General features: G+C 72.6%; 51 protein-coding genes, 4 tRNA genes and 1 pseudogene (2 of these 56 running past the window's edge). 16 read left to right on the top strand and 40 right to left on the bottom strand.

What is annotated here, in order from left to right:
* The 3 genes from nusG to ACFWP2_RS03705 form a co-directional block, all read right to left on the bottom strand.
* Nucleotides 1-305, bottom strand: the beginning of a protein-coding gene (gene nusG / locus ACFWP2_RS03715) for a transcription termination/antitermination protein NusG (protein WP_380447917.1). The gene continues 559 nt to the left of window position 1, outside the view; 305 of the gene's 864 nt are visible here — the first part of the coding sequence; it begins with the start codon at nucleotides 303-305; its stop codon lies beyond the left edge, outside the window.
* A 209-nt stretch (nucleotides 306-514) separates the two neighbouring features.
* The gene (gene secE, locus ACFWP2_RS03710) at nucleotides 515-841 is read right to left on the bottom strand and encodes a preprotein translocase subunit SecE (RefSeq protein WP_380447915.1); all 327 of its coding nucleotides are present in this window, start codon (nucleotides 839-841) and stop codon (nucleotides 515-517) included.
* Nucleotides 842-989: 148 nt separating this feature from the next.
* Nucleotides 990-1,062: transfer RNA gene (locus ACFWP2_RS03705), tRNA-Trp, on the bottom strand.
* 283 nt (nucleotides 1,063-1,345) lie between these two features.
* Between ACFWP2_RS03705 and ACFWP2_RS03700 the strand changes: the two genes are divergently transcribed.
* A complete protein-coding gene (locus tag ACFWP2_RS03700) occupies nucleotides 1,346-2,593 on the top strand; it encodes a pyridoxal phosphate-dependent aminotransferase (RefSeq protein WP_380447913.1) in 1,248 nt (415 codons plus the stop codon).
* A 126-nt stretch (nucleotides 2,594-2,719) separates the two neighbouring features.
* Entirely contained in the window at nucleotides 2,720-3,784 is a 1,065-nt protein-coding gene (locus ACFWP2_RS03695) for an adenosine deaminase (protein ID WP_380447911.1), read from the top strand.
* 19 nt (nucleotides 3,785-3,803) lie between these two features.
* Here ACFWP2_RS03695 and ACFWP2_RS03690 read toward each other — a convergent pair whose 3' ends face one another.
* From ACFWP2_RS03690 to ACFWP2_RS03655, 8 genes are all read right to left on the bottom strand, one after another.
* Nucleotides 3,804-4,847 (bottom strand): UDP-N-acetylmuramate dehydrogenase, encoded by a 1,044-nt coding sequence (locus ACFWP2_RS03690; protein WP_380447908.1) that lies wholly within the window; start codon nucleotides 4,845-4,847, stop codon nucleotides 3,804-3,806.
* A gap of 63 nt (nucleotides 4,848-4,910) precedes the next feature.
* Nucleotides 4,911-6,383, bottom strand: a complete 1,473-nt coding sequence (locus ACFWP2_RS03685; protein WP_380447906.1) for an MFS transporter — start codon at nucleotides 6,381-6,383, stop codon at nucleotides 4,911-4,913.
* A gap of 89 nt (nucleotides 6,384-6,472) precedes the next feature.
* The gene (locus tag ACFWP2_RS03680; RefSeq protein ID WP_380447903.1) at nucleotides 6,473-7,036 is read right to left on the bottom strand and encodes a TetR/AcrR family transcriptional regulator; all 564 of its coding nucleotides are present in this window, start codon (nucleotides 7,034-7,036) and stop codon (nucleotides 6,473-6,475) included.
* A 107-nt stretch (nucleotides 7,037-7,143) separates the two neighbouring features.
* Nucleotides 7,144-7,566, bottom strand: coding sequence for a MaoC family dehydratase (locus ACFWP2_RS03675; RefSeq protein ID WP_380447900.1), 423 nt, complete (start codon nucleotides 7,564-7,566; stop codon nucleotides 7,144-7,146).
* Nucleotides 7,567-7,571: 5 nt separating this feature from the next.
* On the bottom strand, nucleotides 7,572-8,030 hold the full coding sequence (locus tag ACFWP2_RS03670) for a MaoC family dehydratase N-terminal domain-containing protein (RefSeq protein WP_380447898.1): 459 nt from the start codon (nucleotides 8,028-8,030) through the stop codon (nucleotides 7,572-7,574).
* A gap of 128 nt (nucleotides 8,031-8,158) precedes the next feature.
* Entirely contained in the window at nucleotides 8,159-8,323 is a 165-nt protein-coding gene (gene rpmG, locus ACFWP2_RS03665) for a 50S ribosomal protein L33 (RefSeq protein ID WP_006604855.1), read from the bottom strand.
* Between the two features lie 83 nt (nucleotides 8,324-8,406).
* Nucleotides 8,407-8,479: transfer RNA gene (locus ACFWP2_RS03660), tRNA-Met, on the bottom strand.
* Nucleotides 8,480-8,522: 43 nt separating this feature from the next.
* Nucleotides 8,523-8,595: transfer RNA gene (locus tag ACFWP2_RS03655), tRNA-Thr, on the bottom strand.
* A 293-nt stretch (nucleotides 8,596-8,888) separates the two neighbouring features.
* Between ACFWP2_RS03655 and ACFWP2_RS03650 the strand changes: the two genes are divergently transcribed.
* Nucleotides 8,889-10,157: a hydrolase gene (locus ACFWP2_RS03650; RefSeq protein WP_380447896.1), complete on the top strand. Its 1,269-nt coding sequence runs from the start codon at nucleotides 8,889-8,891 to the stop codon at nucleotides 10,155-10,157.
* A 294-nt stretch (nucleotides 10,158-10,451) separates the two neighbouring features.
* Here the strand turns inward: ACFWP2_RS03650 and ACFWP2_RS03645 are convergent, their stop codons facing one another.
* The 7 genes from ACFWP2_RS03645 to ACFWP2_RS03615 form a co-directional block, all read right to left on the bottom strand.
* Nucleotides 10,452-11,126 carry a response regulator gene (locus ACFWP2_RS03645; protein WP_380447894.1) on the bottom strand — a complete coding sequence of 225 codons (675 nt, stop codon included), beginning with the start codon at nucleotides 11,124-11,126 and terminating at the stop codon, nucleotides 10,452-10,454.
* On the bottom strand, nucleotides 11,119-13,680 hold the full coding sequence (locus ACFWP2_RS03640) for an ATP-binding protein (protein WP_380447892.1): 2,562 nt from the start codon (nucleotides 13,678-13,680) through the stop codon (nucleotides 11,119-11,121). The genes ACFWP2_RS03645 and ACFWP2_RS03640 overlap by 8 nt, the downstream gene beginning before the upstream one ends.
* A 114-nt stretch (nucleotides 13,681-13,794) precedes the next feature.
* Nucleotides 13,795-14,430, bottom strand: a complete 636-nt coding sequence (gene kdpC / locus ACFWP2_RS03635; protein WP_380447890.1) for a potassium-transporting ATPase subunit KdpC — start codon at nucleotides 14,428-14,430, stop codon at nucleotides 13,795-13,797.
* A 23-nt stretch (nucleotides 14,431-14,453) separates the two neighbouring features.
* Complete coding sequence (gene kdpB, locus ACFWP2_RS03630) at nucleotides 14,454-16,568, bottom strand: potassium-transporting ATPase subunit KdpB (protein WP_380447888.1); 2,115 nt, start codon at nucleotides 16,566-16,568, stop codon at nucleotides 14,454-14,456.
* Entirely contained in the window at nucleotides 16,568-18,232 is a 1,665-nt protein-coding gene (kdpA, locus tag ACFWP2_RS03625) for a potassium-transporting ATPase subunit KdpA (RefSeq protein ID WP_380447886.1), read from the bottom strand. The genes kdpB and kdpA overlap by 1 nt, the downstream gene beginning before the upstream one ends.
* Nucleotide 18,233: 1 nt before the next feature.
* Nucleotides 18,234-18,323, bottom strand: coding sequence for a K(+)-transporting ATPase subunit F (kdpF, locus tag ACFWP2_RS03620; RefSeq protein ID WP_045693083.1), 90 nt, complete (start codon nucleotides 18,321-18,323; stop codon nucleotides 18,234-18,236).
* A gap of 506 nt (nucleotides 18,324-18,829) precedes the next feature.
* The gene (locus tag ACFWP2_RS03615; protein ID WP_380447883.1) at nucleotides 18,830-20,662 is read right to left on the bottom strand and encodes an APC family permease; all 1,833 of its coding nucleotides are present in this window, start codon (nucleotides 20,660-20,662) and stop codon (nucleotides 18,830-18,832) included.
* 1,191 nt (nucleotides 20,663-21,853) lie between these two features.
* On the opposite strand from ACFWP2_RS03615, the gene ACFWP2_RS03610 reads away from it, so the two are divergent.
* The 3 genes from ACFWP2_RS03610 to ACFWP2_RS03600 are packed head-to-tail and all read left to right on the top strand — an operon-like array spanning nucleotide 21,854 to nucleotide 23,274.
* Entirely contained in the window at nucleotides 21,854-22,303 is a 450-nt protein-coding gene (locus tag ACFWP2_RS03610; protein WP_380447881.1) for a hypothetical protein, read from the top strand.
* Nucleotides 22,300-22,953 (top strand): hypothetical protein, encoded by a 654-nt coding sequence (locus ACFWP2_RS03605; RefSeq protein WP_380447880.1) that lies wholly within the window; start codon nucleotides 22,300-22,302, stop codon nucleotides 22,951-22,953. The genes ACFWP2_RS03610 and ACFWP2_RS03605 overlap by 4 nt, the downstream gene beginning before the upstream one ends.
* On the top strand, nucleotides 22,954-23,274 hold the full coding sequence (locus ACFWP2_RS03600; RefSeq protein WP_380447878.1) for a nucleotidyltransferase domain-containing protein: 321 nt from the start codon (nucleotides 22,954-22,956) through the stop codon (nucleotides 23,272-23,274).
* A gap of 321 nt (nucleotides 23,275-23,595) precedes the next feature.
* Here ACFWP2_RS03600 and ACFWP2_RS03595 read toward each other — a convergent pair whose 3' ends face one another.
* The 3 genes from ACFWP2_RS03595 to ACFWP2_RS03585 all read right to left on the bottom strand — a co-directional run bounded on the left by ACFWP2_RS03595 (nucleotide 23,596) and on the right by ACFWP2_RS03585 (nucleotide 25,560).
* A complete protein-coding gene (locus ACFWP2_RS03595) occupies nucleotides 23,596-24,282 on the bottom strand; it encodes an HAD family hydrolase (protein ID WP_380447876.1) in 687 nt (228 codons plus the stop codon).
* 123 nt (nucleotides 24,283-24,405) lie between these two features.
* Nucleotides 24,406-24,780: a hypothetical protein gene (locus ACFWP2_RS03590; RefSeq protein WP_380447874.1), complete on the bottom strand. Its 375-nt coding sequence runs from the start codon at nucleotides 24,778-24,780 to the stop codon at nucleotides 24,406-24,408.
* Nucleotides 24,781-25,479: 699 nt separating this feature from the next.
* Nucleotides 25,480-25,560 (bottom strand) — tRNA-Tyr (locus tag ACFWP2_RS03585).
* A gap of 216 nt (nucleotides 25,561-25,776) precedes the next feature.
* On the opposite strand from ACFWP2_RS03585, the gene ACFWP2_RS03580 reads away from it, so the two are divergent.
* Nucleotides 25,777-26,265: a YajQ family cyclic di-GMP-binding protein gene (locus ACFWP2_RS03580; RefSeq protein ID WP_380447872.1), complete on the top strand. Its 489-nt coding sequence runs from the start codon at nucleotides 25,777-25,779 to the stop codon at nucleotides 26,263-26,265.
* A gap of 205 nt (nucleotides 26,266-26,470) precedes the next feature.
* On the opposite strand, the gene ACFWP2_RS03575 is transcribed toward ACFWP2_RS03580, so the two are convergent.
* Entirely contained in the window at nucleotides 26,471-26,965 is a 495-nt protein-coding gene (locus ACFWP2_RS03575; protein WP_380447870.1) for a hypothetical protein, read from the bottom strand.
* Nucleotides 26,966-27,007: 42 nt separating this feature from the next.
* Nucleotides 27,008-27,664 (bottom strand): ArsR/SmtB family transcription factor, encoded by a 657-nt coding sequence (locus tag ACFWP2_RS03570; protein ID WP_380447868.1) that lies wholly within the window; start codon nucleotides 27,662-27,664, stop codon nucleotides 27,008-27,010.
* Between the two features lie 240 nt (nucleotides 27,665-27,904).
* Here ACFWP2_RS03570 and ACFWP2_RS03565 point away from each other — a divergent pair, with 240 nt between their 5' ends.
* The 4 genes from ACFWP2_RS03565 to mug all read left to right on the top strand — a co-directional run bounded on the left by ACFWP2_RS03565 (nucleotide 27,905) and on the right by mug (nucleotide 32,916).
* Nucleotides 27,905-29,200 carry an MFS transporter gene (locus ACFWP2_RS03565; protein WP_380447866.1) on the top strand — a complete coding sequence of 432 codons (1,296 nt, stop codon included), beginning with the start codon at nucleotides 27,905-27,907 and terminating at the stop codon, nucleotides 29,198-29,200.
* 578 nt (nucleotides 29,201-29,778) lie between these two features.
* Nucleotides 29,779-30,942, top strand: a complete 1,164-nt coding sequence (locus ACFWP2_RS03560; protein ID WP_380447864.1) for a M24 family metallopeptidase — start codon at nucleotides 29,779-29,781, stop codon at nucleotides 30,940-30,942.
* 157 nt (nucleotides 30,943-31,099) lie between these two features.
* Nucleotides 31,100-32,284, top strand: a complete 1,185-nt coding sequence (locus tag ACFWP2_RS03555; protein WP_380447862.1) for a phosphatase PAP2 family protein — start codon at nucleotides 31,100-31,102, stop codon at nucleotides 32,282-32,284.
* 14 nt (nucleotides 32,285-32,298) lie between these two features.
* A complete protein-coding gene (gene mug, locus ACFWP2_RS03550) occupies nucleotides 32,299-32,916 on the top strand; it encodes a G/U mismatch-specific DNA glycosylase (protein WP_380448212.1) in 618 nt (205 codons plus the stop codon).
* Nucleotides 32,917-32,993: 77 nt separating this feature from the next.
* Here mug and ACFWP2_RS03545 read toward each other — a convergent pair.
* Nucleotides 32,994-33,854, bottom strand: a pseudogene (locus ACFWP2_RS03545) (LysR family transcriptional regulator); the annotation flags it as partial.
* Between the two features lie 188 nt (nucleotides 33,855-34,042).
* Between ACFWP2_RS03545 and ACFWP2_RS03540 the strand changes: the two are divergent.
* Entirely contained in the window at nucleotides 34,043-35,047 is a 1,005-nt protein-coding gene (locus ACFWP2_RS03540; RefSeq protein WP_380447860.1) for an NADP-dependent oxidoreductase, read from the top strand.
* A gap of 105 nt (nucleotides 35,048-35,152) precedes the next feature.
* Here the strand turns inward: ACFWP2_RS03540 and ACFWP2_RS03535 are convergent, their stop codons facing one another.
* A complete protein-coding gene (locus ACFWP2_RS03535; protein WP_380448210.1) occupies nucleotides 35,153-36,058 on the bottom strand; it encodes a sigma-70 family RNA polymerase sigma factor in 906 nt (301 codons plus the stop codon).
* Nucleotides 36,059-36,147: 89 nt separating this feature from the next.
* Between ACFWP2_RS03535 and ACFWP2_RS03530 the strand changes: the two genes are divergently transcribed.
* Complete coding sequence (locus tag ACFWP2_RS03530; protein ID WP_380447858.1) at nucleotides 36,148-36,861, top strand: FMN-dependent NADH-azoreductase; 714 nt, start codon at nucleotides 36,148-36,150, stop codon at nucleotides 36,859-36,861.
* Here the strand turns inward: ACFWP2_RS03530 and ACFWP2_RS03525 are convergent.
* The 3 genes from ACFWP2_RS03525 to ACFWP2_RS03515 form a co-directional block, all read right to left on the bottom strand.
* Nucleotides 36,848-37,804, bottom strand: coding sequence for a M48 family metalloprotease (locus tag ACFWP2_RS03525; RefSeq protein ID WP_380447856.1), 957 nt, complete (start codon nucleotides 37,802-37,804; stop codon nucleotides 36,848-36,850). The genes ACFWP2_RS03530 and ACFWP2_RS03525 overlap by 14 nt on opposite strands.
* A gap of 3 nt (nucleotides 37,805-37,807) precedes the next feature.
* Entirely contained in the window at nucleotides 37,808-38,233 is a 426-nt protein-coding gene (locus ACFWP2_RS03520) for a BlaI/MecI/CopY family transcriptional regulator (RefSeq protein ID WP_380447854.1), read from the bottom strand.
* A 131-nt stretch (nucleotides 38,234-38,364) separates the two neighbouring features.
* On the bottom strand, nucleotides 38,365-39,273 hold the full coding sequence (locus ACFWP2_RS03515) for a DMT family transporter (RefSeq protein WP_380447852.1): 909 nt from the start codon (nucleotides 39,271-39,273) through the stop codon (nucleotides 38,365-38,367).
* Between ACFWP2_RS03515 and ACFWP2_RS03510 the strand changes: the two genes are divergently transcribed.
* Nucleotides 39,272-40,726, top strand: a complete 1,455-nt coding sequence (locus ACFWP2_RS03510) for a PLP-dependent aminotransferase family protein (RefSeq protein ID WP_380447850.1) — start codon at nucleotides 39,272-39,274, stop codon at nucleotides 40,724-40,726. The two genes, ACFWP2_RS03515 and ACFWP2_RS03510, sit on opposite strands and share 2 nt — an antisense overlap.
* A gap of 20 nt (nucleotides 40,727-40,746) precedes the next feature.
* Here ACFWP2_RS03510 and htpX read toward each other — a convergent pair whose 3' ends face one another.
* From htpX to ACFWP2_RS03455, 11 genes are all read right to left on the bottom strand, one after another.
* The gene (htpX, locus tag ACFWP2_RS03505; RefSeq protein ID WP_380447848.1) at nucleotides 40,747-41,610 is read right to left on the bottom strand and encodes a zinc metalloprotease HtpX; all 864 of its coding nucleotides are present in this window, start codon (nucleotides 41,608-41,610) and stop codon (nucleotides 40,747-40,749) included.
* 210 nt (nucleotides 41,611-41,820) lie between these two features.
* Nucleotides 41,821-43,368, bottom strand: coding sequence for an NADH-quinone oxidoreductase subunit N (locus tag ACFWP2_RS03500; protein WP_380447846.1), 1,548 nt, complete (start codon nucleotides 43,366-43,368; stop codon nucleotides 41,821-41,823).
* Nucleotides 43,369-43,424: 56 nt separating this feature from the next.
* Entirely contained in the window at nucleotides 43,425-45,029 is a 1,605-nt protein-coding gene (locus tag ACFWP2_RS03495) for a NuoM family protein (RefSeq protein ID WP_380447844.1), read from the bottom strand.
* Between the two features lie 53 nt (nucleotides 45,030-45,082).
* The gene (locus ACFWP2_RS03490) at nucleotides 45,083-47,137 is read right to left on the bottom strand and encodes an NADH-quinone oxidoreductase subunit L (protein WP_380447842.1); all 2,055 of its coding nucleotides are present in this window, start codon (nucleotides 47,135-47,137) and stop codon (nucleotides 45,083-45,085) included.
* On the bottom strand, nucleotides 47,134-47,526 hold the full coding sequence (gene nuoK / locus ACFWP2_RS03485) for an NADH-quinone oxidoreductase subunit NuoK (protein ID WP_380447840.1): 393 nt from the start codon (nucleotides 47,524-47,526) through the stop codon (nucleotides 47,134-47,136). The genes ACFWP2_RS03490 and nuoK overlap by 4 nt, the downstream gene beginning before the upstream one ends.
* Nucleotides 47,526-48,242 carry an NADH-quinone oxidoreductase subunit J gene (locus ACFWP2_RS03480; protein WP_380447838.1) on the bottom strand — a complete coding sequence of 239 codons (717 nt, stop codon included), beginning with the start codon at nucleotides 48,240-48,242 and terminating at the stop codon, nucleotides 47,526-47,528. Before ACFWP2_RS03480 ends, nuoK begins: the two co-directional genes overlap by 1 nt.
* On the bottom strand, nucleotides 48,239-48,808 hold the full coding sequence (locus tag ACFWP2_RS03475) for an NADH-quinone oxidoreductase subunit I (RefSeq protein WP_360342538.1): 570 nt from the start codon (nucleotides 48,806-48,808) through the stop codon (nucleotides 48,239-48,241). Before ACFWP2_RS03475 ends, ACFWP2_RS03480 begins: the two co-directional genes overlap by 4 nt.
* Nucleotides 48,805-49,764 carry an NADH-quinone oxidoreductase subunit NuoH gene (gene nuoH, locus ACFWP2_RS03470; RefSeq protein WP_380447835.1) on the bottom strand — a complete coding sequence of 320 codons (960 nt, stop codon included), beginning with the start codon at nucleotides 49,762-49,764 and terminating at the stop codon, nucleotides 48,805-48,807. Before nuoH ends, ACFWP2_RS03475 begins: the two co-directional genes overlap by 4 nt.
* Nucleotides 49,761-50,906, bottom strand: a complete 1,146-nt coding sequence (locus ACFWP2_RS03465) for an NADH-quinone oxidoreductase subunit C (protein WP_380447833.1) — start codon at nucleotides 50,904-50,906, stop codon at nucleotides 49,761-49,763. Before ACFWP2_RS03465 ends, nuoH begins: the two co-directional genes overlap by 4 nt.
* Entirely contained in the window at nucleotides 50,903-51,565 is a 663-nt protein-coding gene (locus ACFWP2_RS03460) for an NADH-quinone oxidoreductase subunit B (protein WP_380447831.1), read from the bottom strand. The genes ACFWP2_RS03465 and ACFWP2_RS03460 overlap by 4 nt, the downstream gene beginning before the upstream one ends.
* The gene (locus ACFWP2_RS03455) at nucleotides 51,556-51,972 is read right to left on the bottom strand and encodes an NADH-quinone oxidoreductase subunit A (RefSeq protein ID WP_380447829.1); all 417 of its coding nucleotides are present in this window, start codon (nucleotides 51,970-51,972) and stop codon (nucleotides 51,556-51,558) included. The genes ACFWP2_RS03460 and ACFWP2_RS03455 overlap by 10 nt, the downstream gene beginning before the upstream one ends.
* 416 nt (nucleotides 51,973-52,388) lie before the next feature.
* Here ACFWP2_RS03455 and ACFWP2_RS03450 point away from each other — a divergent pair, with 416 nt between their 5' ends.
* Nucleotides 52,389-53,558, top strand: a complete 1,170-nt coding sequence (locus ACFWP2_RS03450; protein ID WP_380448208.1) for a sensor histidine kinase — start codon at nucleotides 52,389-52,391, stop codon at nucleotides 53,556-53,558.
* A gap of 135 nt (nucleotides 53,559-53,693) precedes the next feature.
* On the opposite strand, the gene ACFWP2_RS03445 is transcribed toward ACFWP2_RS03450, so the two are convergent.
* On the bottom strand, nucleotides 53,694-54,809 hold the full coding sequence (locus ACFWP2_RS03445; RefSeq protein WP_380448206.1) for a S1C family serine protease: 1,116 nt from the start codon (nucleotides 54,807-54,809) through the stop codon (nucleotides 53,694-53,696).
* Between the two features lie 263 nt (nucleotides 54,810-55,072).
* Here ACFWP2_RS03445 and galE point away from each other — a divergent pair, with 263 nt between their 5' ends.
* On the top strand, nucleotides 55,073-55,082 hold the start of the coding sequence (gene galE, locus ACFWP2_RS03440) for a UDP-glucose 4-epimerase GalE (protein ID WP_380447827.1). Its footprint extends 977 nt past the window's final position; only the first 10 of its 987 coding nucleotides appear in the window; its start codon is at nucleotides 55,073-55,075; its stop codon lies off the right edge, out of view.

Genomic DNA, 55,082 nt, shown 5'->3' with positions numbered 1-55,082 from the left:
CCCGGCATGAAGCGCAGGTCCTCGCGGAACTTGGCGACCGGGTCGACCTCGACGGCCGGCTCCTCCTCGACGGCCTCCTCGGCCTCGAGCTCGGTGTCGCCCTCCACGTGCAGCGCGGCCTCCTCGGCCGGCTCGCCCGCCTCGGCCTCGTCGTACGCCTCGACCTCGTCCTCGTCGCTGTCCGCGGCGTCCACGATCTGCTCGGCGGACTCGACGTCGTCAGCCGGCTCGGTCGCGTCCGGCTCGGCGGCGACATCCGCCTCGCGGACGGTCTCGTCGGCGTCGTACAGGGGGGACTCAGACACGGTGGCGGCTTCTTTCCTGGAGATGGTGAAGGTGGCGCGCTCCTCGACCGGCCCGGCGTGCGACCGCTCGCACGGGCGCCAGGTGAGGTCTCGGAGACTTCAACAGTACCGAGTCCACGGTAGCCGCGCGTACGTCCGGCACCGACAGCTCGACCCGGGCCGAGGATTCGGCCCGGGTCGGGAAGCTGTTCGAAAGGTGGGGCGGCCGGTCAGCCGAAGACCAGGAGGCTCAGCTTGGAGAAGCCGTAGTCCAGGCCGGCCACGAAGGCCATCACGACCACCACGAAGGTGACGACGACGGCGGTGTAGTTGGTGAGCTCGCCGCGGGTGGGCCAGACGACCTTGCGCAGCTCGGCGATGATCTGGCGGTAGAACAGACCCATCCTGGCGAAGAGGCCCTTCTTGGCCCGCTTGCCGGACTTCTTCTGCTTGCCGGACTTGTTCTCGCCCTCGGCCGACGTGTTCTCGGCAACGCCATCGGCACCCTCGGGGTTGCCGCTCTCAGGCGTTGCGGTGGAGCCCGTGGTCTCCGTCACTCGTCCTCACCTGAATCCGGGTCCTGCCGAACTTCGCCGCACACCCGGTGGGGCCACGGCCAGTCGGCTAGCGGTGCTGATCGGTGCCATCTCCGCATCAAGCCCGCTCACTCCTGTGGAGCGAACGGGCTGAAAACGGATCTAGCAGCAGGGCAAGAGGGACTCGAACCCCCAACCGCCGGTTTTGGAGACCGGTGCTCTACCAATTGAGCTATTGCCCTACGGTGCCTCGCGGCTCCGGTGGCGACCAACCTACCGCATCTCCCCCCGCTGTCTGTACAGGCGGTGAAAGCTCCGGTTTTCTCGGCGGGCCGTCGAGCAGCGAGTGTACGTGGTCGAGGGGTGTTTGGTCGAACCTCTTTCTCCGGACCGGCCGGTCGCCCGGCGAACGTCCGGTCCGGCGGGGCGCCCGCCGACGGATCGCCGGGGCCGCGATCCGGACGGGAGCGTACGGATGCCGACACCCCGCTGCCCGGTTGGTCCGGGTTCTGCGACGATGCAGGCATGAGCGCTTCCACCCCTCAGCCCGACCAGTCCATCCGCCCCGCCGACCGCCGGGTCTCCGCCCGGATCGGTGCGATCGCCGAGTCCGCGACCCTCGCCGTGGACGCCAAGGCCAAGGCCCTCAAGGCCGCCGGCCGTCCGGTCATCGGCTTCGGCGCCGGCGAGCCCGACTTCCCGACCCCGGACTACATCGTCGAGGCGGCCGTCGAGGCCTGCCGCGACCCGAAGAACCACCGCTACACCCCGGCGGGTGGCCTGCCCGAGCTGAAGGCCGCGATCGCCGCCAAGACGCTGCGCGACTCCGGCTACGAGGTGGACGCCTCCCAGGTGCTGGTCACCAACGGCGGCAAGCAGGCGATCTACGAGGCCTTCGCGGCGATCCTGGACCCGGGCGACGAGGTCATCGTCCCGGCGCCGTACTGGACCACCTACCCGGAGTCCATCCAGCTGGCCGGCGGCGTCCCGGTGGAGGTCGTGGCCGACGAGACCACCGGCTACAAGGTCTCGGTCGAGCAGCTGGAGGCCGCCCGCACCGAGAACACCAAGGTGGTGCTGTTCGTCTCGCCGTCCAACCCGACCGGCGCGGTGTACACCGAGGCCGAGGCCGAGGCGATCGGCCGCTGGGCGCTGGAGCACGGCCTGTGGGTGCTCACCGACGAGATCTACGAGCACCTGGTCTACGGCGACGCCACGTTCACCTCGCTGCCGGCCCTGCTGCCCGAGCTGGCCGACAAGTGCATCGTGGTCAACGGTGTCGCCAAGACCTACGCGATGACCGGCTGGCGGGTGGGCTGGGTGATCGGCCCCAAGGACGTCATCAAGGCCGCGACCAACCTCCAGTCGCACGCCACCTCGAACGTCTCCAACGTCGCCCAGCGCGCCGCGATCGCCGCCGTCGCCGGCGACCTGTCCGCGGTGCACGAGATGCGCACCGCGTTCGACCGCCGCCGCCGGACCATCGTGCGGATGCTCAACGAGATCGACGGCGTGCTCTGCCCCGAGCCCGAGGGCGCCTTCTACGCCTACCCGTCGGTGAAGGGCCTGCTGGGCAAGGAGATCCGCGGGCAGCGCCCGCAGACCTCCGCCGAGCTGGCGAGCCTGATCCTGGACGAGGTCGAGGTCGCCGCCGTCCCGGGCGAGGCCTTCGGCACCCCCGGCTACCTGCGGTTCTCCTACGCGCTCGGAGACGAGGACCTGGTCGAGGGCATCAGCCGGATCCAGAAGCTGCTCGGCGAGGCCCGCGACTGACGCCGTTCCGGCACTGACGTCAATCCGACATACGGGATTCACCCGGCACGCCGCCTCCTTTCACCCCTTCGGGGGATGGAAAGGAGGCGGTTCCCGTTCGGGGGCCTCATACGGCAGTATCGGTGAATGGAACGCCTGTTGAACCCGCGAGACGTCAGGGGCCTCCCGAAGGCCCACCTGCACCTGCACTTCACCGGCTCGATGCGGCCCGCCACCCTCCTGGAGCTGGCCGACAAGCACGGCGTCCGGCTGCCGGAGGCGCTCAGCTCCGGCGAGACGCCCCGACTGCGGGCCACCGACGAGCGGGGCTGGTTCCGCTTCCAGCGGCTGTACGACACCGCCCGCTCGGTGCTGCGGGACGAGGAGGACATCCGCCGGCTGGTCCTGGAGACCGCCGAGGACGAGCGGCGGGACGGCTCCCGCTGGCTGGAGATCCAGGTCGACCCGACCTCGTACGCGCCCCGGCTGGGCGGGCTGATCCCCGCGCTGGAACTGATCCTGGACGCGGTGGAGCACGCCGCCGCGGCGACCGGCGTGGGCATCCGGGTCCTGGTCGCGGCCAACCGGATGAAGTCCCCGATGGACGCCCGGACGCTGGCCCGGCTGGCCGTCCGCTACGCCGACCACGGGGTGGTCGGCTTCGGCCTCTCCAACGACGAGCGCCGCGGCCTCGCCCGGGACTTCGACCGGGCCTTCGCGATCGCCCGCAAGGGCGGGCTGCTGGCGGCCCCGCACGGCGGCGAGCTGTCCGGCCCGGAGTCCGTCCGGGACTGCCTGGACGACCTGGGCGCCGTCCGGATCGGCCACGGCGTGCGGGCCGCCGAGGACCCCCGGCTGATGGAGCGGCTGGCGGACCGGCAGGTCACCTGCGAGGTCTGCCCGTCCTCCAACGTCTCGCTCGGCGTCTACGAGCACCCCGAGGAGGTCCCGCTGCGCAGACTCTTCGACGCCGGGGTGCCGCTCGCGCTGGGCGCCGACGACCCGCTGCTGTTCGGCAGCCGGCTGGCCGCCCAGTACGAGCTGGTCCGGGACGTGCTGGGCTTCTCCGACGCCGAACTCGCCGAGCTGGCGCGGCAGTCGGTGCGCGGCTCGGTGGCGCCGGAGGCCGTCCGCAAGGAGCTGCTGGCGGACATCGACGCCTGGCTGGTGGACGGCCGCGCCCCCGCGGAGCCGGCCGCCGTACCCGCCTAGCGCGCGCCGCGGGGCCCGCTCAGAGCTCGACGCCCACCATCACCGGCTCGTTCACCAGCTCCACCCCGAAGGCCTCGCGGACCCCGTCCCGGATCTCCCGGGCCAGCGCCAGCAGGTCCTCGGCGGTGGCCGAGCCGCGGTTGGTGAGCGCCAGGGTGTGCTTGGTGGAGAGCGTCGCCGGGCCGCTGCCGTAGCCCTTGCCGAAGCCGGACCGGTCGATCAGCCAGGCCGCCGAGGTCTTGGTGCAGCCCTCCGGGGCCGGGTAGGCGGGGGCGTCCTCGGCGCCCGGGCGGGTGCGGAAGGACTCGTACTGCGCGGCCGTGAGCACCGGGTTGGTGAAGAAGGAGCCGGCCGACCAGGTGTCGTGGTCCGCCGGGTCCAGCACCATGCCCTTGCCGGCGCGCAGCAGCAGCACCGCCTTCCAGGCAGTGCCGACCGGCACCCGCTCGCCCGGCTCGACGCCCAGGTGCCGGGCGGTCTCGGCGTAGCGGACGGGGGTGGAGAGCCCGCCGCCGTCCTCCAGCCGGAACCGCACCCGCAGCACCACGTAGCGCTCCGGCTCGGCCTTGAAGCGGCTGTGCCGGTAGGAGAACGCGCACTCGGCGTTCGAGAGCACGACCACCTCGTCGGTGGTGCGGTCGTACGCGACCACCTCGGTGATCGACTGCGCGACCTCCTGGCCGTACGCGCCCACGTTCTGCACCGGGGTGGCACCCGCCGAGCCGGGGATGCCGGCCAGGAACTCGATGCCCGCCAGCTCGTGGTCCAGGACGGTCCGGCGGACCACCTCGGACCAGGTCTCGCCGGCCGCGACCTCCAGCACCGTGCCGTCCAGCGCGAAGCCCTCGGTGGCGATCCGCAGCACGGTGCCGGCGAAGCCGCCGTCGCCGATCACCAGGTTGGAGCCGCCGCCGATGACCAGCAGCGGCTCGCCGGCCGCGTCGGCCTCGCGGACGGCGGCGATCACCTCGTCGTCGGTGTGGGCGGTCACCAGGCGGCGGGCCGGGCCGCCGAGCCGGAGCGTGGTCAGCGGGGCGAGGGGGGCGTCGTTTTCTACCAGCACGCCCACCAGCGTACGGGTGGCGGGGGCGCCCTCCGGCACCCCTGCCACCCGCCGCCCGGCGTCTCAGAGCCGCGCGGGCGCGGCCGGCGCCCCGACCCGTTCGTCCGGTGCCCCCGCCGCGGCCACCTCGGCCGCCGAGGCCGCCGCGGCCTTGCGCCGCCGGGGGACGAGCACCGCGGCGAGCGCGCCGAGCCCGACGGCCGCCCCGCCGACGTACAGCGCGGGCACCAGCCCGTCGGTGAAGGCCCGGGCCGACTGGTAGCCGCCCTGCGCCGAGAACACCGCGGCGAGCACGGCCACCCCGAGCGCCCCACCGACCTCGCGCAGCGCGTTGTTGGCGCCGGAGGCGATGCCCTGCTCCTGCGGCCGGACGCTGGCCATCACCAGCTGGGCGGTCGGGCCGAAGTACAGCGACATGCCGATCCCGCAGATCACGATGGCCGGGATCTGGGCGGGGTAGTCGAGGCCGGTGCTCCCGTCCGCGACCAGGCCGAACAGCACCAGGCCGACGGCCTGCAGGGCCAGCCCGGCGACCACGATCGGGCGGCCGCCGATCCGGTCGGAGACGACGCCCGCGACCGGGGCGACCAGCAGCGGCATCGCCGTCCACGGCAGCATCCGCAGGCCCGCCTCCTGCGGGCTGAAGCCGCCGACGCCCTGGAGGTACTGGCTGATCAGGAAGATCGAGCCGAACATCCCCAGGTACATCAGCAGGCTGGCCGCGTTGACGGCGGAGAAGGCCCGGCTGCGGAACAGCCGCATCGGCAGCATCGGGTGGGCGGCCACCCGCTGTTCGTACCAGACGAAGGCGGCCAGCAGCAGGGTGCCGGCGATCAGGGTGCCGAGGACCAGCGGGCTGGTCCAGCCGTCCGGGTTGCCGCGGATCAGGCCGAGGACGACTCCGAACATCCCCAGGCTGACCAGCACGGTCCCGGGCACGTCCAGGGCCCGGCCCGCGCCGCGGCTCTCGCCGAGCCGCAGGTAGGCCAGCGGCAGCAGGACGAGGCCGACCGGGACGTTCACCCAGAAGATCCACTGCCAGGAGAAGTGCTCGGTCAGCGAGCCGCCGATCAGCGGTCCGGCGGCGACGGCGAGGCCGCCGACGCCCGACCAGACGCCGAAGGCCAGTCCCCGCTTGGCCGCGGGCACGGCGGTGGTGAGCAGGGTCAGGGTGAGCGGCATCATCACCGCGGCCCCGGTGCCCTGGAGCGCCCGGGCGGCGATCAGGGCGCCGATGCCCGGGGACAGCGCGGCCGCGGCGGAGCCGACGGTGAAGACCGCCAGGCCGACCAGGAAGATCCGGCGGCGCCCGAAGCGGTCGCCGAGGGCTGCGCCGAACATCAGCAGCACGGCGAAGCTCAGGGTGTAGGCGCTGACCGTCCATTCGAGGTCGGACAGGCCGCCGCCGAGCTCCTCGCGGATCGACGGCAGTGCGGTGGTGACCACCAGGTTGTCCAGGGCGGCCATGAAGCCGGCCGTGCTGACGATCACCAGCGTCCAGATCGCGGTTCTGCCCATGACCGGTTTCTCCGTCATGACGTCCCCCAGTCTTCCTCTAGGTAGTAATTGCTCAATAACTTTCGTGGGCCGAAAAGAGGCCGCGCGGACACCGCCGCACGGCCCGGCTACTCCGGCTCCTCGCACTCGTCGAAGCCGCTCCACATCCGGTGCTCCGGCGGGTAGCCCAGCGCCACCATGGTGTTGATCAGCATCCCGTACGCGAAGAACCGCGTGGCGTCCCTCATGTCCCCGCCGATCCGGATCCTGACCCGGTCGAACAGGCTCTCCCAGAGCCGCCGGGCGGTCTCGCCGACCCCCTCCTCGCCGGCCTCCCGGGCCGCCGAGACCGAGACGTAGAGCTGCATCTGCATCATGAGCTGGTCACGGTCCTCGACCAGGCTCATGTACGCGGCGGACATCGCGTCCGCGGCCTCCTCGCCGGACAGCCCGGCCGAGGCCTCGTCGAAGACCCGCCAGGTGTCCTCGACGCAGCGCTCCGCCGCCGCGGCGAAGATCGCCTGCTTGCCCGGGAACAGCCGGAACAGGTACGGCTGCGAGACGCCCACCCGGCGGGCGATCGCCTCGGTGGAGGTGCCGTGGTACCCACCCCGGGCGAACTCGATCAGGGCGGCCCGGACGACGCTCTCGCGCCGCTCCTCCGCGCTCATCCGGATGCTCGACTTCGCCATGCCCTCAAAGTTAGTGGCCAATCACTACCGAAGCAAGGGCGACGGCCGCCACCGGAGATCCCGCGCGGTGCGGGACCCCGGCCGCGGCCGCCGTCGCGAGGGAGCGCTCAGCCGAGCCGGACGACGGCCCGGGACATCCCGAGCACCTTCTGGCCGCCCGAGGTGGCCACCAGGTCGACCTGCACCCGGCGGTCGTCCAGCTTCTTGGCGACCTTGGCCGAGACCTCGACCACCGCGCCGACCCCGTCGTTCGGCACCGGCACCGGACGGGTGAAGCGCACGCCGTACTCGACCACCGCGGCCGGGTCGCCGACCCAGTCGGTGACCACCCGGATCGCCTCGGCCATGGTGAACATGCCGTGCGCGATGACGTCCGGCAGGCCGACCTGAAGGGCGAACTTCTCGTTCCAGTGGATCGGGTTGAAGTCGCCCGAGGCGCCCGCGTACCGCACCAGTGTGTCGCGGGTCACCGGGAAGGACTGCGCCGGCAGCTCGGTGCCGACCTCGACCTCGTCGTAGCTGATCGCCATCGCGCTCACTCCCCCGCCTCGTCGGCGGCCCGGGCCACCAGGGTCATGACCGACGTCACAACGTGCTCGCCGGTCGCGTCCGTCACCTCGCCACGCACGGTGAGCACGTCGTTGCCCGCCAGCGACTTGATGTTGTCGATGGTCACCTCGACCGACAGCCGGTCACCGGCCCGCACCGGTCGGGTGTAGGCGAACTTCTGGTCGCCGTGCACCACCCGGCTGAAGTCCAGGCCCAGCTCCGGGTCCTCGACCACCTGGCCGGCCGCGCTGTAGGTGATCACGAACGGGAAGGTCGGCGGGGCGATCACGTCGAGGTGGCCCAGCGCCTTCGCCGCCTCCGGGTCGGTGTACGCCGGGTTGGCGTCGCCGATCGCGGTCGCGAACTCACGGATCTTCTCCCGGCCGACCTCGTACGGCTCGGTGGGCGGGTAACTACGCCCGATGAAGGAGGGGTCGAGCGCCATGGCAGCTCCTCGGAACGCGGGTGGATACGCGGGTGGATACGAAAAAACTCCGGGCCGCACCCCCTGTGAGGGATGCGGCCCGGAGTAGAAGACCTGAGTTCACACAGGCCCGGCGCCCTACTGGAGGGTCAGCGGGTCTCGCGGTGCGCGGTGTGCGAGTTGCAGCGGGGGCAGTGCTTCTTCATCTCAAGACGGTCCGGGTCGTTACGCCGGTTCTTCTTGGTGATGTAGTTCCGCTCCTTGCACTCCACGCAGGCCAGCGTGATCTTCGGGCGGACGTCGGTGGCAGCCACGGGAGTGCCTTCCTTGGACAACGAATAAGAACACAACAAGAGTAGCCGACCGGGAGTGCGATCTCCCGACCGACTACGCGGGGTAGCGGTGACCGGACTTGAACCGGTGACACAGCGATTATGAGCCGCTTGCTCTACCAACTGAGCTACACCGCCACAGTGATCCGCAGCACAGCCGAGGCTGACTGCTTCTCACCCGAGCCCCCATGCGGAATCGAACCGCAGACCTTCTCCTTACCATGGAGACGCTCTACCGACTGAGCTATAGGGGCGAACGAGGAAGAGATTACACGTTTCGCGGCCGGAGGTGAAATCCGTATCCCGCGGCGAAGACCGCAGGTGGGCGAGGGGCACGGGCGGACGATCCAAGGCCCGGCGTTCGATCGGCCCGCGAGCCCTGCGGCCCGACCCGATACGACTATTGCCCGCCTCCCGGCGCCCCGCCCCCCGGGCCCATAGGCTCGACGCTCATTGATCGGGAGGACCGGGACCGGGAGGACCGGCCGGCGGCACGGGCCGGCGGCACGGGGCCGACCGCACGGGCCGACGCGAGAAGGAGCCGGCGATGGACAGCGCAGCCGCCGACGGGCCGCACTCCGGACCCGGCCCGGCGGCCAACCCGCTCGGGCACGGCCCGGTCCTGCTCCTCACCGGCGCCCGACTGGCCGACGGCCGGGTGGTGGACGTCCGGATCAGCGGCGACCGGATCCAGGCCGTCGGAACCGTCGGCAGCCTCGGCCCGCTGCCCGCCCTGCCCGGCGCCCCCACCGTCACCACCGGCGCCCGGATCGACCTGCGCGGCTACCTGCTGCTCCCGGCCCCCGCCGAGGCGCACGCCCACTACGACGCCGCCTTCTCCGCCGCCCTGCCCACCCCGCCGCCGGACACCCCGGCCGACCTCACCCGCAGGATCACCGAGGCCGCGCTGACCTCGCTCGGCTACGGCGCCACCGCCCAGCGCACCCACGTCCGGATCGGCGACGTGCACGGGCTGCGCCGGTTGGAGGCGGTGCTCACCGCCCGGCAGGCGCTGCGCGGGCTGGCCGAGCTCCAGGCGGTGGCGATGCCCCGGCTGCTCACCGGGCGGGCCGGCGCGGACGGCCGGGCGCAGCTGCGCGAGGCGCTCAAGCTGGGCGCCACGGCGGCCGGCGGCTGCCCGGAGCTGGATCCGGACCCGGCGGGGTACGTGCAGCTGCTGCTGGAGGCCGCCCGGGAGGCGGACTGCTCGGTGGACCTGCACACCAGCGCCGCCGACGCCGCCCAACTCGCCCGGATGGCAGGCGCGTTGGCGCCGCTTCGGCCACGGGTGACGCTCGGCCCGTGCGGGGCGCTGGCCCGGGGTGCGGCGACGGTGCTGGCGACCAGCGGGATCCGGGTCGTCTGCCTGCCGCAGAACGGCTGCTGCACCGGTCTCGAGGGCCGGGCGACGGGCCTGCGGCCCGGCCTGGTACGGGAGTTGGCGGCGGCCCGGGTGCCGCTGGCGGCGGGCAGCGGGGCGCTGCGCGACCCGTCCAACCCGGTCGGCCGGGCGGATCCGCTGGAATCGGCCTATCTGCTGTCGGCCGGTGGGGAGTTGGACCCGGCGGCGGCGTACGACGCGGTGGCCAACCAGGCCCGGGCGGCGCTCGGGCTGGCGCCGGTCCGGGTGGACGCCGGATTCCCGGCGGAGCTGCTGGCGGTGCGCGGGGACAGCCTGGCCGGGGCGCTCGCGGGCGGGCACAGCCGGCTGGTGGTGCACAGCGGGCGGGTGGTCAGCCGGACCAGCGCGGTCCGGGAGTTCGCGGACACGGTGGCGCTGGCGCTGCCCCGGCAGTCCGGAGGCGGGGACGGCTGAGCCGGGGACGGAGCGCGCGGACGGATGAGCCCGGCCCGGCGGCAATCGGTCCCGAAAGCAGATGGGGGCGCGCGACGGATGTCGCACGCCCCTCCCCCACCTGCTGGCCGTCCTTGGACGGCGGCTGGAGCGGACCCGGGCCTCCCCCACACGGAGCCGGGCCGCTCGCTCGACACCGACACTACGGCCACGGAGCACCACCGCCGAGCGGCCTTGACGCCCTCCTGTCGCCCGGCGGGCCGCTCTTGACGGCTCGTTGACGGGGGCGTGCGCCGGTGCTCGCGCGCCGGTCCGTCAGGGCACGTACCGGTACCCGATCCCTGGCTCGGTGATCAGGTGCCGCGGCCGGGCCGGGTCCCGCTCCAGCTTGCGGCGCAGCCCGGCGAAGTAGACCCGCAGGTAGTTGCCGCGCCCCTCCTGGGCCGGGCCCCACACCTCGCGCAGGATCTGCCGCCCGGGCACCAGTCGCCCGGGGTTGGCCAGCAGCAGGACGAGGATGCGCCACTCCGTCGGGGTGAGCCGGACCGGGCCGTTCGGGCCGTTCACCGCGGTGGCCGCGAGGTCCACGGTGTGGTCGCCGATCACCGGCCGGCTCAGCGGCACGCCGCCCGGCGGCCGGCGCAGCACGGCCCGCAGCCGGGCCAGCAGCTCCTCCATCAGGAACGGCTTGGTGAGGTAGTCGTCGGCGCCCGCGTCCAGGGCGCCCACCTTGTCGGCGGCGTCCGTCCGGCCGGAGAGCACGATGATCGGCATCGCGCTGTGGGCGCGCAGGCCGCGCAGCACGTCCATCCCGTCGAGGTCGGGCAGGCCGAGGTCGAGCAGGACGGCGTCCGGGGCGCTGTGCGCGGCGCGGTCGAGGGCCTCGCCGCCGCTGGCGGCGGTGCGGACGGCGTACTGCCGGGCGCTGAGGTTGATCCGCAGGGTGCGCAGGAGGGCGGGCTCGTCGTCGACGATCAGGATCTCACTCATGTGGCGGTTCCTCCCCGAGGTCTACGGTCCCGGTGCCGGCGGCGGGCAGGGTGAGCAGCATGGTGGTGCCGCCGCCCGGGGTGTCCTCGACCTCCAGGCTGCCGCCCATCGCCTCGGCGAGGCCGCGGGAGAGGGCGAGGCCGAGGCCGACGCCGGTGGTGTTGTCGGTGTCGCCGAGGCGCTGGAAGGGCAGGAAGACCCGGTCGCGGTCCTCGGGGGCGATGCCGGGGCCGCGGTCGATCACCCGGATCTCGACCTGGTCGGCGTGGTGGCTGGCGGTGACCAGGACGGGCGCGCCGGGGGCGTTGTACCGCAGCGCGTTGGTGATCACGTTGGCGAGCACCCGCTCCAGCAGCGGCGGGTCGGCGAGCACCGGCGGGGTCGTGTCCAGGTCGAGCGGCTGGATCGGTGCGCACGGGTCGGGGAGGCTGTCGAGCGCCCGGGGCAGGATCTCGTCCAGGTGGGTCTCGGTGAGGTGCAGGGTGAGCGCGCCGGCCTGGAGGCGGCTCATGTCGAGCAGGTTGTCGACCAGCCGGGTGAGCTTGACCAGCGACTCGTCCGCGGTGGCGAGGAGTTCGGCCTGGTCCTCGTGGGAGAACTCGACGTCGGGGCTGCGCAGCGAGCCGACCGAGGCCCGGGCGGCGGCCAGCGGGGTGCGCAGGTCGTGGCTGACGGCGGCGAGCAGGGCGGTGCGCATCCGGTCCGCGGCCTTGATCGGCTCGACCTCGGCGGCGACCACGGCCAGCCGGTCGCGCTCCAGCGCGGCGGCGACGTGGGCGGCGAAGGCGGTCAGCACCCGCTGGTCGGCGGCGGGCAGCCGGCGGCCGGTGAGCACCAGGACGGCGTCGTGGCCGACCGGGACCTCGGTGGTCTCGTGCGGCCCGTCACCGTCGCCCTGGTGGTCCCCCGCGCAGTGCGCGAGCACCTCGCCGTCAGCCCGGGAGAGCAGGGCGACCGCCCGCATGCCGAAGGCCGTCCGGGACTTCTCCAGCAGGGCGGACAGCGCGTCGGCGCCGCGCAGCACGCTGCCCGCCAGGGTGGAGAGGGTCTCGGCCTCGGCGGTGGCGCGGGCGGCCCGGCTGGTGAGCCGGCCGGCGTGGTCGACCACGGTGGAGACGGTGAGCGCGATCGCGGCGAAGACCACCAGGGCGACGATGTTGTTGGTCTCGCCGATGGTCAGGCTGTGGATCGGCGGGATGAAGTAGTAGTTCAGCAGCACCGAGGCGACGACCGAGGCCAGCAGGGCCGACACGGCGCCGCCGAGCAGGGCGACGATGACCACGCCGAGCTGGAAGATCAGCGCGTCGGTGGTCAGGTTGATGCTGTGGTGCGCCTGCGAGAGCAGGGCGGTGAGCAGCCAGGGCACCGCCAGGCCGGCCAGGTAGCCGGCGATGGTGCGGCGCCGGGAGTGGCGGCGGCCGAGCGAGGGCAGCCGGCCGCGCCCGGTGAACTCGTGGGTGACCATGTGGACGTCGATGTCCTCGGAGGCGTCCACGGTGGTCTGCCCGGTGCCGGGGCCGGTGAGGAAGCGGTTGACCCGGCCGCGGCGGCTGGTGCCGAGCACCAGCTGGGTGGCGTCGTGGGCCCGGGCGAAGGTGAGCAGCGCGGTGGGGACGTCGTCGCCGACGACCACGTGGTAGCTGCCGCCGAGGGTCTCCACCAGCTGCCGCTGCTGGGCGAGCGCGCCGGAGGAGGCGCCGGCCAGGCCGTCGCTGCGGGAGACGTGGACGGCCAGCAGTTCGCCCCCGGCCGTGCGGTCGGAAATCCGGGCGGCGCGGCGGATCAGGGTCTCGCCCTCGGGGCCGCCGGTGAGCGCGACCACGACCCGCTCGCGGGTCTCCCAGACCCGGTCGATGTTGTGGCTGGCCCGGTAGTCGCGCAGGCCCTCGTCCACCCGCCCGGCCACCCAGAGCAGGGCGAGTTCGCGCAGGGCGGTGAGGTTGCCGACCCGGAAGTAGTTCGAGAGCGCGGCGTCCACCTTCTCCGCCCTGTAGACGTTGCCGTGGGCCATCCGGCGGCGCAGCGCCTGGGGGGCCATGTCGACGAGTTCGATCTGGTCGGCCCGGCGGACCACCTCGTCCGGGACGGTCTCGCGCTGCGGGATGCCGGTGATCTTCTGGACGACGTCGTTCAGCGACTCCAGGTGCTGGATGTTGACGGTGGTGATGACGTCGATCCCGGCGGCGAGCAGTTCCTCGACGTCCTGCCAGCGCTTGGCGTGCCGGCCGCCGGGGATGTTGGTGTGCGCGAGCTCGTCCACCAGCACGACGGACGGACGGCGGGCGAGCACGCCGTCGAGGTCCATCTCGTCGAACTCGGCGTCCCGGTAGGAGCGCCGGACCCGGGGCAGGACCTCCAGGCCGTCCAGCATGGCCTCGGTGTGGCGTCTGCCGTGGCACTCGATGTACCCGACCACGACTTCGGCCCCGCGCTCCTGTCTGCGCCGGGCCTCGTCCAACATCCGATAGGTCTTGCCGACCCCCGGCGCTGAGCCGAGGTACACCCTCAGGCGGCCGCCGCGGATGCCGGTGCCGGGGGTGAGGTCGCGGGCCATGGGCACTGCTCTTTCCATCGGGAGGTGGTGCACGTCTGCGGACGCGGGTCGGCCGGCCCGGTCACCCGTATGTGTGTGGCGATGTCACTTCCGGTGATGCCACTTCTGGTGATGTCACTTCTGCTCGCTGAGCGCCTTGTTGAGCAGCACGACGTTGACACCCTCGTTGCCGAGGAAGCCGAGCGAGCGGCTCTCGGTGTACGTGTCGACCAGCCTGCTCACCGCCTCCACCGGCAGGCCGCGGTTCCTGGCCACCCGGTCGACCTGCTCCTTGGCGTACGCGACGGAGACGTGCGGGTCGAGGCCGGAGCCGGAGGCGGTCAGCGCGTCGGCCGGGACGCTCGCCGGGTCGACGCCGTCGAAGGCGGCGACGGCGGCGCGGCGGTCCTCGACGGCCTTCAGCAGGTCCTCGCTGTTCGGGCCCTGGTTGGAGGCCGAGGACGAGGAGGCGTCGTAGCCGGTCCCGGCCGCGGAGGGACGGGGCTGGAACCACTTCGGGTCCGGCTGGGCCTCCTCGTCCGGGTCCTCGGGGTTCTTCTTCGGGAGGTTGAAGCTCTGGCCGATCAGGCTGGAGCCGACCTCCTTGCCGTCGGTCTTCACGGGCGAGCCGTTCGCCTTGTCGCTGAAGGCGACCTGGGAGATGCCGGTGATCAGCAGCGGGTAGGCGATCCCGAGGATCACGGTGAGCACCAGCAGCGCGCGCAGCGCGGTGACGTGGGTGCGCAGAATCGTCGGCAGGGGCTTGGACATGGTTGTTTCTCTCCTTCCCTGCGTCAGTTGAGGCCGGGGATGAACTGGACGATCAGGTCGATCAGCTTGATGCCGACGAACGGCACCACCAGGCCGCCGAAGCCGTAGACCCCGATATTGCGACGCAGCAGCGAACTGGCGTCGGACGGGCGGTACTTGACGCCGCGCAGGGCGAGCGGGATCAGGCCGATGATGACCAGGGCGTTGAAGACGATCGCCGAGGTGATCGCGGACTGCGGGCTGTGCAGGCCCATGATGTTGAGGTGGCTCAGGCCCGGGTAGACCCCGGCGAACATCGCGGGGATGATCGCGAAGTACTTGGCCACGTCGTTGGCGATCGAGAAGGTGGTCAGCGCGCCGCGGGTGATCAGCAGCTGCTTGCCGATCTCCACGATCTCGATCAGCTTGGTCGGGTTGGAGTCCAGGTCGACCATGTTGCCGGCCTCCTTGGCCGCCATGGTCCCGGTGTTCATCGCGACGCCGACGTCGGCCTGGGCGAGCGCGGGGGCGTCGTTGGTGCCGTCGCCGGTCATCGCGACCAGCTTCCCGCCCTCCTGCTCCTTCTTGATCAGGGCCATCTTGTCCTCGGGGGTGGCCTCGGCGAGGAAGTCGTCCACGCCGGCCTCCTCCGCGATCGCCTTGGCGGTCAGCGGGTTGTCGCCCGTGATCATGATGGTCTTGATGCCCATCCGGCGGAGCTCGTCGAAACGTTCCCGCATGCCCTCCTTGACCACGTCCTTGAGGTGGATGACCCCCAGGACGCGGGCGGGCCCGTCGCCGACCTTCGTCGCGACGACCAGCGGGGTGCCGCCGGCCGCGGAGATGCCGTCGACCAGGGTGGACACCTCGTCGGTGACCCGGCCGCCGTTCTCGGTCACCCAGTTGGTGACCGCGCCGGCCGCTCCCTTGCGGACCTGGCGGACGCCTTCGGCTTCGTCCAGGTCCACACCCGACATCCGGGTCTGGGCGGTGAACGGCACCCAGGTGGCGTGGGTCAACTCGCCCTGGGCGCGGGCCCGCAGACCGTACTCGGTCTTCGCGAGGACCACGATCGAGCGGCCCTCCGGGGTCTCGTCCGCCAGCGAGGAGAGCTGTGCGGCGCCGGCCAGTTCGTCGATGGACACGCCCGGGGCGGCCAGGAACTCGGCGGCCTGGCGGTTGCCCAGGGTGATGGTGCCGGTCTTGTCGAGCAGCAGCGTGTTGACGTCGCCGGCGGCCTCCACGGCACGGCCGGACATCGCCAGCACGTTGCGCTGCACCAGCCGGTCCATGCCGGCGATGCCGATCGCGGAGAGCAGCGCGCCGATGGTGGTCGGGATGAGCGCCACGATCAGGGCGACCAGGACGATCATCGACTGCGGGGCGCCCGCGTAGGTGGCCATCGGCTGGAGGGTCACGACCGCCACCAGGAAGACGATGGTCAGCGAGGCCAGCAGGATGTTGAGCGCGATCTCGTTCGGCGTCTTCTGCCGGGCGGCGCCCTCGACCAGGGCGATCATCCGGTCGATGAACGACTTGCCGGGCTCCGAGGCGATCTTCACCACGATCCGGTCCGACAGCACCTTGGTGCCGCCGGTGACGGCACTGCGGTCGCCGCCGGACTCGCGGATGACGGGCGCGGACTCGCCGGTGATCGCCGACTCGTCGACGCTCGCGACACCCTCGACCACGTCACCGTCGCCGGGAATGACCTGGCCGGCCTCGACCACCACGTGGTCGCCGAGCCGCAGGGCGGTGCCGGGCACCTCCTCCTCGGCGTTCGTGGCCGGCCAGTTCGTGAGCCGGCGGGCGACACTCTCGGTCTTGGTCTTGCGCAGGGTGTCGGCCTGGGCCTTGCCCCGGCCCTCGGCCACCGCCTCGGCCAGGTTGGCGAAGACCGTGGTGAGCCAGAGCCACACGGTGATGGCCCAGGCGAAGACGGACGGGTCGGCGATCGCGGAGATCGTGGTGACCACCGAGCCGACCTCGACCACGAACATGACCGGGTTCTTGACCATCACCCGGGGGTCGAGCTTCCTCACCGCGTCCGGCAGGGACGCGAGGATCAGCTTCGGGTCGAGCAGGCCGCTCGCCACTCTGTGCGGCGCGGCGGGCTCCGCCGTGTCGGCCGGTGCGGGGTTGAGCGTAGGGGTGGACATCAGGAGGACAGACCTTCCGCGATCGGCCCGAGAGCCAGGGCCGGGAAGTAGGTGAGGCCGACGACGATCAGGATCACGCCCGACAGCAGGCCCACGAACAGCGGCTTGTGGGTGGGCAGGGTGCCCGGGGTGGCCGGGACCGGCTGCTGCTGGGCGAGCGAGCCGGCCAGCGCCAGGACGAAGACGATCGGCAGCAACCGGCCGAAGATCATCGCCAGGCCGAGCGCGGTGTCGTACCAGTCGGTGTTGACGGTGATGCCGCCGAAGGCCGAACCGTTGTTGTTGGCGGCCGAGGTGAAGGCGTACAGCACCTCGGAGAAGCCGTGGGCGCCCGAGTTGAGCATCCCGGCGCGCTCGCCCGGCAGGGCCATCGCCACACCCGTGCCGACCAGCACGATCGTCGGCGTGGTGAGGATGTACAGCGAGGCGAACTTCATCTCCCGGCCGCCGAGCTTCTTGCCCAGGTACTCCGGGGTGCGGCCGACCATCAGGCCGGCGACGAACACCGCGACGACCGCGAGCACGAGCATGCCGTACAGGCCGGAGCCCACACCGCCGGGCGCGATCTCGCCCAGCATCATGTCGAAGACCGTCAGCCCGCCGCCGAACGGCGTGTACGAGTCGTGGAACGAGTTCACCGCGCCGGTCGAGGTCAGCGTCGTCGAAGCGGCGAACAGCGAGCTGGCGGCGATGCCGAAGCGCTGCTCCTTGCCCTCCATCGCGGCGCCCGCGGCCTGCAGGGCGCCGCCCTGGTGCTGCGACTCCGCGAGGGTCAGCAGGGCGGTCGAGGCGATCCAGAACAGGCCCATCACGGCGACGATCGCGTAGCCCTGGCGGTTGTCCCCCACCATCCGGCCGAAGGTCCGCGGCAGCGCGAACGGGATCAGCAGGATCAGGAAGACCTCGACCAGGTTGGTGAACCCGGTCGGGTTCTCGAACGGGTGCGCCGAGTTGGCGTTGAAGAAGCCGCCGCCGTTGGTGCCCAGCAGCTTGATGACCTCCTGGGAGGCCACCGGGCCGCCCGGGATCTTCTGGACGTCACCCGCGAGACCGGTGACCTCGTGGAAGCCGTGGAAGTTCTGGATCACGCCGTTGGCGGCCAGCACCAGCGCGAAGACGATCGAGATCGGCAGCAGGAGACGCAGGCTGATCCGGGTCAGGTCCACCCAGAAGTTGCCGACCCGGTCGGTCCGGTTGCGGGTGAAGCCCCGGATCAGCGCGGCGACGACGGCTATGCCGACGGCCGCGGAGACGAAGTTCTGCACCGCCAGACCCGCCATCTGCACCAGGTGGCCCATCGCGGACTCGCCGCCGTAGGACTGCCAGTTGGTGTTGGCGACGAACGAGATGGCGGTGTTCCAGGCCTGGTGGCCCTCCATCTGCGGAACACCCAGGTTCAGCAGCAGGTAGCCCTGGAGGCGGATCAGGCCGTAGAGGAAGAGGACGGAGACGGCGGAGAACGCCAGCACCGAACGGAGGTACGCCGGCCAGCGCTGATCGGCGTCGCCGTCGACGCCGATCACCTTGTAGATGCCGCGCTCGACTCTGAGGTGCCTGGCGGAGGTGAGGACGTTGGCGATGTAGTCGCCGAGGGGGCGGTAGCACAGGGCCAGCGCGCCAACAAGGGCGATGACCTGGAGCCAGCCCGCGAGAGTGGATCCCATGTCAGAACTTCTCCGGGAAGATCAGCGCCACGACGAGATAGCCGACGAGCGCGACGGCCACGACCAGACCAGCGATGTTCTCGGCGCTCATGCGGCCACCTCGCTGCGCTCGCCGGGCGCCTGGCGCAACACGCGCCCTTCGATGGTTCGTTCGCTGCGCTCACTCACAGCTTCTCCACCCCCCGCGCGATCAGGGCGATGACGGCGAACACGGCGACCGTGACACCGACGTAGATGAGATCGGACATGGGCTCCACCAGAGTGGTTCGGGAGATGCCGCGACCGGGGCCGGAGGGGCTCGCGCGGCGCCGGCGGACGACCGGCAGATGCAGCAAAGCAGCCGTCAGGGGCGCGTTATGGGGCCCCTGACGCCCTCCATACGGGTGATAGCGCGACGTTGACGCGGCCTTGACGGGCGCTTCACCGGACCGAGACCGCCGTGATCTGGTCGAGACCTGGCGGAGCGGGCACGGAACGGCCCCGGACGGCACGCTGCCGTCCGGGGCCGTTCCCCCCGATCCCGATTCCGTTCCCGTTCCCGTTCCTGGTCCCGCTCCCAGTCCCGTTCCTGGTCCCCCTCCCCAGTCCCGCTCCTGGTCACATCCGCATGCGCAGTCGGCAGACCACCGCGTCGGTGTGCCGCCGCAGGGCGCGGTCGATCACGGCGCCGCGCCGGTTCTGGAGCGCCCGCTGCCACCAGCGGGCCGGCTCGACCTCGGGGATCAGCACGGTCAGCCGCTCGTAGGCGTGCTCCGCCCCCAGCTCGTTGACGAAGTCGGCGATCGGCCGGCCCAGCCTGCGGTGGACGTCCGGGATCTCCACCAGCGGCACGCCCGGACGCCACAGCTCCCAGTCCCGGCGCAGCGCCTCCGCGGCGGCCGGCTCGTGCACCACCGTCACCGCCATGACCTCGTCGCCGAGCGAGAGCGCCGCCGACAGGCCGTCCCGGGTCAGCCGGGTGATCGCGGTCACCGGGACGACGACCAGGCTGCGCTGCCTGGTCACCGGGCCGGGCACCCGGCCCAGCTCCAGCCGCTCGCCGATCCGCTCGTAGCTGCGGTGGACCGCCTCGAACAGCACCACCAGCAGCGGCAGCGCCACCACGATGCCCCAGGCGCCCTCGGTGAACTTGGTGCCGGTGACGACCAGCGCCGCGACGCCGGTGAGCAGCGCGCCGAAACCGTTCAGCGCGGCCTTCCACCGCCAGCCGGACGGCCGGTGCAGCAGCCAGTGCCGGACCATGCCGACCTGGCAGATGGTGAAGCCGACGAACACGCCGATGGAGAACAGCGGCACCAGGCTGTTGACGTCCCCGCCGGAGCCGACCAGCAGCGCCGCCGAGACCGCGGCCAGGAACAGCACGCCGTACCGGTACACCTGGCGGTCGGCGCGCAGCGCGAACAGGTGCGGCAGGTGGTTGTCCCGGGCGAGCAGGTCGAGCAGCACGGGCAGCCCGCCGAAGGAGGTGTTGGCGGCGAGCCCCAGCAGCACCACGGTGGCGAACTGGACGACGTAGAAGCCGAATCCGTGGCCGAGCGAGGCGTCGGCGAGCTGGGCGAGCACGGTGACGCCCTCCACCGGCTGGAGGTGGAAGCGGCCGATCAGCACGGCCAGCCCGATCAGCATCACGCCGAGCAGCGCGCCGAGCGCGACCTCGGTGTGCTGGGCGCGCTTGACCCGCGGAGTGCGGAAAGAGGGGACGGCGTTGGCGACCGCCTCCACGCCGGTCAGCGCGGAGCAGCCGGCCGCGAAGGCCTTGAGCAGCAGCAGCGCGCCGACGGTGGTCGCGTTCTCGGCGAGCGCCGAGGCGTGGCCGGCCGCGGCCGCGGTGCTGGCCGGGCCGTCCCGGAACAGTCCGACCACGATGATCGCCAGGATGGAGAGCACGAAGACGGCGGTCGGCGCCATGAACCAGCGCGCCGACTCGGCGATCCCCCGCAGGTTCACCGCGGTGACCAGCGCGAGCACGCCGAGGCAGAGCCAGACCCGGTCGTCGTACAGGCCCGGGACGGCCGAGGTGAGCGCGGCGACGCCGGCGGTGACGGAGACCGCGACGTTCAGGACGTAGTCGATGACCAGCGAGGCGGCCGCGGTCAGCGCGGTCCGGCGGCCCAGGTGCGCCTTGGCCACCGCGTAGGAGCCGCCGCCGTCCGGGAACGCCGCGATCACCTGCCGGTAGGAGGCGACCAGCACCGCCAGCAGCAGGGCGATCGCCGCGGTGACCGGCAGCGTGAAGCCCAGCCCGTACGCCCCGGCGGCGGCGAGCACCAGCACGATCGACTCGGGCCCGTACGCGACCGAGGCCATGGCGTCCAGCGAGAGCGCGGCCAGCCCGCCGAGCGCGCTGAGCCGGTGCCGCTCGTCGCCCGCACCGGTGTCCGGCGGCTCTGGTTCGGCCGTGACGGCCGGAGTGGTGGTGGCGCTGGACATCGGACGGGACCTCCGCAGTCGGTAGTTGGTCCGATCCTGCGGTCCGCACGCCCACCGCCCGGCGGGCCCCTACGCGTTCCTGACGCCGCCGCGAGCGGCCTTGACGTGCCCTTGACGCGGCGGCCACGCCGCGTCAAGGGCACCGTCCGGAGGCTGTTGGCGGGGGTGGGGCGAGCCGCTGTCCCGGCGGTCGCCGGCTGGGAAGACGATCAGCTCTGTCGAAGGACTCCCACCCCCGGCCCCCACTCTGCTGCCTACCCCCAGTAATTGCAAGCAATGTGCAATAAGTCGCCCCACTCGAGCCCCCTCCCCACGGAACCGCCCGGAACAGCACAACAGCCCCCGATCCACGTTTCCGCAGATCGGGGGCTGCTTCTCCATCCTGTGGCTGGTGCAGGGTTCGAACCTGCGTAGCTTGCGCACGACAGAACTACAGGCCGCTGACCAGGGGTGCTCTGACCAGGCAACTCTTGCCCCCTCCCACCATCCGGTCCGCCCCTGGTCCAGATCATGGCCTCGGCGACCCCACCAGCGGCGGCGTGCATGCGAGCGGGAGTGGCGGACTGCTACAGGTTTCGCCTCTCCATCAAGGCGCCTCCCTGCGATCGGCAGGGCAGGTGGGCGAAGCCCAAGGAAGGCACATCAACGGGCGGATCGAGATCCGGTAAGGACTCCCCGGATCACCTGGACCTACGTCAGAACAGTCTCACCGTTGGTTCAGGGCGCCGGCCACGGCACGGGCGGTGCCGGCCTCCACCCCGTGCAGCGGAGGGAAGGCACACAGGGTGCACCTCAGAACCAACCCCGCCGCAGCCCGGGACGGGCGGCCACCTGGCTTCGTACTCGGTAGCAATTCCACCAATCGGCGCTCATCCGTCGGGCTCATCTGGCAAACTCGGCAGGCATCTGCATTGCGAAAGAAGGGAACCACCAGTGGCTTGCTCAGCAGGACGCCCCAGCCTCAGCCAGGATTCCGATCGGTCCCTATTTGCAGAATCAGCTGGCACCTGCCTAATGTGCAACACCACTCTCTTCCCTTCTGATTCCAAACGCAAGAAGTCGATCTCCATTGCCGAGCGAGCCCATGTAGTGGCACATAGCGATGGCGGGCCGCGAGCGGACACTGCAGTTCCACAGGAAATGCGTGACGATCCAGAAAATTTGGTCCTCCTCTGCCCAAGTTGTCACACCATGGCGGACAAGGATCCCGATGGATATCCGACGGAAGTCCTGATGGGAGCTAAGGTAGCGCGAAAGCAGGCGGTTTCCCTCATCGGCGGGACTCCATTCTTTGCCAGTCGACCCCAGGCGCGCCGAGCCGTGAAGAAGATTTTGAGGAAGAATAGGATAGCTTTCCGAGAAAATGGGCCCAACCCTGAAACTGGCGGCATCGAATCGAGCGAGCGTGCAGAAATTTGGTCAGATTGCGTCCTTCGCGAAATCGTGCCAAATAATCGCCTCATTGTGGCCATTGTGGAAATAAATGAGGGCTTGGCAACCGATGACGAGATTGATGCAGCGGAACTTTTGAGGAACCACACGGATGCGCTAGAGAGGAAGCATCTGGGGCATCCACTTCTGGGTCCATCTCCCCGATTCCCTCTGCAGATCGAGCTACTTTTCGAGGATGGAGAGCAATGAACGACTTCCGCTACGCTACCAGCTGGTTCGCCCCGAAGATCTCCGACCATGACGCGGTGGAGTCGGCCACACAAATTTCCAGCCGCCATCTTATGGTACAGCGGAAGTACTCCAGGCCTTTTAGCCTTGCCGCCGTTACGGGCGTCGAAACGCTGACTCCAAAAATGGTGGATAAGATCCTGGACGAAACACAGGCTGAAATCATTTGCTTGGTACCCAAGGCATCCCACTACCTTTGGGCAGCCAGGGAGAAAGCACAGGCTCGGGGGTCCGACGTTCAAACCATGAGTGAAGTCTTCTGGGCGATCACAGAGGAGGACCCGAAGGGGTTCCTAAATAAGGATGTCGCCATTACACGTCGAATCTTGGGCCAGCATTCGCGCGTGCGGACAGTGGAGATGATCTGCGAGGCCTCCATGAAGCTCATCAGGGAGGGGGCGCGATCCGATCTCCATCTTGCCGTTGAGTATCAATACGAGTTTGGCGTTGAGGCTCTTGTGCGAGCCCTTGAGCGCCACCCAGGAGTGAAGGTCGTACTAAATTCCAATCCAAATGGAAGAGAAACGAGTGCGGCATTGACACATGCAGGACACGCTGGCGTCAGATTGCTTGGCATGAGTTCCCTCATGAGCGAACTCGGGAAGCTCTAAATGGATTTCAGTTCGCCAATTATGGCGACGATAGAGGAGTATATCTCCGGAATTCAAGGTACCCCGCCAGGGCGGATCGAGCTACACATCTTTGGCTCCATCCTGAGGCCTTCTAGTGCACCTCCAAGTGATATTGACATTGCCATCATCTATGAAAGTCAAGACTTTGACTTTGTTCACGATATTTGCGGACGATTGAGAGGTCTAGACACTACTCCGCCGATTGATGTTATAGCGCTAAACATCGAGGAGGAGGAGGAGACGGATTTTCTGAGGCTGGTCCAGGCTCGGAAGCTCTGGTCATCGCAAACGGATCGCTAGCCACAGGCCGGTTTTGCCAAAGAGCAGGCAAAGGCGCTGGTGGAATGCTTCGGGCTGGCATGGATCCTGCGCCGCCTCATCGAGACCGGACCACCCCGGCCCTGAAGGGGCAGCCAGCCCCGATGCGAACACGTGACGCATCCGCCTGCGGAGCAGAAAACGCTGGGCTGTGCTCAGTCACCTAGGTACGAGTCGTCGTGGAGCTGTGCGAGGGCACCAACAACACCCAACACTGACAGCCACCGACCAGCCTCGTGCAACTCACGGGAGTGGTTGGCAATTTTGGTGTAGGAGAAGCCCCGGCGGATCAGAACTAGAACATCAGGTCAAGGCATCCGCGATGAGCTCCATCGAGCCCACGATCACCACGGCGCCGGCGGCGGCCAGCTTGGCAACCTTCCCCGACTTGTTGGCGTAGCCGATCGTCGGGATGCCGACGGCCTCCCCGGCCTCGACGTCGCGGGCCGCGTCGCCGATGAAGATGCAGTGCTCCGGCCTGGTGCCCAGGGCTTCCATGGCTTCGAGCAGGAAGCGCGGGTTCGGCTTCATGGACGAGGGGTCGCCCGGGGCGCGCCCGAAGATGCCGGCCACGAAGGCACTGAGACCGCACTCGGTCAGGTAGGCCTCGATGGCCGCGCCTGCGTTGTTGCTGACCACAGAGACCAGCCGGCCAGAGCGGGCAGACGCACGCAGAACCGATTCTGCGCCCAGGGTCGGGCGGCCGACCCGGACGGCTTCGGTCTCCAGCTCGTCCAGCGCGGCGTCCGCGGTCGCCGTGAGGTCGGGCCGGGCATCCGAGATCAGCCGCAGCAATGCGAGTGGGTCGCTCTCCTCCTCCGCCTCGACCGGGGCCTGCGCGCCAGTGGCGAGCAGGCCCTCACGGAGTCGGCGCGCGACCTCCGGAGCCGGGAGGCTGGCGAAGACCGAGCTCACCGGGCCGTCGAAGTCGAGGAGCACGTGCTTCACCGGCCGCAGCACGTCGGCGAGTTGCTGAGGTGTGTCGGTCATGGCTGCCGCTCGTAGGCGATTGTGCTCCACACGCTGTCGAACCACATCTGGGCCTGCTGGACGTACGGCGATCCGAGAGAGGCGTCGTCCGGGCCGGCGGCGTGGTGGGAACAGGATGGTGTCCTAGCCGGTCACGTCGTAGAAGGTGTGGGCGGTGCCGTCGATCGACACGGTGCGCTCGCGGAGCGGGTAGAAGCCGAAGAAGGCCTCCGACCGGTTCAGGATGTACAGCTTGAACAGGCTGGACGCCCGGTGGACCTTGACCTGGACGCTCGCCTTCTGGACCAGGCCCAGCTCGGCCAGCATCTCCACCGAGTGCGCGATGCCGCCGGCGTTCGTCAGGGCGATGTTGCGGGCGCGCTGCCGGAGGGCGGCCTCGTCCTGGAGCCCGTCGACTAGGACCGGTACCGCCATGGGCGCCGTGGTGTCCGGCAGCAGCAGCCGGACCGTGATGGACTCCGGTGCCAGCCGCCCGGAGCGGACCTTGTCGAGCGTCACCTGCTGTTACTCGAAGGCCGCCTCCAGATGCGGCCGCAGTCCGACCGGGCGCGAGTTGCGCTCCCGGACGAACGAGCCGCTCCCTTGCCGGGTCACGATCAGCCCCTCGGTGCGGAGCAGGTCGCCAGCTCGGGGGCCGGAGGGCAGCTTGTCGCGGTCTCGAAGCCCGGCTTCTTCGTGAGGATCGCCTGGCCGTGTCTCTCACGCTTGCCCGCTGCTACCTCCCCGGTCAAGGGGTGCGGCTACGTGGTCCTGGATGAGACCCGGCCGCGGGTCGGTCGTCGTGGACGGACGACGGGACGTCGCACCGACAAGCGCGGGCTGAAGCACCAGGCTGAGGTGCTGTCGCGCTGGCCGACTGTGCCACGACACTCGGCAAGCCGCCGTACGACCTGCGGTACGCCGGGATCTCGCTCGGGCTGAACCCTGGGGCCGACCCGGCGGAGGCTGCCCGATGGGCGGGGCACAGCGTGGTCGTCCAGCTGATCTCGAAGCGGCTCAACCGGAACCGTCCGGCGCCGCCGGCCCAGGTTCCTGGTCCGTAGCTGGTCCGTACGCGCTGGTCAGGGCTGGGATTCGGGTGGCGCAAAGCGAGACAAGCCGCCCAAACGGGGCAGCACTTGCCCCCGAGTTGCAAGTAAACGAAAAAGCGGTCCCTCACCTACGTTTCCGCAGGTCAGGGACCGCTTCTCTATCCTGTGGCTGGTGCAGGGTTCGAACCTGCGTAGCTTGCGCGACAGATTTACAGTCTGCTCCCTTTGGCCGCTCGGGCAACCAGCCAGGATTTCGTTTCCCGGGGTGTTCACCCCGTTCGACTTGGTAAACCATACCTGATGCCAGGGGGTGCTCCGCCACTCGATAGATCACGCGACGATCGGGAAGCCGCGGGCGGGCGCTACGGGCGGGGCCGGTGTGGCGCTGGATAGGCTGGGGCTGCGGCCGCCCGGAGGGGCGGGCCGTGCCAGTGAAGCCAGAGCATCAAGGAGACCAACACCCATGGCCGACTCCAGTTTCGACATCGTCTCGAAGGTCGAGTGGCAGGAGGTCGACAACGCGATCAACCAGACCTCCCGCGAGATCGCGACGCGCTTCGACTTCAAGGGCGTGGGCGGCGAGATCAGCCGCTCCGCCGAGAAGATCGAGATGAAGGCGAACGGCGAGGAGCGCGTGCGCGCCATCCTCGACGTCCTGCAGACCAAGTTCATCAAGCGCGGCCTGTCGCTGAAGGCTCTGGACGCCGGCGAGCCGCAGCTGTCCGGCAAGGAGTACAAGATCTTCGCCAACGTCAAGGAGGGCATCACCACGGAGGACGCGAAGAAGGTCGCGAAGATCATCCGTGACGAGGGCCCGAAGGGCGTCAAGGCGCAGGTCCAGGGCGACGAGCTGCGCGTCAGCTCGAAGAGCCGCGACGACCTCCAGGCCGTGCAGGCCCTGCTCAAGGGCAAGGACCTGGACTTCGCGGTCCAGTACGTGAACTACCGCTAGTACGGGCCCGGCCTGCGGGGACGCGGGCTCCGAGCGGCCGCGGGATGTGGACGGGGGCGCGGCACCGGAGGTTTCTTCGGTGCCGCGCCCCCGTTGTGCTCGCGGCCGTTGTGCATGCCGCCGTTCACCGTGCCTCCGGCCGGGCGCAGGGCAGGAACCGGGCGCAGGGCAGGAGCCGGCCGCGCGGGGCGGGCGGGTGGCGGGGTCAGTCGGTGGATTGGGCCCAGTCGCCGGTGGTGCGGTGCCGGCCCAGGCCGACCGAGTCGAACTCGTCCGTCCGGCCCTGCTCGGTGTGGGCGCCGATCCGGCGCAGGGCACGGGAGATCGGGGTGCCCTCGGCCGGGGCGGGCTCGAACTCGCCGATGGTGAGCGGGCCGAGGGCGACCGTGCCGTCCGCCCAGACGGCGGCGCGCTGGGTTCCGCCCCCGCCGAAGTAGCGCGCCTCGACGCGGGCGATCGGGCCGGCCTTCGACCAGGCGGCCAGCCGGAGTTCGAAGCCGTCCGAGGGCCGGCCGACCCCTGCCCCGCCGCCGGGCCTGCGGACGATGCCGTCCCCCTGGAGCGCGGCGAGGACGGCGGAGGTGACCGGGATCAGGGCCAGCCCCTGCGCCAGCGGCACCACCCGGGCCGCCGGAACCTCCGCCGCCGCCACCGTCAGCAGCTCCAATGTTCCTATCAGCGCCTGGAGTTCGTAGGACATGGCGGACATGGTGTCCCACCGCGCCGACAGTCGGCCCGGAATTTATGATTCCGTGCCCGGTCGGAGACCGTAGAGCAGGGTGAAGACGGTCACGTCCAGCGCATCCTCGGCCGTACTGGGCCCTTCTTCGTTCAGTTCGTCGAAGATTTCGGCCAGTTGTGATCGCAGCCGGTCCAGCCGGTCCGGGCCGAGCCGCAGCGTGAAGTCCGCGAACAGGCCGGACGGCGAGCCCGAACCGCCCGACGGCCGGCCGAAGTCCAGCCGGCCTTCGGCGATCCTGGCGCGGAAGTCGGCCCGCACCCGGTCCATCGCGGCCACGACAGCGTCGTACGCCTCGGAGCGGCCCGGGGAGTCGGCGGTGAACATCTCCGGGGCCAGCCGGATCGCCCCCTGGGCGACCCCGTAGCGGCTCTCCACGATGCCGGAGACCAGTCGGGTACCGGCCACCAGGATCAGTCCGGCCTTCTCCAGCTGCTTGATGTGCCGGTAGAGCTTGGTCTGCGGCTCGTCCAGCGCGGCGGCGAGCTCCTTGGCCGTCAGCGGACGGTCCTCGGAGGACTGGAGGGCGCCGAGGATGGCCAGGCGCAGCGGGTCGGCCAGGGCCTTGAGTACCGCGACGTCGGACACCTGGCGTTCCTTGACCCAGGTGACGGGCTGCTGCTCGCCGCTGTCGGCGGCCTCCGGGGTGTGCTCGACCACGGGGCCACCCTTCCAGATCGGCCGCTCCGTCCGCAATCACGCCCCGGTGAGCGCTCACCACTGAGTCATCGATCACCCTTGCGCGAGCAATGACGCTTGCGACATCATTCATGGAGACGTGAATGGTTGCGGCAATCGCGAACGATGGGGGCGAGCGGCATGGCGGACCAAACGGCGACGACAGCGGTCACTGCGACGGCGGCGGCAGAGCGACCCGGGCCGGCGGGCGCTCCGCCGCCCGTGCCGCTACGGCGCAACCTGCGGTTCCAGGCCCTCTGGGCCGGCCAGGCCTCCGCGACCCTCGGCATGGTGATCGGCGACACCGCCTTCCCCCTGCTGGTCCTCGCACTCACCGGCTCCTCCACCTCCGCCGGGGCCTTCGGCGCCGTACAGATGGCCGCCACCCTGCTGCTGGGCATCCACGGCGGTGTGGTGGCCGACCGGGTGAACCGTCGCCGGGTGCTCATCGCCGCCGACACCGCCCGGCTGCTCGCCCTCGCCAGCGTCCCGGCGGCCCTGGCGTTCGGCCCGCCGCACCTGGCGCACCTGCTGCTGGTCGCCGCCGTGATCGGCGGGACCGTCGCCTACAGCGGCCCGGTCCGGCTGCTCGCACTGCGCTCGGTGGTCCCGCCGGAGCAGCTGTCCCAGGCCCTGGCCCAGGACGAGGCCCGGATGAGCGGCGCCTCGCTGGCCGGACCGCCGCTGGCCGGGTTCCTGTTCGGACTCGGCCACGCCGTCCCCTTCCTCGGGGCCGCGCTGGCCTCCCTGCTCGCGGTGACCGCCGCCGTCGCGGTGCGCTTCCCCAGCCCGCACGAGTCCGGATCTTCCGGCCGGAGCGCCGGGGACAGCGCCCTAGCCGGCTTCCGGGTCCTCGCCGCCTCCCCCCTGCTGCGCACCGCCCTGGCCGTCCTGCTGGTGATCAACCTGGCCGGAGCCTCGCTGTTGCTGCCCGTCATGGTGCTGCTGCGCGAGCACGGCACCGGCAGCACCGGAATCGGCCTGGCCCTGGCCGGCGAGGCGGTCGGGGCACTGGTCGGCACCGTCCTGGTCGCCCGGCTGCACCGGCTGGCCGGCCCCGGCGTGCTGCTGCTGGCGGTGGCCTGGAGCGCCGTACCCGTCCCGCTGGCGCCGCTGCTGCCCGGCGGGGCGCCGACCGTCTTCGCCGCGCTGTTCGTGTTCGGCGCGGGCGTGCCGACCCTGCGGGTGATGCTCGACCTGCTGGTCTTCCGGCAGGTGCCGGACGCACTGCGCGGCCGGGTGATCGCGGCGACCATGACGCTGCTCACCGCCGGCATGCCCGCCGGGAGCTTCGTCTCCGGCCTGCTGCTGGACCGTTCCTCCCCCGCCACCGTGCTGATCGGGATCAGCGCCCTGCTCGCCGCCGCGCTGCTGGCCGCGACCGCGAGCCGCACGCTGCGGCGCGCCGCCTGGCCCGCCACCGACTCCGGCACCTCCGACGAGTCCGGCGCCTCCACCGACTCCGCCGCCTCCACCGACTCCGCCGACTCCGCCCAGTCCGCCGACCGGCAGGACTGACGCCCCGGGCCGACCGCCGGTCACCCGCACGGCCGACCGCCGCATGCGACGGGCCCGGCAACCGGGTGAACTGGCCGGGTACGGCCCGCCCCTGGGGCTTCCCGGGGCGGGCTGCGACCCCGGGCCCGCCCCGGGAAGCCCCGCGCAGCGCGTACGGCCAAGGCGCGCGCGTCAAGCGGCGCTCCAGCGCCCCCGGCGCCCGAACAGCGCGCGCGGCCCGCAGCGGCGCCGTACCGGAGGAGGACCGGATGTGTTCCACGGGCACGCCCCCACCCGGCCGCGACCGCCCCGGCAGGACGGCCGTCGGAGCTCGGCCGTCCTGGCCGGCGCTCGTCCTGCTCGGCGCCGCCACGGTGGCCGGCCTGTGGTCCGCTCCGGCCGTGGCCCTCGGCTCGGTCCGGTCCCGCCCACGCCTCGCCCCGGTGCCGAAGGGCCCGGCGGAGCCGCGCCGCCCCCTCGGGAACAGGCCGCCCCGTCGCCCGGATCCCCCTCCGAGTCGCGTCGGATCCCCTCCGAGTCGCGCCGGGCCCCCTCCGAGAGCTTCGCCAACTCGACGGGAAAGTGGTGGAGTTGACGCGATGGAGTCCCAGCACAGCCCGCCCGGCCCCCGAGGAGGAACCACCGTGACCCACCCCTTCACCGTCGAGGACCACGCCGCCCGGATGGCCCGCGCCACCGCCGAGGCGACCGCCGCCGGCCTGGCCGGCCTGGTCGTCGCCCCAGGCCCCGACCTGGCCTACCTGTGCGGCTACACGCCCACCGCGATCACCGAGCGGCTGACCGCCCTCGTCCTCGCCGCGGGACGCGAACCCGCCCTGGTGGTCCCCAAGTTGGAGCGCCCGGACGCCGAGAAGGCGATCGGTGCCCCGGCCGTCCGGCTGCTCGACTGGTCCGACGGCGAGGACCCGTTCGCCACCGCCGGCCCGCTGCTCGACCCGACCGGACGGTACGGCGTCTCCGACAACACCTGGGCGCTGCACCTGCTCGGCTTCCAGGCCGCGCTGCCCGGCACCTCCTTCACCTCGCTCACCGACAGCCTGCCGATGCTGCGCGCCGTGAAGGACACCGAGGAGCTGAACCGCCTGGCGGCGGCCGGCGGCGCGGCGGACGCCGCCTACCGGGGCATCCTGGAGGTCGAGTTCGCCGGCCGCCGGGAGACCGACGTGGCCGCCGACCTCAGCGCGCTGCTCATCCAGTACGGGCACAGCCAGGTCGACTTCACCGTGGTCGGCTCCGGGCCGAACGGCGCCGATCCGCACCACGAGGCCGGTGACCGGGTCATCCGTACGGGTGACACCGTGGTGCTGGACTTCGGCGGCCTCAAGGACGGCTACGGTTCCGACACCACCCGTACGGTGCACGTCGGAGCGGACGTCCCGGAGGAGGTGCGCAAGGTGCACGAGCTGGTCCGACTGGCCCAGCAGACCGCCTTCGAGGCGGTCCGCCCCGGGGTAGCCTGCCAGGAGATCGACCGGATCGCCCGTCGGGTGATCACCGAGGGCGGGTACGGCGAGTACTTCATCCACCGCACCGGCCACGGCATCGGCACCACCACGCACGAACCTCCGTACCTGGTCGAGGGCGAGGAACGGCCGCTGGTGCCGGGCATGTGCTTCTCGATCGAGCCGGGGATCTACCTGCCCGGCCGGTTCGGGGTACGGATCGAGGACATCGTGACCGTCACTCCGGCCGGCGGCCGCCGCTTCAACAACACCCCGCACGAGCTGGGCATCGTGGCCTGACCGGGTACTGAACGACCTTCGAACAATCCTCGAACCACCAGTCGAACCATCTGTCGAACCACCAGTCGAACCGGGTGCCGACCGGATCGGACGTTCTTACGATCCAGTCATATTTCACCCAGAGTCCTCCAAGTTTGGGTTGCTAGTTTCGGTGCGCATGACCAAGACCCTCCCCCCGGCCCCGCACGACGTGCGGGCCGGGCAGCCACGCCCGGTGCCTCCGCCCCGCCCACGCGTGACGGGCTGGTCGAGACTCCGCTGGCTGGCCTGGCCGCTCTACCTGACGTGCTTCCTCTGGTTCCTGAGCACCGAGGGCATCCCCGCGGCCAACGACGTGCTGTTCCTCTGGCTCATCGCCGCCCTGCTGACCGCCGCCGTGCACAGCGGGCACGGCCCCCGCGGCTTCCTCCTGGTCCTGCGCGACTGGATCCCGGTGATGGCCGTGGTGTGGACGTACTCACTGCTGCGCGGCTACGGCGCGCACACGCCGTGGGCCCCGCACTGGCTGCCGCAGCTGCGCTTCGACGAGGTGCTCGGCCTGGGCGAGACCTGGACCGTCAGACTCCAGCACGCGCTCTACACCCCCGGCTCACCGCACTGGTACGACTACGCCGCGGTGGCCGTCTACCTCTCGCACTTCTTCGTCGTCTTCCTGCTGCTCGCGGTGCTCTGGCGGCGCGCGCACCACCGCTTCCGGCAGTTGCTCGCCGCCTACCTGACGCTCACCTTCGCGGGCTTCGCCACCTACCTCCTCTACCCGGCCGACCCGCCGTGGCTGGTCTCCCAGGAGGGCAACCTGCCGCACCTGGCCCGGGTGGTCTGGGAGGTGATCTCGGTGAGCGGGCTGCCGCAGGCCGACTCCCTGCTGGAGAACGGCAGTCAGTTCGCCAACGACGTCGCCGCGATGCCCTCGCTGCACTCCGCCTACCCGGCGATGCTGCTGTTCTTCTTCTGGCCCACCGCCGGCCGCCGGCTGCGGGCGGTGCTGGTCGCCTACCCGCTCGCGATGACCTTCACCCTGGTCTACGGCGCGGAGCACTTCATCATCGACGTCTTCGTCGGCTGGGCCTACGCGGCCGCGGTGGTGTTCGGACTGCGTCGTCTGCGCAACCGCCGGGCGGCCGTGGCGACTTCGGAGCCGGCCTGGGGACCGGCCTCGGCCCCGGCCCCCGCCTCGACCCCGGCCTCGGCAAAGCCCACGGCGGAGCCCCCGACCGAGGACACCGCGAAGGACACCACCGGGACACGCCCAACCAAGAGCACGGACGACGGCTCGGACAAGGGCCCGGCCAAGGGCCCGGCCGCGTACGCGGCAAGGGGCGCGGCAGACTTGGCCGGGTGAATCCGAGCGCACCGATGAAGCCCACCGCCGAGCAGCTGCTGGCCGCCAAGGACACCACCATCCCGGACGTCTCCGGGCCCGGGCTGCGGGTGCTGTTCTGCGGCATCAACCCGGGCCTGTGGTCCGGCGCCACCGGCCACCACTTCGCCCGCCCGGGCAACCGCTTCTGGCCGGCCCTGCACCGTTCCGGCTTCACCGAGCGCCAGTACCGCCCGGACGAGCAGCGGGAGTTGCTCGCGCTCGGCCTGGGCATCACCAACGTCGCCCCGCGCACCACCGCCAAGGCGGACGAGCTGACCGCCGAGGAGCTGCGCGAGGGCGGCGCCGCGCTGCGCGAGCGGGTGCTGCGGCTGCGCCCGCGCGTCCTGGCCGTGCTCGGCATCGGCGCCTACCGGACGGCCTTCGGGCAGCGCCGGGCCGCGCTCGGGCGGCAACCGGACGGCATCGGCGACACCGAGGTGTGGGTGCTGCCGAACCCCAGCGGCCTCAACGCCCACTACACCCTGGACGGGCTGGCCGCGGAGTTCCGCAGGCTCCGGGAGACCGTCGAGGACCGCGCCGTCGAGGAGCCCGGCGCCGAGGACCGCGTCGCCGCGGACCGCGCTGCCGAGGAGCCCGCCGCCGAGGACTGACCGCTCGCCAACCGCTCGCCCACGGACTGCCCGCCCGGTACCCGGGCCGCCGACAGCCCGGCCGGCAGCGGCAGTTCGCGCAGCTCCCGGATCAGCGCCCGGACGGCGGCCGTCCCGGCCAGCTCGGGCGTGGTGACGTACCCGACCGAGCGGCTGGGCGGCCGCGGCCCGAGGTCGGTGACGGCGAGGCCGGCCGGGGCGCCGAGCAGGGCGGTCCGGGGCATGATCGCCATGCCGAGGCCCTGGGCGACCATCGAGAGGGCCACCGTGTCGTCCTCCACGTCCACGGTCGCGGGCGGGATCCAGTCCTGCCGCTGCCACCAGTCCCGGGTGTACGAACCGCAGTTCTCGTCCCAGTCGACCAGCGGGAGCTCGCGCGGCGCCGGGTGGCCCTGCGGGTGCGCGAGCGCGTAGGACTCCTCGTACAGCCGCACCGCGACCAGGCCCGGGACGGGCGGCGGGCCGTCCGCGTCGAGCGTGGCCAGCCCGAGGTCGGCGCGCCCGTCGGCGACCTCCCCAGCGGTGCCGCGACCGATCTCCCGGACGATCCGGACGTGGGTGCCGAGCCCGGGGTGGCGCTCGGCGAGCCGGGCCAGGACGGGCGGCAGCAGCTGGGCGGCGGCGCTGCGGAAGGCGGCGATCCGCAGGGTGCCGGTCAGCGGCCCGTCGGCTCCCGCGCCGCGCACCTCGGGGCCCATGGCGTCCAGTAGCCGGAGGATCCGGCGGGCGTACGCCACCGCTCGCGCGCCGCCCTCGGTGGGGCGTGCGCCGTGGCGCCCGCGGTCGAAGAGCACCGTGCCGAGCTTCCGTTCGCAGGCGCGAACAGCGTGCGAGACGGCCGACTGGGTACTGCCCAGGCGCGCGGCGGCCGCTGTGAAGCTCCGCTCCTCCTCGACGGCGACCAGGGTCCGCAGCTCGTGCGGGGCGAGATCGGTCATGCGCCCGAACCTATCCCGCCCCCACCCGCCCCTCCCGCGATCCGCTGATCCACCGATCCACCGACCCGTCGACCCATCGATCCTGCTCATGGATGCCGCCGTTCCATCGACCGGCGCCCCTGCCCGGCGGCTCCCGCGCTTCCTACGGTGATCACGTCCCGCCCGCCCGCTGCCGTCCGGAGCCCCCGATGTCCCGTCCCACCGCCCGCGCCGTCCACCTGGTCTCCCGCCCCGACGGTGCGCCGACCGCCGCGAACTTCGCCTTCGTCGACGAGGCCGTCCCGGCGCTCGCGGCGGGCGAGGCCCTGGTCGAGAACCTGTACCAGTCCGTCGACCCGTACATGCGCGAGCTGATGGACGAGGACGGCTGGGAGCTGCACGCCCCGCTGGAGGGCCGCACCCTCGGCCGGGTGGTGGAGTCCCGGGCCGGCGCCCTGCCGGTCGGCGCGCTGGTCTTCCACCGCCAGGCCTGGCGCACCCACTCGGTGGTCACCGCCGGGCGGGCGAGCCTGCTGCCCGACTTCGCCGGGGTCCCGCTCAGCGCCCACCTGTCGGTGCTCGGCGGCACCGGCCTGTCCGCCTGGGTCGCCCTGACCAGGATCGCCCGGCTCCAGCCCGGTGAGACGGTCTTCGTCTCGGCGGCCGCCGGCGGCGTCGGCACCGCCGCCGGACAGCTCGCCCGGCTGCTCGGTGCCGGACGGATCGTCGGCAGCACCGGCTCCGCCGCCAAGGCCGCCCGCCTCACCGAGCGGCTCGGCTTCGACGCCGCCTTCGACTACCACGACGGCCCGATCGCGGACCGCCTGCGCGAGGCCGCCCCCGAGGGGCTGCACGTCTACCTGGACAACGTCGGCGGCGACCACCTGGAGGCCGCCATCGGCGCCCTGCGCGACCGCGGCCGGATCGCCTGGTGCGGCGCCGTCGCCCAGTACAACCACCTGCAGGACCCGCCGCCCGCGCCGCGCAACCTCTACGACGTGGTCGGCAAGAGCCTGCGGCTGGAGGGCTTCCTGGTCCGCGACCACCAGGACGCCCGGCCCGAGCTGTACGACTTCCTCGTCCCGCACCTGCGCTCGGGCGCCGTCGTCCCGGACGAGACGGTCGTGGACGGCTTCGACCGGGTGGTGGACGCCTTCCTCGGCATGCTGCGCGGCGCCAACACCGGCAAGATGCTGGTCCGGATCGCCCACTGACCGGCGTCGGCCGACCCGGCGTCGGCCGACCCGCCGCTCACCTCGGCGGCACTCACCTCGGCGGCACTCACCCCACCGGCTCAGTCCACCGCCTCGCCCACCGCCTCACCCGGGCAGGACGGCCAGGTCGAGCGCGGCCAGCCGGGCCGGGTCGGCCACCACCTCGTAGCCGGCCACCCGGCCGTCCGCGACTGCCACCCGCAGCACCAGCCGCAACCGCCCGTCCGGGGCGATAAGGATGCCGGGCGCCCCGTCCACCAGGGCCACCGCGCCGTAGCGGGCCCGGCGGCCGAAGACCGTGGTCTCCCGGGCGACCGCCTGCGCGCCCCGGGCCTCCAGGGCGCGGCCGGGCCCCAGCGCCGCCGGATCGGCCCGGCGCACCACGTCCGGGGCCAGGACGGCCAGCAGGTCGGCCAGGTCGCCGCCCCGGGCGGCGGCCAGGAAGGCCTCCACCACCCGCCGGTGCCCGGCCAGCGGCTCCGGGGGCAGCGCCGCCGTCCCGCGGACCCGCTGCCGGGCCCGGCTGGCCAGCTTCTTGGCGGCGACCGGGGTCCGTCCGACGATCGGCCCGATCCGGTCGAAGGGCACGGCGAAGCCGTCGTGCAGCACGAAGGCGACCCGCTCGGCCGGGCCCAACCGGTCCAGCACCACCAGCAGCGCCCGGCCCACCGACTCGACCAGCAGCGCCTCCCGCTCCGGCTCCGGGCCGCCGCCGGAGCCGTCCGGCAGCGGCTCGTCGGTCGGCTCCTCGCGGCGCGCGGCACGGGCCCGCAGCAGGTCCAGGCAGATCCGGGAGACCACCGTGGTCAGCCAGCCGGGCAGGTTGTCGATCTCCGCCGGATCGGTGCGGACCAGCCGCAGCCAGGCCTCCTGCACGGCGTCCTCGGCCTCGCCGGTCGAGCCGAGCATCCGCTGGGCGACCGCCCGCAGCCGCCCGCGCTCGGCCTCGAAGCGCTCGGCCGTCACCCCCGAAGCCGCCCCCGAAGCCGCTCCTGAACCCGCTCCCGGCATCGCGTTCCGGTCCATCGGTCACCTTTCCTCGGCGCGGCTCGTCACCGCTATGACGATCCGTCCCCCTCCGAGGTGACCGGGAGAACACCATGACCTCCACCGCGCTGCTCCACCTGGACTCCGGCATCAGCCCGTCCGGCTCGGTCAGCCACGCCCTGACCGCCCGCTTCGCCGACGCCTGGCGCGCCCGCCACGGCGCCGACGCCCGGTACCGGCACCGTGACCTCGCCGCCGACCCGGTGCCCCCGGTGCGCGCCGCCTACGACGCCCTCGGCCGCCGCACCGAGCGCGAGGGGACACTCCCGCTGGACGACATCGGCCGCCTCGTCGAGGGGCCGGACGAGGCGCGCGAGTGGGCGCTCAGCCGCCCGCTGATCGAGGAGCTGCGGGCCGCCGACACCCTGCTGATCGGCAGCCCGATGTACAACTACACCGTCTCGGTCGGCCTCAAGTCGTGGATCGACCGGGTGACCTTCCCCGGCGTCCACCACGACCCGGAGACCGGCGAGCCGCTGCTGCGCGACACCCGCGTGGTGGTCGTCGCGGTCCGCGGCGGCGGCTACGGGCCGGGCACGCCCCGCGCCCACTGCGACTTCCAGGTCCCGTACCTGCGGGCGTACTTCGACCGGATCGGGGTCGCGGCGGAGCACCTGCACGTGGTCACGGCCGAGCTCACCAGGGCGGCCGACGTCCCGGCGCTGCACGCCCTCCAGCCGCTCGCCGCCGAGTCGCTGGCCGCGGCCGAGGCCGCCGTCGACGAGCTGGCCGCGACGCTCCAGGCCCCGCCGGCTACAGCGGGGTGACGGCCTTGAGCACCACCAGCAGGGCCACGGCGGCGTTGAGCGCGCACAGCGCCGACGCCGCCGTACCGATCGCCGCGACCATCGCCGCCAGCCCCGCCGGGGTCTTGGCCGGCGGCCAGTTGCGGGAGGTCGGCACCGGGCCGAGCAGGGCGGCGACCCGGCGCGGCACCGGGCCGGCCGCCGTGCCCGGGGCGGCGAAGGCCGCGAAGCCGGGGGCCGGGGCGGCGTGCGAGACCAGGGCCGCCCGGGCCACCGCCCGCGCGGTGATCCGGCGGTCCCCCACGGCCTGCGCCGAGTCCTCGTCCGCCCAGCGCTCGGCGCTGTACGCCACCGCGTCCTGCAGCGGCCGCAGGAACGGGTTGACGCAGGCGGCGAGCTGGGTGGTCAGCAGGTACCGGTGGTGCCGGTGGCGCAGGTGCGCCCGCTCGTGGGCGAGCAGCGCCTCGCGCTCGTCGGCGGCCAGGCCGGCCAGCATCCCGGTGGAGACCACCACCCGGCCGGGCGAGCCGGGCAGCGCGTAGGCGTACGGGCTCCGGTCCGGCAGCACCGCGAGGTCGCCGGCCGGTCCCGGCCCGGCGGGCAGCCCGCTCAGCGCCCGGCGGGCCCGGGCCCGCACCCGCAGGTGCCGTACGAGCGTCCGGGTGCAGGCGAGGCCCACCAGGGCCAGCAGCCACATCGCGGCCGTGCCGACCGTCTCGTGGTACGGCAGTGCGGCCCGCACCTCCGGGTCGGACCAGCTGTCCGGCAGCGGGTTGCCGGGGATCTGCGCGGTGCCCACCACGCCGATCAGCCCGAGGCAGAGCGCGCTGCACACCGCCATCACCGCGCTGATCACGGTCATCAGCCGGGCCGCGCCGCGCGGGTGCAGGTGCTGTTCGGTCAGGCGCGCGATCGGGACCGCGGTGAGCGGCAGGACGAGCGGGAGGAAGACGAAGACGCCCACGGGTCAGCTCTCACGGTCGGGCACTGCCGGATCGGCGGACGCGGCGTCCAGCAGCGCCCGGAGCAGTTCCTCGTCGTGCGGCAGCAGCGCGGTGACGAAACTGGCCAGGACGGCGTCCCGGTCCGCCTCCCCGTCGAGCATCCGGCGCATCCGCAACGCGGCCAGCCCGGCGGCGTCCGAGGAGGCCTGCCACAGGTAGGAACGGCCGGAGCGGGTCCGGGTCACGGCGTTCTTGGCGTGCAGCCGGGACAGGATGGTCATCACCGTGGTGTACGCCAGGTCGCCCTCCAGGCGTTCCTGGACCCATCCCGCGGCGGCCGGGCCGGGCGCCTGCTGGAGCACCGCGAGCACCTGTGCCTCCAGCTCGCCCTGGCCGCGTCGCCTGGCCGGCGCGTCCCCGGCCGCCGGGGCGTGCCTCTCGTCTGCCATGACGGCCCACTCCCTCCGGATGCCGCGCCCGGACCGACGGGCGCGGGTTCATCCTAACGAGCGAGGGGCCGCGCCGAACCGGCCGGAGCGGGGGTTCGCGGGCGTACGGGGCCGACCCGCGGCGCCCGGGATCAGGTCCGGGCCCGCTGGGTCACCGCGATGCAGACCAGCACCACCACCGCGGTGACCGGCGCCGCGGCCGGCAGCCGCTCGCCGAGCAGCAGCACCGACCAGACCAGCGTCAGCAGCGGCTGCGCGAGCTGGAGCTGACTGGCCCTCGGCACCCCGATCGCGGCCATCCCCCGGTACCAGAGCACGAACCCGCCGAACTGCGAGACCACCGCCGTGTACGCCAGCCCGACCAGCGCCTGCGCCCCGAGCCGCACCGGCTCGGCACCCAGCCCGAGCGCGGCGGTCAGCAGCGCCGCGGGCAGCGCGGCCACCACCGCCCAGGCGATCACCTGGGCGCCCGGCAGCTCCCGGGAGAGCCGCCCGCCCTCGGCGTACCCGGCGGCGCAGAGCAGCACCGCCGCGAACAGGTAGAGGTCGGCGACGGCCGGTCGGCCGTGGCTGCGCACCAGGGTGAAGGCGAGGACGGCGGCGGCCCCGGCGAGCGCCGCCGCCCAGAACGCCCCGGACGGCCGGCGGCCGGTGCGCACCGCCGCGAACGCCGCCGTGGCCAGCGGCAGCACGCCGATGACCACCGCCGAGTGGGCGGTCGAGGAGGTGCGCAGGGCCAGCGTGGTCAGCAGCGGGAAGCCGAGGACGCAACCGCCGGAGACCACCAGCAGTCCGGGCCAGTGCCGCCGCTGCGGCAGCGGGGCGCGGACGGCCACCAGGTGGAGCACGGCCGGCAGGCCGGCCAGGGCGCCGCGCAGACCGGCCGAGGACCACGGGCCGAAGCCGGTCAGGGACCACGCGGTGGCGGGGAAGCTGAGCGAGAAGGAGACCACGGCGAGGGCCGCGAGGGCGGTGCCGGAAGCCGGGGCCTGGCGAGGTGCTACCGCCCTGGGGCGGGTAGCGCTATCTTGTGCCGTCATGAACGAGCGTAGCAGTGTGACCGAACTCGCCGACATCCTGCGGCGGGAGGTCGAGCGCTACCCGGAAGGACGGAAGCTCCCCTCCAGCCGGGCGCTCGTGGAGCACCACCAGGTCAGCCCGGTGACCGTCTCCCGGGCCATCGCGGTGCTGGTGGCCGAGGGCCTGGTGGTCTCCCGGCCCGGCGCCGGGGTGTTCCGGGCGGCGGCCTTCGCCGCGGCCCCGGCCGTCCCCGCCGCACCGTCCGGCCGAACCGGCGACCTCTCCTGGCAGGAGATCGCGCTCAGCGCCGACTCCGGCCCGCGCGACCTGCTCGCCGCCCCGGTGTTCGCCACCCTCCGGGTGCCCCCGCCCGACGTCATCGACCTCAACAGCGGCTACCCGCACGCCTCGCTGCTGCCCGAGCGGCTGCTCGCCGCCGCCCTCGCCCGGGCCGGCCGGCGACCGGGCGCCTGGGACCGCCCGCCCACCGACGGCCTCACCGCGCTGCGCGGCTGGTTCGCCCGGGACATCGGCGGCCACGGCGGGCCGATCGGCGCCGGGGACGTCCTGATCACCTCCGGCGGGCAGAGCGGGCTGACCGTCGCCATGCGGGCGCTCGCCGCGCCCGGCTCGCCGGTGCTGGTGGAGTCGCCGACGTACGCGGGCATCCTGGCGGTCGTCCGGGCGGCCGGGCTGCGGCCCGTCCCGGTCCCGGTCGACGCCGACGGCGTGCGCACCGACCTGCTGGCGGACGCCTTCGCGGCCACCCGGGCCCGGGTCCTCGTCTGCCAGCCGCTGTTCCAGAACCCCACCGGCGCGGTGCTGTCGCCCGAACGGCGCGAGGAGGTGCTGCGGATCGCCCGGGCCGCCGGCGCCTTCGTGGTCGAGGACGACTTCGCCCGGCTGCTGGTCCACGCGGACGCCCCCGCACTGCCGCGCCCGCTCGCCGCCGACGACCGGGACGGGGTCGTGGTGCACCTGCGCTCGCTGACCAAGGCGGCCTCCCCCAACCTTCGGGTCGGCGCCCTGACCGCGCGCGGCCCGGCGCTGGCCCGGCTGCGGGCCACCCAGGTGGTGGACAGCTTCTTCGTGCCGAGGCCGCTCCAGGAAGCCACCCTGGAACTGGTCGCCGACCCCGCCTGGGCCCGCCACCTGCGCACCCTCGGCGCCGAACTGCGCGACCGCCGCACCGCCGCCGTCGCCGCCCTGCACCGCGAGCTGCCCGGCGTCCTCGGCGCCCACCGCCCCGGCGGCTACCACCTGTGGCTGCGCTTCCCGGACGGCGTCGACGACACCACCCTCGCCGCGGCCGCGCTGCGCGCCGGCGTCCAGGTCTCCCCCGGCCGCCCCTACCACCCCGCCGAACCGCCGGCCCCCCACCTCCGCCTCAGCTACGCCGCGGCCGAGAGCCCCGCCCAGGTCGCCGAGGGCGTCCACCGCCTGCGGCTCGCGTACGAGGAGGCGGCGGGCTGACGCCCCGGGACGGCGGGGGGCTACCGGCCGTAGCCCGCCATCCGCTCCAGGCGGGCGATGCGCTCGGCCATCGGAGGGTGGGTGGAGAAGAGCTTGGCGCCGGCCTCGCCGGGACGGAAGGGGCTGGCGATCATCATGTGGCTCGCGGTCTGGAGCTGCGGCTCGGGCGGGAGCGGCAGCCGGCGGGTGCCGGCGTCGAGCTTCCGCAGGGCGCTCGCGAGGGCGAGCGGGTCGCCGGTCATCCGGGCGCCGTCGGTGTCGGCCTGGTACTCGCGGGAGCGGCTGACCGCCAGCTGGATCAGCCCGGCGGCGAGCGGGCCGAGGATCATGATGGCGAGCATCCCGAACAGCCCCGGGCCGTCGTCGTCCTCGCTGCGCCCGAAGGGGATCAGCCAGGCGAAGTTCACCAGGAACATCACCACCGAGGCGAGCGCCCCGGCCACCGAGGAGATCAGGATGTCCCGGTTGTAGACGTGGCTCAGCTCGTGCCCGAGCACGCCGCGGAGCTCTCGTTCATCCAGGATCCGCAGGATGCCCTCGGTGCAGCAGACCGCCGCGTTGCGCGGGTTGCGGCCGGTGGCGAAGGCGTTCGGGGCCTCGGTCGGGGAGATGTAGAGGCGGGGCATCGGCTGGCGGGCCGCGGTGGAGAGCTCACGGACGATCCGGTACAGGCCGGGCGCCTCGAACTCGCTGACCGGCCGGGCCCGCATGGCCCGCAGCGCGAGCTTGTCGCTGTTCCAGTAGGCGTAGGCGTTGGTCCCGAGGGCGACCAGCAGGGCGATCACGAAGCCGGCGCGGCCGAAGAGGCTGCCGATCACCAGGATCAGCGCCGAGAGGCCTCCGAGCAGGACCGCGGTCCTCAGTCCGTTGTGCCGGCTGTGCACGTCAGGCCCTCCAGTGGTGCGGTGGGGAAGCCCTTTCTGCCTCGTCCCTCTTGCCCGGTCAACGGGTGGGGCCGACGGCCTTGTTCCCTTGTGACCCGACACGGTGACCGACGCGACACCGACGCGACACCGCCGCACCGCACCCCGGACGACAGCCCGGTGCCCCCGCGACACCGCCGGACCGCACCCTCGGCGCGGCCCGGCACCGGCTCAGAACAGCGAGCCGCCCGCCACCTGGAGGACCAGCTGCGGCGCCACCGAGAGCACCACGGCGGCCGAGGCGGTGAGCCCCAGCGTCGCGGTGAGGCTCACCGGCAGCCGGTGCCCGGCGGTGCTCTCCCCCAGGGACGCGTCCGGCGCCGCCGGGGCGAACAGCCGGGCCGTCCAGAGCAGGTAGTAGTACAGGGCGACGACCACGTTGACGGCCATCACCACGGCCAGCCAGCCCAGCCCGGCGTCGACCGCCGCGCGGAACACCACGACCTTGCCGAACAGGCCGATCACGCCCGGCGGCAGACCGGCCAGGCAGAGCAGGAAGAACGCGAGCGCCAGCGCCGTCCAGCGGTTGCGGGCGAACAGGCCGCGGAAGTCGTCCACGCTGGTCCCGGCCCGGCGGCCGACGGCGGCGACCACCCCGAAGGCGCCGAGGTTCACCACGCCGTAGATCAGCGCGTACGCGGCGGTGGCGCCGAGCGGGTCGACGCCGGTGGGCGCGTAGCCGGCCGCGGCGAGCGGCACCAGCAGGTACCCGGCCTGGCCGACCGAGGACCAGGCGAGCAGCCGCACCGCGCTGTACCGGGTGTCGAAGCGCTGCCGCAGCGCGCCGACGTTGCCGGCCGTCATGGTGACGGCGGCCAGCACGGCCAGCACCAGGCCCCAGGTGTGGGCGTACGGGCGGAAGGCGACGGTGGTGACGAGGGCGAGCCCGGACAGGCCGGCCGCCTTGCCGACCACCGAGAGGTAGCCGGCCACCGGCAGCGGCGCGCCGGTGTAGGTGTCGGGCACCCAGAAGTGGAACGGGACGGCGGCGACCTTGAAGGCGAAGCCGACCAGGGTCAGCACCACGCCCGCCTCGGCCAGCGGCCTGAGCTGCCCGGGCGCGTGCTCCAGGCCCTGGGCGACGGCGCCGAGGTGCAGGCTGCCGCTCGCCGCGTAGACGAAGCCGACGCCGAGCAGCATGACGGCGGTCGCGGTCACCGAGGAGACGAAGAACTTGAAGGCGGCCTCGGCGCCCCGGCCGTCCCGGCGCAGCGCGACCAGGGCGAAGGCGGGCAGCGAGGCGACCTCCAGGGCGATCACCAGGGTGGCGAGGTCCCGGGAGGCGGGCAGCAGGGCGGCGCCGGTGGCGCTGGAGAGCAGCAGGAACCAGTACTCGCCGCGCGGCAGCTTCTCGGTCTCCACGGTGTGCGCCGACAGCAGGGCCGCGATCAGCGCGCCGCCGAACGCGAGCAGCTGGAACACCAGGGCGAAGTGGTCGGCGACGTAGGAGCAGCCGCCGTTGTCAGACCCCCCTGCTACGTTCTGCACACAGAAGGTCGCTCGGGGTGATCCATCGGCGAGGGGAAGGAGTGCGATGAGGGCGAGGGCGAGTCCGGCCGCGGTGAGGCGGCCGAGCCACTTCTTGTGCCGCTCGGGCAGGAACAGGTCCGTGAGCAGCACGGCGAGGGCGGCCACGGCGGCGATCAGCGGGGGCGCGATCGCCACCCAGTCCACGGACTGGATCAGGCTGCCCGGGTTGGCTACGGCGAGGGAGGTCACAGTGTGCTGCCCCGTGGAGTGAGGTCCGAGTGCGGCGGTCTGGGCTGCGAGCACGGTCAGCCACCCCCGAGGAGGTGCTTGACGGCGGGGTCGGAGAGGCCGAGCAGCAGCGCGGGCCAGAGGCCGGCGAGCAGGGTGAGCGCGGCCAGCGGCGTCCAGCTGACGGCCTCGTACGGGCGCAGGTCGGCGAGCTCGGCCACCGGTGCGGGCTGCTCCGGGTCCCCCATGCAGACGCGCTTGACCACGATCAGGAGGTACGCGGCGGTGAGGAGGGTGCCGAGGCCGGCCAGGACCATGTAGGTGACGAACGCGGGGCGCGACAGGCCGGCGGCCGGGTCGAACGCGCCGAACATGGCGAGCAGCTCGCCCCAGAAGCCGGCCAGGCCGGGCAGGCCGAGGCTGGCGACGGCGGCGAAGGCGAGCAGCGCGCCGAGTCGCGGGGCCCGGCCGTACAGGGCGGCGCCGGTGGCGCCGGCGAGGGTGTCGAGGTCGGCCGTGCCGTAGCGGTCCTTGAGCGCGCCGACGACGAAGAACAGCAGACCGGTGATCAGACCGTGGGCGATGTTGGCGAACAGGGCGCCGTTGACGCCCACCGGGGTGAGGGAGGCGATACCGAGGAGCACGAAGCCCATGTGGCCGACGGAGCTGTATGCGATCAGGCGCTTGAGGTCGCCCTTGGATCCGGAATCCGAGGGCGCGGAGCGCTTCGAAAGAAGGGTGGTGGTGGGCGACGGGAGGGCCAGCGCCAGGCAGGCCAGGGAGCCGTAGACGATGCCGACGGCCGCGAAGGCGCCCAGGTAGGGGGCCAGGGTGGCGGCGCCGTCCGGCACGACCGGGAGGAGGACGCGGACCAGACCGTAGGTGCCCATCTTCAGCAGCACGCCGGCGAGCAGCACCGAGCCCACCGTCGGGGCGGCGGTGTGCGCGTCGGGGAGCCAGCTGTGCAGTGGCCAGGCGGGGGCCTTGACCGCGAGCCCGACCAGGATCGCCAGCGCGGCGATCACCTGGGTGGTGTGGCTGAGGCCGCTGCCGTGCGCGGCGGCCAGGGCCTGCATGTCGAAGGTGCCGGCCTTGCTGCCGATCAGCAGGAAGCCGAGCAGCATCACGGCCGAGCCGAGCAGCGTGTAGAGGATGAACCGGTTGGCGGCCGGCACCTTGGCGCCGCTCCCCCAGCGGGCGATCAGGAAGTACATCGGGATCAGCACGATCTCGAAGGCCAGGAAGAAGAGCAGGAGGTCCAGCACCGCGAAGGTGGCGAGCATGCCGACTTCGAGCAGGAGGAACAGCCCGACGAAGGCCTGCGCCGACGGGACGTTCTCCCCGTCCGGCAGCCGCTTCTCCGAGTACAGCGCGCAGAGGAAGGTGAGCAGCCCGGTCAGCACGATCAGCGGCAGCGAGACGCCGTCCACCCCAAGGTGGAGGCGCACGTGCAGGGCCGGGATCCAGGACACGTCGGTGGTGGCCTGCATCCGGGCGGGCTCGTCGTGGTCGAAGCCGGCCGCGAGGGCGACGGTGAGCAGGAACACCGCGCCGGTGACGACGGTGTTCAGCCGCAGGGCCCGCCGGTCGGCCACGGCCCGGTCCGGTCCGAACACCGGCGCCAGGGTGAGTGCGGCGCCGAGCAGCGGCAGCACCAGGAGGGCGATGAGGACTGCGTTCATCGGGGGCTCCCAGCAGCGGTCGAGGGGACGGAGGTGGAGGACGTCGGCACCGGCTACACCGCCACCAGGACGGTCAGCAGGACGACGGCGGCCAGCAGGGCGCTGAGGTAGGTCTGCGCGTTCCCGGTCTGCGCGAGCCGGACGGCCCGGCCGAGCAGGTTGGCACCGATGCCGCTGCCCTGCACGTAGCCCTCGACGACCTCGCGGTCGAGGAAGCGGACCAGCTTGGCGGCGGCGACCACCGGGCGGACGAACAGCGTCCGGTACAGCCGGTCGACGCCGAAGCCGTGCCGGGCCGGGCCGAACAGCGGGCCGAGCAGGGTGCGCCCGGGATCGGCGACGATCACCTCGGTGGCCGGTGCTCCGCCCTGCTCGGGCACCCGGCCGGCCGGAGCCGGACGGCCGGTGCCCAGCCGGGCGGTCGCCGCGCGCCAGGCGCCGTACGCGGCGAGCGCGCCGACCACGGCGAGCCCGGTGCCGGTGACGGCGGTGACGGCGGAGGGCCGCAGCGAGCCGCCGTCCAGGAGCGCGGGCAGCCAGTCCGAACGCAGGCCGGCGACGCCGAAGCCCATGGTCGGCACGGCCAGCACCCACAGCGGCCAGCGCATCGCCGGCGGCTCGGCCTTGGCCGGGTCGGCCTCGTCGAGCTCGGGCGAGTACGGCGCGCCGGCCTCGTGGTCGGCGACGACGGTGCCCCGGTCGGCGGCGGGCAGCACCTGCGGTGCGGCCGCGGCGGCCCCGGCCGGGCTGTGGAACGCGACCAGGAACAGCCGGGTCGCGTACGCGGCGGTGAGCAGCGCGGTGAGTCCGGCGGAGATCAGCACGATCCAGCCGGCCGCCTGCGGCACCGCCGACGCCGGGCCGAGCCCGTTGGTCAGCGCCTCGCCGTTGGCGGCGTGCTCGGCGGCGGTGAGCACCGCCTCCTTGCTGAAGAAGCCGGAGAACGGCGGCAGCCCGACCAGGGCGACGAGCCCGATGCCCATCGTCCAGTAGGCGTCGGGGACGCGCCGCCGCAGCCCGGGGATGCGGGACATCGCGGAGATCGAGTTGGTGTGCGCGGCGTGGATCACCACACCGGCGGCCAGGAACAGCAGCGCCTTGAACGCGCCGTGGCTGACCAGGTGGAAGACGGAGGCCTCGCGGTCCCCGCTGGCCAGCGCGCCGGCCATGTAGCCGAGCTGGCCGACGGTGGAGTAGGCGAGCACCCGTTTGAGGTCGTCCTGGGCGAGCGCGCAGAGCGCCGAGCCGATCATCGTCACGGCGGCCATCACCGCGAGCACGACCAGCGCCGCGCCCGACAGCAGGAAGACCGGCAGCAGCCGGGCGACCAGGTAGATGCCGGCCGCGACCATGGTGGCGGCGTGGATCAGCGCGGAGACCGGGGTCGGGCCGGCCATCGCGTCCGGGAGCCAGGTGTGCAGCGGGAACTGCGCGCTCTTGCCGGCCACGCCGGCGAGCAGCAGCAGGGCGATCAGCGTCGGGTGCCCGAGCCTGCCCTCCGTCGCGGCCGCCAGCACGTCCGGGACGCGGAAGCTGCCGGCGTCCGCGCCGAGCAGGAAGATCCCGAACAGGAACGGCACGTCACCGAGCTTGGTGACCAGGAAGGCCTTCAGCGAGGCCGAGCGGGCGTCCGCGGTCTCCCAGTGGTGGCCGATCAGGAAGTACGAGCACAGGCCCATGACCTCCCAGCCGACCAGCAGCACGATCAGGTCGCCCGAGTAGACCACCAGGAACATCGCCGCGGTGAACAGCGAGACCAGCGCCGCGTACGAGGGGTAGCGCGGGTCCTCCTTGAGGTACGCCGTCGAGTAGACCTGGACGCAGGTGGCGACCAGGCCGACCAGCACCGAGATCAGCGAGCTGAAGCCGTCCAGGTGGAGGGCGAGGGAGATGTCCGGGCCGCCGGTCGGGGTGAGCCGGGTGGCGGCGTCCAGGGTCTGGCCGGTGCCGAGCTGGAGGGCGACCACCAGGGCGAGCACCGCCGAGACGGCGACCGGGACGATGGCCAGCGGCCGGGCCAGCCCGGGCGCCTTCCTGCCGACGGCCAGGGTCGCGGCGGCGCCGAGCGCGGGCAGCGCCGGGACGAGTGCGGGCAGGGCGAGGTTCATGCGGCGGCCTGGCCCTTCAGTGCCTCGGCTCCGGTCGGCGCCCCGGCGTCGACCGGCGTCTCCTCGACGGCGAGCGCCTCGGCCGGGTCGCCGAGCGCGGTGGCGCGGTCGATGTCCGCGGTGCCCCGGGCCCGGAACAGCAGCAGGACGATGGCCAGCCCCAGCCCGATCTCGGCGGCGGCGACGGTGATGGTGAACAGGGTGAGCGCCTGCCCGGCGTGCAGCGAGTCCCGCAGCCAGGCGTCGAAGGCGACCAGATTGAGGTTGACGGCGTTGAGCATCAGCTCGACGGACATCAGCACCAGGACGGCGTTGCGCCGGGCGAGCACGCCGTACACGCCGACGCTGAACAGCAGCGCGGCGAGGACGACGGGGTAGGCGAGGTGCATCAGCCCTCCTGCTCAAAGGTCGACTGCTCGGAGGCCGACTGGGCGGCCGCCGGAGCCGGAGCCGGCTTCGGTGCGGTCGCGGCGACCGTCCCGTTGGACCCGACCGGCCGCCCGGCGCGCAGCTTGCCCGCCCGGGGCGCCGGCACCCGCCGCTTGGAGCCGCGCGACAGCACGATCGCGCCGACCAGCGCCGCCAGCAGCAGCACGGACAGCGCCTCGAAGGGCAGCACCCAGTGCCGGAACAGGCTGGCCCCGGTGACGGCGGCCGAGCCGCCGCCCTGCCCGAGGTCGATCCAGGAGGTCCGGAAGGCGTCGACGACCAGCGTGACCAGGGTCCCGGCCGAGGCCAGCGCCACGACCAGGGCCACCCAGCGGTTCCTGGAGTCGGCGTCCGGCGAGCGCCCGATCGGCGCCTTGGTGAGCATCAGCCCGAACAGCACCAGGACGACCACCGAACCGAGGTAGATCAGCACCTGCACCCAGGCGATGAACTCGGCCGTGAGCAGCAGGAACTCCACCGCCAGCCCGCCGAGCGCGGCCACCAGCCAGAGCGCGGCGTGCACCAGCTGCCTGGTGGTCACCGAGACCACGGCCGAGCCGAGCACGGCGATGCCGACCAGCAGGAAGACGATCTCCTGGCCGGTCGGGGACAGGAACGAACGGGCGGCCGGCTCCAGGGAGCCGGTCGCCGCGAGAAGCGTGGTGGTACCAATCACGCGTCGTCTCCCTTCTCGTCGGTGGCCGGTTCCGCGGCCGCCGCGGCTGCCGCGGCCAGCTTGTCCGCCGCCTTGCGCGCGGTGGCGATCTCCTTGGGCTCCTCGGCCGCCGGGTCCAGCGCCGGCGGCGCGGGGACGGTCCACATCCACTCGCGGAGCTTCTCCCGCTCGTGGGTCAGCTCGTGGATGTCGGTCTCCGCGTACTCGAACTCCGGCGACCAGAACAGCGCGTCGAAGGGACAGACCTCGATGCAGATCCCGCAGTACATGCAGAGCGAGAAGTCGATGGCGAACCGGTCCAGCACGTTGCGGGTGCGGGCCCGGGCGTTCGGCTCGGCGGCCGGCAGCGTCTCCTTGTGGGAGTCGATGTAGATGCACCAGTCCGGGCACTCGCGCGCGCAGAGCATGCACACCGTGCAGTTCTCCTCCAGCAGCGCGATGACGCCGCGCGAACGCGGCGGCAGCACCGGCTGCACGTCGGGGTACTGCGCGGTGACGCTCTTCCTGGTCATCGTCCGCAGCGTCACGGCCAGGCCCTTGGCCAGGCCTGCTCCCGGAAAACTCATGAGATCGCCACCTTGATGATGCCGGTGAGGGCCAGCTGGACCAGCGCGAGCGGGATCAGGCCCGTCCACGCGAAGCGCATCAGCTGGTCCTCGCGCAGCCGCGGGTAGGTGACCCGCAGCCAGATGACCACGAAGGCCAGCGCGAAGGTCTTGAGGATCATCCAGAGCCAGCCGAGCTGGTCCGACATCGGCCCGTGCCAGCCGCCCAGGAAGAGCACCGCGGTCAGCGCCGACACCACCAGGATGCCCGCGTACTCGGACAGCAGGAACAGGGCGAACCGCAGACCGGTGTACTCGGTGTACGCGCCGAAGATGATCTCCGAGTCGGCGATCGGCATGTCGAACGGCGGCCGCTGGAGCTCGGCCAGACCGGCCGTGAAGAAGACGAACGCGCCGATGATCTGCCAGGGCAGCCAGTACCACTGGAAGGAGTCCACGATCCCGGGCAGCGACAGCGTGCCGGCGGCCATCGCCACCGAGGCCGCCGCCAGCACCATCGGCAGCTCGTACGACATCAGCTGCGCGGCCGTGCGCAGGGCGCCGAGCAGCGAGAACTTGTTCGCCGAGGCCCAGCCGGCCATCAGCTTGCCGATCACGCCGACGCCCATCACGGCCAGCACGAAGAACAGGCCGGCGTCGACGGCCTGGCCGACGAAGCCGTTCGGACCGACCGGGATCGCCAGCAGCACGAAGAGGTACGGCAGCAGCGAGACGGCGGGCGCCAGCTGGAAGATCCGGCGGTCCGCCCCGGCCGGGACGATGTCCTCCTTCTGCGCGAACTTCACGCCGTCCGCGACGAGCTGCGCCCAGCCGTGGAAGCCACCCGCGTACATCGGACCGAGCCGGCCCTGCATGTGCGCCATGACCTTGTGCTCGGTCTGGCCGATGACCAGCGGGAAGACCAGGAAGACGACGAGGGTGGCGACGCAGCGCAGCACCGTGTCGAACAGGTTCACGTGCCGTCTCCGTCCTGGTCGGCCGCTCCGGCCGAGGTCTCGTCCTGCTGCCCGCCCGGTTCGCCCCGCTCCTCGCCGGGCTTCGCGCCCGACGGCTCCTCGTCGTGGGCGGGCACCGGGTTGTGCCAGGGCGCGTCGGAGGACCGGGGCGCGTCGGACGGCCTGGGCCGCACCGGAGCCGCGGGCTCGGCCGTCGGCTCGGCGGCCGGCTCAGCGGCGGGCTCGGCGGCGGGCTCGGCGGCCGTCTGACTGGCCGACCCCTGGGACACCGACCTGGTCCGCCGCGGCCGATCCGCCCGCACCGGAGCACCACCCTCGGCACCGGCACCGGCAGGAGCAGCAGGAGCGCCCGGAGTCGCGGAGGGCTCGGCGGAGGGCTCGGCGGCCGCCTGGCTCGCCGACCCCTCGGAGACCGACCTGGTCCGCCGCGGCCGGTCCGCCCGCACCGGAGCACCACCCTCGGCACCGGCAGCGGCACCAGCGGCGCCGGCGGCAGCGGCACCGGCCGCCCGGGGCGTCCGCGCCGCCGCGCCCGCCGCCCGCGCACCGCGCGCGGGCCGCTCGGCGACCGGCGGCAGGGTGCCCTTGAGCGGCCCCCACTCGTTCGGGTCCGGCACGCCGGCCGGCTGCATCTTGCGCCGGGCCGGCCCGCCGCCGTGATCGGACTCGCCCGGCTCCTTGGCGCCCGGCCAGTCCTTGGCGACCCGCGCCGCGAGCACGAACTCCTTGCGCAGCGGGTTCCCCTCGAAGCCGTCCGGCAGCAGCAGGGTGGCGAGGTAGGGGTGCCCGGGGAAGTCGATGCCGAACATCTCGTGGGTCTCGCGCTCGTGCCAGGCGGCACCCGCGTACACCGGGACGGCGGTCGGCAGCGCCGCCCTGTCGCGCGGCACCCGGGTGCGCAGCGCGAGGTGCCGGACGCCCGGCGCCTCGACGGCGGCCAGGTGGGCGACCACGGAGAAGCCCTCGGCGAGCTCGTCGACGGCGCTCAGCCAGTCGAAGAAGCCCAGGCCCAGGACGTCCCGGGCGTTGGTGAGCGCCTCGATCCAGTTCTCGGCCGGGACGTCGACGGTGATCAGCCCGTACGCCTCGGCGCCGGTCGCCCACTCCCCGACCGACGCCGCGCACTGCTCGGCGGAAGTCACGAGACCCCTCCCTCGTCGGAACCGCTCGAAGGCCCGGCGCTCGACGGCCCGGTCACCAGCGGACGGCGCAGCGCCGACGCGGGCGCCGCGTAGCGCTCCGGCAGGGACTCGGCGGCGATCTTCTCCTGGAGCTTGAGGATGCCCTGGAGCAGCGCCTCCGGCCGCGGCGGGCAGCCGGGGACGTAGACGTCCACCGGGATGATCTGGTCGACGCCCTTGGTGACCGAGTAGGAGTCCCAGTACGGGCCGCCGGAGTTGGAGCAGGCGCCGAAGGAGATGACGTACTTCGGCTCGGGCATCTGCTCGTAGAGGCGCTTGACGGCGGGCGCCATCTTGTCGGTCACCGTCCCGGAGACGATCATCAGATCAGCCTGACGGGGTCCGGGCGCGAACGGGATGACACCCATCCGGATGAAGTCATGCTTGGCCATGGACGCGGCGATGAACTCGATCGCGCAACAGGCCAGCCCGAAGTTGAAGCACCAGAGGCTGTAGCGGCGGCCCCAGTTGAGCACCACCTTGACCGGGTCCGGCGCGAGCCGGGCCAGCGGTCCGATGCCGCGGCGCTCGACGGCGCCGGGGCGGGCGGGGTCCGGCAGGCCGAGCGGGACGGGACCGCCCTGGGCGCCGCCGTGCGAGTGGGAGTGGGTCACGTCCATTCCAGAACGCCCTTCTTCCAGGCGTAGAGCAGTCCGACCGCGAGGAAGCCGATGAACAGGAACATCTCGACCAGAGTTCCGGCGCCGTACCCGGCGGAGGCGAAGACCGTCGCCCACGGGAACAGGTAGATCGCGTCCACCGCGAAGATCACGTACAGGAAGGCGTACACGTAGTAGCGGATCTGGGTGTGCGCCCAGTCCTCACCCACCGGGTCCACTCCGCACTCGTACGTGAGGAGCTTCTCGGGCGAGTACACCACGGGTCGCAGCAGCCGGTTGGCGGTGAACGCCACGACGACGAAGAGCACCCCGACGACGGCCAGCAGGCCGATCGCGGCGTACGCGTCGAAGTAGCCGCTGCCGACCGCCGGGTCGGCCGCGACGGCAGCCGCGTGCTTCCCCTCCATGCCTTCGCCTCCACCTCGGCCGTGAATCCGCCCCTAGGACAGTTCTACGACGTTTGCTCTCACGGGCCCAACCATGGCCAAAGCGTGAGTCTAAGGGGACCGCTCCGCTCCGCCCGAACCCTGCCCGGTCCGCAAGACGGCCCGTGGACACCCCGGTGGAACTCCGGTGGAACTCCTGCCGACCTCCTGCCGACCCCCGACCGACCACCGGCGGAACCCCGGCGGACCACCGGCGGGCCACCGGAGACCGGGGCCGGGGTGGGGTTAACCCCCGGCCGGGAAGATGTATCACCCCCATGGCACCCACCACCCGCCGTTCGGGAAGCTTGGTCCAGCCGCACGACGAAGAGGGACGGTAGATCCGGATGAAGCCGCTGCACCGCGCCGTGGACGCCATCAGGGAGCAGGACGCTCGGATGGAGCGTCCGCCGCTGTACGGCCCGAGGATGTGGCACCAGGTCGGCCGGCTGATGCTCAACCTGCCGCTCGGCATCTCCGGCTTCGTGCTGGCCGTGACCACGCTCTCGGTCGGCCTGGGCCTGTCGATCACCGTGATCGGCCTGCCGCTGCTGGCCGGCGGCCTGGCCGTCTCGCGCTCCCTGGGCGCGCTGGGCCGGCAGCGGGCGCGGTCGGCGTACGACTCCGCGATCGACGAGCCGGAGCCGGTGAAGCCGCGCCGCCCGGGGATGGTCGGCTACACCATCGCCCAGCTCACCGACCTGCTGAACTGGCGCTCGGCGCTCTACAACGTGCTGATGCTGCCCTGGGGCGTGCTCAGCTTCGCGCTGACCCTGGTCTCGGTGATCGCGCTCTGGCCGGTGCTGCCCTGGGTGGTCCGCGCCCTGGCCGCGGTCGACCGCATCCTGATCGAGTCGCTGCTCTTCCCGGGCGCCCTGGCCGAGCGGGTGCGCGAGCTGGAGGACGACCGCGGCACCGTGGTCGACACCGCCGCCGCCGACCTGCGCCGGATCGAGCGCGACCTGCACGACGGGGCCCAGGCCCGGCTGGTCGCGCTGGCGATGGACCTCGGCATGGCCAAGGAGCGGCTGCGCGAGGTGGAGTCGGAGGACGACATGGCGGCCGCCACCAGGATGGTCGACAACGCCCACGGCGAGGTGAAGCTGGCCCTCCAGGAGCTGCGCGACCTGGCCCGCGGCATCCACCCGGCGGTGCTCACCGACCGCGGCCTGGACGCCGCGCTGTCCTCGGTCGCCGCCCGCTGCACCGTCCCCGGCGGGGTCCGGGTGAACGTCGACCTGACCGGCCCGGACGGGCAGCCCGAGCGTCCGGACTCGGCGGTCGAGGGCATCGCCTACTTCACCGTCAGCGAGCTGCTGACCAACGTCTCCAAGCACGCCGGCGCCCGCTCCGCCTCGGTCGAGGTCTGGCGCTCGGACCACCAGCTGATGGTGCTGGTCCAGGACGACGGCAAGGGCGGCGCGGCCCCCTACCCGGGCAGCGGCCTGGCCGGGCTGGCCGAGCGGGTCCGCGCGGTGGACGGCGTCTTCCTGGTGGACAGCCCCGAGGGCGGGCCGACCACCGTCACCGTGGAGCTGCCCTTCCGCACCCGCACCGCCCGCCGCTGACCGCCCCCTCCCCCGGACACGGCAGGGCGCCGGGACCACGTCGAGGCGGAGACGAGGTCCCGGCGCCGGTCCGGTACGGCACCCGGCCCGCTGAACCCTTGCGCGGCGTGCGGCCCGGCGTCCCCGTACCGGGGCTCAGGGCGACGAGGTCTGGGCGGGCGCCAGTTCGCCGAGGGTGACGTCGGCGGTCCTGGTCTCGCCGTTGCGGGTGTAGGTGACGGTGACCTTGCTGCCCGGGTTGAGCGAGGCGAGCGCGGTGGTGAGCGCGTTCAGCGAGTCCACCTGGGTGTCGTCGATCTTGGTGATGACGTCCCCGACCTGGAGCCCCGCCGAGGCCGCCGGCCCGCCCGGGGTGACCGCCACGATGACCGCGCCGGACGGCTGGAACTGCTGGTTGGTGTTGGTTCGGACGGTGACGCCGAGCGCGGCCCGGCCGGAGTTGGTGACCTTGCCCTGCTTGATCAGCTGGTCGGCGATGTTGGTGATGGTGCTCGCCGGGATGGCGAAGCCGATGCCGGGTGCGGCCGCGCCGTTGGTCTGCGGCTCGACCGCGGCGAGCGTGTTGATGCCGATCACCTTGCTGTCCAGGTCCGCCAGCGCGCCGCCGCTGTTGCCCGGGTTGATCGCCGCCGAGGTCTGCACCATGTTGCCGATCGTGGCGCCCGGCGACCCGGGAGCCTGGGGCTCGGAGACGGTCCGCCCGATGGCCGAGACGATGCCCTGGGTGACGCTGCTGGAGAGCCCCAGCGGGCTGCCCATGGCGAGGGTGATCTGGCCGATCTGGACCTTGCTCGAATCGCCGAAGCTGGCCGGCTTGAGACCGCTCGGCGGCTTGTTCAGCCGGATCACCGCCAGGTCGGAGTCGGGGTAGCTGGCGACCAGGCTCGCGTCCAGCGCCGTGGTGCTGTTGGCGAGGGTCACCGTGAAGGTGGTCGCGGTGCCGACCACGTGGGCGTTGGTGACGATGTCGCCCTTGTCGTCGTAGACGATCCCGGACCCGAGGCTGTCGCCGGTGGTGATCTGCACCACCGACGGCAGCACGTTGGCGATCACCGCCTGGTAGGCGTCCTGCAGCTGGGTCCCGCCGTTCGACTGGGCGGACGTCGCGGGGGCCTGCGGGGCGGCGGCGCCCTGCGGCGAGCCGGTGGCCGCGACGGTGGCCGAGGAGGACGAGCCGCTGCTGCACCCGGCCAGCGCCAGCACGGCCGCCAGCGCCCCCGCGACGCCCCCCGGCAGCCGCCCGCCCGGCACCCTCGGGCCGGTCGGCCGCGGCCCGGCGGGCAGGGGACTGGCGTGTTCCTTGTGACGGCGCACCTGGCTGCCTCCGATTCGTCACCGCGCCGAGCGGGCGCGGATATGAACGCACGGAAATCTTTGTCAGCTTTTCACCGTTTTGTCTGCTTTGCGGCCCCGACTCGCCCGAACGTGGCGACCGATCCCGAACGCGGGAGCGCGCCTCGTGGGTTCCGCCGGGCCCGGCGAAGATCCACAAGGTGCGCCCCTAGGATCGGCACATGACTTGGT

Source organism: Kitasatospora sp. NPDC058444 (assembly GCF_042721415.1).
Classification (GTDB): domain Bacteria; phylum Actinomycetota; class Actinomycetes; order Streptomycetales; family Streptomycetaceae; genus Kitasatospora.
This window is presented reverse-complemented; position numbering and strand designations above follow the sequence as displayed.

What these genes read in the sequence shown, in the direction of transcription:
- ACFWP2_RS03495 (WP_380447844.1), bottom strand. Translation starts at nt 45,029, where the DNA reads ATGAACGCAGTCCTCATCGCCCTCCTGGTGCTGCCGCTGCTCGGCGCC.
- ACFWP2_RS03675 (WP_380447900.1), bottom strand. Translation starts at nt 7,566, where the DNA reads ATGGCGATCAGCTACGACGAGGTCGAGGTCGGCACCGAGCTGCCGGCG.
- ACFWP2_RS03605 (WP_380447880.1), top strand. Translation starts at nt 22,300, where the DNA reads ATGAACGACTTCCGCTACGCTACCAGCTGGTTCGCCCCGAAGATCTCC.
- ACFWP2_RS03685 (WP_380447906.1), bottom strand. Translation starts at nt 6,383, where the DNA reads ATGACGGAGAAACCGGTCATGGGCAGAACCGCGATCTGGACGCTGGTG.
- ACFWP2_RS03455 (WP_380447829.1), bottom strand. Translation starts at nt 51,972, where the DNA reads ATGGAGGGGAAGCACGCGGCTGCCGTCGCGGCCGACCCGGCGGTCGGC.
- ACFWP2_RS03575 (WP_380447870.1), bottom strand. Translation starts at nt 26,965, where the DNA reads ATGTCCTACGAACTCCAGGCGCTGATAGGAACATTGGAGCTGCTGACG.
- nuoK (WP_380447840.1), bottom strand. Translation starts at nt 47,526, where the DNA reads ATGCACCTCGCCTACCCCGTCGTCCTCGCCGCGCTGCTGTTCAGCGTC.
- ACFWP2_RS03645 (WP_380447894.1), bottom strand. Translation starts at nt 11,126, where the DNA reads ATGAGTGAGATCCTGATCGTCGACGACGAGCCCGCCCTCCTGCGCACC.
- ACFWP2_RS03450 (WP_380448208.1), top strand. Translation starts at nt 52,389, where the DNA reads ATGGAGCGTCCGCCGCTGTACGGCCCGAGGATGTGGCACCAGGTCGGC.
- ACFWP2_RS03560 (WP_380447864.1), top strand. Translation starts at nt 29,779, where the DNA reads ATGGAGTCCCAGCACAGCCCGCCCGGCCCCCGAGGAGGAACCACCGTG.
- kdpF (WP_045693083.1), bottom strand. Translation starts at nt 18,323, where the DNA reads ATGAGCGCCGAGAACATCGCTGGTCTGGTCGTGGCCGTCGCGCTCGTC.
- mug (WP_380448212.1), top strand. Translation starts at nt 32,299, where the DNA reads ATGAAGCCCACCGCCGAGCAGCTGCTGGCCGCCAAGGACACCACCATC.
- ACFWP2_RS03680 (WP_380447903.1), bottom strand. Translation starts at nt 7,036, where the DNA reads ATGGCGAAGTCGAGCATCCGGATGAGCGCGGAGGAGCGGCGCGAGAGC.
- ACFWP2_RS03695 (WP_380447911.1), top strand. Translation starts at nt 2,720, where the DNA reads ATGGAACGCCTGTTGAACCCGCGAGACGTCAGGGGCCTCCCGAAGGCC.
- ACFWP2_RS03555 (WP_380447862.1), top strand. Translation starts at nt 31,100, where the DNA reads ATGACCAAGACCCTCCCCCCGGCCCCGCACGACGTGCGGGCCGGGCAG.
- ACFWP2_RS03615 (WP_380447883.1), bottom strand. Translation starts at nt 20,662, where the DNA reads ATGTCCAGCGCCACCACCACTCCGGCCGTCACGGCCGAACCAGAGCCG.
- ACFWP2_RS03595 (WP_380447876.1), bottom strand. Translation starts at nt 24,282, where the DNA reads ATGACCGACACACCTCAGCAACTCGCCGACGTGCTGCGGCCGGTGAAG.
- ACFWP2_RS03460 (WP_380447831.1), bottom strand. Translation starts at nt 51,565, where the DNA reads ATGGACGTGACCCACTCCCACTCGCACGGCGGCGCCCAGGGCGGTCCC.
- ACFWP2_RS03650 (WP_380447896.1), top strand. Translation starts at nt 8,889, where the DNA reads ATGGACAGCGCAGCCGCCGACGGGCCGCACTCCGGACCCGGCCCGGCG.
- kdpC (WP_380447890.1), bottom strand. Translation starts at nt 14,430, where the DNA reads ATGTCCAAGCCCCTGCCGACGATTCTGCGCACCCACGTCACCGCGCTG.
- ACFWP2_RS03610 (WP_380447881.1), top strand. Translation starts at nt 21,854, where the DNA reads ATGGCGGACAAGGATCCCGATGGATATCCGACGGAAGTCCTGATGGGA.
- ACFWP2_RS03640 (WP_380447892.1), bottom strand. Translation starts at nt 13,680, where the DNA reads ATGGCCCGCGACCTCACCCCCGGCACCGGCATCCGCGGCGGCCGCCTG.
- ACFWP2_RS03490 (WP_380447842.1), bottom strand. Translation starts at nt 47,137, where the DNA reads ATGAACCTCGCCCTGCCCGCACTCGTCCCGGCGCTGCCCGCGCTCGGC.
- ACFWP2_RS03600 (WP_380447878.1), top strand. Translation starts at nt 22,954, where the DNA reads ATGGATTTCAGTTCGCCAATTATGGCGACGATAGAGGAGTATATCTCC.
- ACFWP2_RS03515 (WP_380447852.1), bottom strand. Translation starts at nt 39,273, where the DNA reads ATGACGGCACAAGATAGCGCTACCCGCCCCAGGGCGGTAGCACCTCGC.
- ACFWP2_RS03510 (WP_380447850.1), top strand. Translation starts at nt 39,272, where the DNA reads ATGAACGAGCGTAGCAGTGTGACCGAACTCGCCGACATCCTGCGGCGG.
- ACFWP2_RS03670 (WP_380447898.1), bottom strand. Translation starts at nt 8,030, where the DNA reads ATGGCGCTCGACCCCTCCTTCATCGGGCGTAGTTACCCGCCCACCGAG.
- ACFWP2_RS03520 (WP_380447854.1), bottom strand. Translation starts at nt 38,233, where the DNA reads ATGGCAGACGAGAGGCACGCCCCGGCGGCCGGGGACGCGCCGGCCAGG.
- ACFWP2_RS03530 (WP_380447858.1), top strand. Translation starts at nt 36,148, where the DNA reads ATGACCTCCACCGCGCTGCTCCACCTGGACTCCGGCATCAGCCCGTCC.
- ACFWP2_RS03580 (WP_380447872.1), top strand. Translation starts at nt 25,777, where the DNA reads ATGGCCGACTCCAGTTTCGACATCGTCTCGAAGGTCGAGTGGCAGGAG.
- kdpB (WP_380447888.1), bottom strand. Translation starts at nt 16,568, where the DNA reads ATGTCCACCCCTACGCTCAACCCCGCACCGGCCGACACGGCGGAGCCC.
- ACFWP2_RS03475 (WP_360342538.1), bottom strand. Translation starts at nt 48,808, where the DNA reads ATGAGTTTTCCGGGAGCAGGCCTGGCCAAGGGCCTGGCCGTGACGCTG.
- ACFWP2_RS03540 (WP_380447860.1), top strand. Translation starts at nt 34,043, where the DNA reads ATGTCCCGTCCCACCGCCCGCGCCGTCCACCTGGTCTCCCGCCCCGAC.
- kdpA (WP_380447886.1), bottom strand. Translation starts at nt 18,232, where the DNA reads ATGGGATCCACTCTCGCGGGCTGGCTCCAGGTCATCGCCCTTGTTGGC.
- ACFWP2_RS03535 (WP_380448210.1), bottom strand. Translation starts at nt 36,058, where the DNA reads ATGCCGGGAGCGGGTTCAGGAGCGGCTTCGGGGGCGGCTTCGGGGGTG.
- ACFWP2_RS03700 (WP_380447913.1), top strand. Translation starts at nt 1,346, where the DNA reads ATGAGCGCTTCCACCCCTCAGCCCGACCAGTCCATCCGCCCCGCCGAC.